Below are 56,555 nucleotides of genomic sequence, written 5' to 3'. Positions count from 1 at the left end.
GCGCGAGCGATATCGATAGGCTTCTGGTCAGGCTGCGACGGGAAGAAGTCCGCACCCACCTGTTCGGATACGGTCTTGAGCTGGGCGATAGCGGCGGGACGATACACGTCGCACGATACCGTCAGCACCTTCTTCTTGCGGTTTTCCTTGAGCCACTTGGCCAGCTTGCCGGTGGTGGTGGTCTTGCCGGCGCCCTGCAGGCCGGCCATCAGGATGATGGCGGGAGGCTGGACGTTCAGGTTCAGCTCGTTGGCCTTGGCATCGGCCAGCGCTTCATCGCCGCCGATGATGGCCGTAAGTTCGCGCTGCACCACGCCCACGAGCGCCTGGCCCGGGGTGAGGCTGGTGACCACGTCCTCGCCAAGGGCCTTTTCCTTGACGCGGGCAATGAAGTCGCGCACGACTGGCAGCGCCACGTCGGCTTCGAGCATGGCAAGGCGCACTTCGCGCAGCATCTCGGCGGTATTGGCCTCGGTCAGTCGGGCCTCGCCGCGCATGGTCTTGACGACCCGCGCCAGGCGTTGAGTGAGGTTATCCAGCATGGCAGGAAAGGGGGGAGGAGGTTCGGCTTGTGTGCGGGGCGCAGCGGGCTTTCGCGGGTAATGTGGCGGCGATCCATCGTCCGGATTCCCCGCGAACCGCCCGTGTAAGCACTAGGGTAAACTGCGTAAATGGCCATTGTACTGTATGCCCTGACGGCACTTCTCTACTGCGCCCTGGCCGTTCACGGCTGGGCAACGCGCAACCCGCGGCTCGCAACGGCCGGTGGGGCGACACTTGGCCAGCCCGGAAGACCGGGCGCGGCGGCCGCAGCCGTGCTGATGCCCGGCCCTGGCGCGCGTACGGAAGGCCAGCCGGCCTGGTGGCACGGACTGGTCATGGCGGCGCTGGTCAGCCACGGCATGCTGCTGCACGAAACGATCTTCCCCGCAGACCGCATGATCTTCGGCTTCGCGTTTGCGCTGTCGGCGATGTTGTGGCTCGGCGTGGGCATCTACTGGATCGAAAGCTTTTTCTTCTCGCTGGCGGGACTCGGGCTAATCGTGTTTCCCGTGGCGATGCTGGCCAGCCTGATCCCGCTGGCATTCCCCGGTACGCAGATCCTTGGCTACGCTGCACGACCGCTGTTCAAGTTGCATTTCGTGATTGCCAACGTGGCGTATGGCCTGTTCACCCTGGCCGCCTTCCACGCTTTCCTGATGCTGCTGGCGGAGCGCCGCCTGCACGGTTTCACCCGGCCCGCAACGGGCGAACGGGCGCCGGATCAGTGGCTGGGCCGCTGGCTGGATCTGCTGCCGCCGCTGCTCACGCTGGAGAAGCTGCTTTTTCGCCTGATCGCCGCAGGATTCGTGCTGCTGACGCTGACGATCGTCTCGGGATTCCTGTTCTCCGAGCAATTGTTCGCCCGGGCCTTCCGTGTGGATCACAAGACCGTATTCGCGATCATCTCGTGGTTGATGTTCGGCGGCATCCTGATCGGGCGTGTCTATCGCGGCTGGCGTGGACGCACTGCGCTGCGCTGGGTGATCGCCTCGTTCGGCATCCTGCTGCTGGCCTATGTGGGCAGCCGCTTCGTGATCGAGGTGGTATTGCACCGGCTGGTCTGACCTGCGGCCGGTCTGCTTCTCTACATTTCTCCCGCTTTTTCTGCTTTCTTCCGCGACTCCGACCCATGGCAAGAATCTTTCTACTGCTGGCTGTCGTGCTGGGCATCGTCTGGTGGATCCGGTCGCGCGCCAGTGCACGGGATGAGGCCAGCCGGACCAACTCCGCGCAGCAACGCCAGCAGGCAGCGACCGAGGCATCGACCGGCGATGGCGCCATCGAGCCGATGGTGCAATGCGCGCAATGCGGCGTCCACCTGCCGCGCACCGATGCCATTGCCTGGCGCGGCCTGCATTATTGCCGCCGCAGCCATCTGCCCGATTCGTCTGCTGAAGGCGGCGCGTGATGAAGCGGGCGCCGGGGTGGTCGTCGCTGAACGGCTGGCGCATGCTGGTCGATCTCTGGCGCCAGCCCGAGCCGCCTGAATTTCACTGGCGCCTGCTCCGCTATTTCTGCTGGACCCGGTTGGCAATGGCTCTGCTGCTGTTCGGCTATGCCTGGCTCCCCATGGAGCGCGGTACGGCGGACATGTCGATTGCCATCGCCACCAGCGCCCGCACTGCCGCGGCCATTCCGGTCGTGTTGCCGTACCTGCTGATCGGCATCCTCTCGCTGGTTGCCTCGTTCTGGCGGCGCCATTTTCACTTGCGCGTACGCGTGCAGGTCATCGTCGACCTGATGTTGCTCGCGGCCGTCTATACGGTGATGGGCCGCAGTGGCAGCCACGGCGAAGGGCTGGCGATGATCTTCCTGCTGCCCGCATTGGAGGCTGGCGCGCTGACCAGCCTGCTGTTTGCGCTGTCGGCGGCCGCCGTGTCCGCCATGCTGGTAATGGCCAACCCGTTCCTGCAGACCCTGCTGGCGCGGCAGGCAGACGCCAACCTGCTGGGCTCGGGCCTGTTTGGGCTGGTCTTCATGATCGCGGCATGGCTGATGTACATGCTGGCCAATCGGCAGATCGCCCAGGAGCAACTGGCGCTGGCGCGCGAACAGGAGCTGCGGCTGCAGCAGTTGGTGAACCGGCTGATGGTCAACGACATGCAGGATGGCGTGATGTTGGTGCGCGCCAACGGCGTGGTGGTGGCGGCCAATCCGGCAGCGTTCGTGCTGCTGGGGGTGCAGCCCAACGAGCGGATTCGCGAAGGGCAGGTGCGCGCCGGCGAGCGTGAGAACGCGTTGTTCGACCTGCGCCGGATTGCGCGGCTGCAGCCGTTGATGGAAATGCTGCGCGACTGGATCGCGCGCAAGGACGATGTGCCGCGCATCCTGCAGTTGCTGCCGCTGCCGTCGCGTCCCACCTCCGCGCGCAGTCCGATGCTGCATACCCGGCTGCGCCTGCGCTTTGTGCTGCCCGGGCTGGCCGGCTTGCGTTCGACGCTATCCAGTGTGATGACGTCGCCGACCGGGCTCGACACCGCAAGCTGGAATGACCTGTCTCCCGAGGGCGCGGCGCGGCTGCGGCTGGCCATCGCGCAGAACGAGGCCATGGCATGGAGTCCGGCCGACGAGACGCTGCTGCGCAGCGAGATGCGTGACACGGTGCTGGTGCACATCGAAAGCTGGGAGCGGATTGCCGAGCAGGTGCAGCAGGAAAAACTCGCGGCGATGGGCCGGCTGGTGGCCAGCGTGGCGCACCAGATCCGCAACCCGCTGGCGGCGATCAGCCAGGCCAATGAACTGCTGGCCGATTCGGGCGCGGGGGAGGGCGGTGAAGGCAATATCGATGCACGCCTGCTGCGCATCATCAGCGACAACGTGCGGCGGCTGGATCAGGTGATTTCCGACGTACTGCAACTCTCGCGACGTCCGAAGACCGGCCACAGTTCGGCGGATCTTTCACAGGCGTTGCCGGACATCGTGGATCGCTGGCGGGCGGAGATGCGCTCGCGGGCCGGCACGCGCACCGACGTGAATCCCAATGCCATCCGCGTGACAGTGGACCTGCGACGGCCCGTGATCTTCGATACGGCGCAGTTGCAGCAGGTGCTGGGCAATCTCCTGGACAACGCCTGGCGCTACTGCAGCCGGCTGCCGGGGTCGATCCGGCTGCTGGCCCATGCGCTGGACCAGCACCATGCCGAACTGATCGTCTGGAACGATGGCGCCGAGGTGACGCGCGAGCAGCAGCGCAGTCTGTTCGAGCCGTTCTTCACCAGCAACCCGCAAGGCACCGGGCTGGGCCTGTTCATGGCGCGCGAGCTGTGCGGCGCCAACGATGCGCAGGTGCGCTACGGCACCGTGGCGCTGGAGGCGTTGCTGGAACGCACGGGCATGCTGGCCGGCGGGGCTCGCGATACACTGCCGGCCAAAGCCTTCGTGCTGACGATGCGCATCGAGACCCCCGACACCGTCGCTGCTGCTTCGCCAAGTTGACACCACAATAAAGACGCCTCCCAACATGCCCGCCAGACCGTCCGCTCCTGATCCGATCCTCGTCATCGACGACGAGGCAGACCTGCGCGAACTGCTCGACATTTCGCTACGCCGCATGGGCCACGATGTGGTCATGGCCGGCTCCCTGGCCGAGGCGCGCATCCGGCTGGCCGAGCGCCGCTACAGTCTGGTGTTGACCGATATGCGGCTGGGCGACGGACTCGGCATCGAGATCGTGCGGCAACTGTCGGCCTCGCCCGAGCGCACGCCGGTGGCCGTGATCACCGCATATGGCAGCGCGGACAATGCCGTGGATGCGCTCAAGGCGGGCGCGTTCGACTACATCGCCAAGCCGGTGTCGCTCGATCAGTTGCGCACGCTGATCCTCAACGCGCTGGGCCGCCACCAGCGCATGCCGGCGGATGGTGCGGTGGCTGCAGAGGGCGCGGAGATTGCCGATCTGGGCGATCGCGCTGCCGGGCTACTGCCTGGGCAGTCGGCGGCCATCCAGGAGGTGCGCCGGTCCCTGACGCGGCTGGCCCGCAGCATGGCGCCGGTGGTGATCAGTGGCGAGTCCGGCAGCGGCAAGGAGCGCGCGGCGCGGGCCATCCACGCCATCAGCGCGCGATCCGTGCATCCATTCGTGGCCGTGAACTGCGGCGCGATTCCGGAAACGCTGATGGAGTCCGAATTTTTTGGCCATGTGAAGGGTGCCTTCACGGGCGCGGATGCTGAACGCGGTGGCTTTTTCCAGGCCGCGCACGGCGGCACGCTGATGCTCGACGAGGTGGCCGACCTGCCGCTGGCCATGCAGGTCAAGCTGCTGCGCGCACTGCAGGAGCGGCGGGTGCGCAAGATCGGCGCCAGCAAGGAAGACAGCGTCGATGTGCGCGTCATGTGCGCGAGCCACAAGGATCTGGCCGCGATGGTAGCGGCCGGCACCTTCCGCCAGGACTTGTATTACCGGCTCAACGTGCTGGAACTGCGCATGCCGACGCTGCGCGAGCGCGGTGAAGACGTGCCGGTGCTGGCGCGGGCCATTCTCGAACATCTGGCGGTGCGTTATGGCGATGCGCATCCCAAGCGGCTGTCGCGCGAAGCACTGGAGCGCCTGCGTGCCTACCCGTTCCCGGGTAACGTGCGCGAACTGGAAAACCTGCTCGAACGTGCCTACGCGTTTGCGGAGACCGAAGAGATCGAAGTGGCCGATCTCGGGCCGCTCGAAGCCGGCATGGAGCGCGCGAACCTGCTGCAGCCGCGCGGGCCCCACATGGGCCAGATGCCGCCGGTCCAGATGACGACGCCGCCTGCCTATCAGGCTTGGGGTTCGACGTCGGGCTGGTCCGCGCCGCCTCACGCACCGGCTGGCGTAACGGCGTTTACAGGTCAGCCCGAGGAACCGGAGTTGCCGGCCGAGCCCGCGCCGGTGGCAGCCGTGCGGGAAAGCGATCCGTTGGCCGATGCATTGGCCGGACTCGCACTACCGATCAACCTGCCGGCCCGGCTCGAAGCCATGGAGCGGGAACTGATTCTTCGCGCGCTACACCAGACCGGCTTCAACCGCACGGCCGCGGCGCCGTTGCTGGGCCTGAATTTCCGCCAGTTGCGGTATCGCATCCAGCAGCTCGGTATCCGCGACGAACGGGAAGGGCGCGATGGCCGGGACGGTGGCGACGCCAGCGAGGACGGTGAATCGCTCGCCGAAAACGAGGGCCGCGATGGCTGACCACGGCGCGCTGGGCAACCAGCCTGGCTACCTGCCCGATGCCGACGGCTGGGTGCCCGCCGCGCGGCGCGTGCCGTCGCCGAACTTCGACGCACGCCCGGATGGCATGCCGGTGGACGTGGTGGTCATCCACAACATCAGCCTGCCGCCGGGACAGTTCGGCACCGGCGATATCGAGGCGTTCTTCCAGAACCGGCTCGATGCCTCGCGCCATCCTTTCTTCCAAACCATCCGCGATGTCCGGGTGTCGGCGCATTTCCTGATCTCCCGTGAAGGCGAACTGGTGCAGTTCGTGGCCTGCACGCAACGGGCCTGGCATGCCGGGCAGTCCGAGTACTGCGGACGGCAGCGTTGCAACGATTTCTCGATCGGCATCGAGATCGAGGGCACGGACGATGTGCCGTTCACCCCGGCCCAATACACGACGGCCGCCGCGTTGGTGGCTGCGCTGCGCACCGCCTATCCGATCCAGGGCGTTGCCGGACATAGCGATATCGCACCCGGTCGCAAGACCGATCCGGGACCATGTTTCGATTGGGCCCGGTTCGTCACGCTGGCGAAGTTGCCTGTGGCGTTATTGCCATATTTGCGACAGGGCTAATTCGGTTTCGTATTCGTCATATCGGTGCAATGCCAATGTGACGGCGAGGTCGTATGCCTCCAAAGCGCGCAAATAACGGTACAATCGCCGCCCTTTTGAAGGGCCCCGCGCCCTGCTCCGGATCACCTATCGGATGATCCATGGTCATTAAAAAAATTTCGAGTTTTTGTGCGGCACCGAACGTGCTGCCGCCAACCCTTGCGGCAGCGCGCTTTGCGGGAATGTGGCGCCGCCGCATACCGCACCACGGTGTTGGAACGGCGCATGTCAAGTCTGTTCATTCACTCCCGTTTCACTATACTTAGCCCAGTTTTGAAACGGCACCACTAGATATAGTGGTACTTCCGGGGAGCCGGCCCTGATGTGGCGCGGCGGCGCAGAGAGTGCGCAGCGTTCGCGTCATATTGGTCAACGGGCCGGGGTAGTGCCAGAAAGTCCCTAGCAAAGTGTTCGCAGTGCAGTTTGGTTCTCAACCGGCGACGCCGGTGCCGAGTGTCTTCTGAGGCGCATTTTGCTAGGGACTTTGTCGTCTTCTTATCAGTACTCAAAAAACACGGGGAGTTACCTCATGCAAACGGCCCAAAACGAACAGCAAACCACCGGCGTGGCCGGCATTGCCGGCGCGGCAGCCGGTACCGCGCAGCAGGGCGTCGCCGCTGCTGGCGTTTCGTATCAGGATTACAAGCTGATCCGTCGCAATGGCGCCGTGGTGTCGTTCGAGCCGAACAAGATCGCCGTGGCCATGACCAAGGCGTTCCTGGCTGTGAATGGCGGCCAGGGTGCAGCCTCTGCGCGCGTGCGCGAGATCGTCGAGCAAATGACCCAGGGCGTGGTGCGCGCACTGGTGCGCAGCCGTCCGAACGGCGGCACGTTCCATATCGAGGACGTGCAGGATCACGTGGAACTGGCGCTGATGCGCTCGGGCGAGCATGAGGTGGCCCGTGCCTATGTGCTGTACCGCGAGAAGCGTACGCAGGAACGCGCCCAGGCCAATGCCCAAGCGGTGGCGCGTGTGCAGGAAGGCGGCGTGTCGGTCAACGTGAACGACAACGGCGTGGTGCATCCGCTGGACCTGGTGGCGCTGCACGCGCTGATCGACAACGCCTGCAGCGGTCTCGGCAATGCCGTGAGCGCAGAGCCGATCCTGAAGGAAACGCTCAAGAACCTGTACGACGGCGTGCCGATGACGCAGGTCTACGACTCGGCCATCCTGGCTGCGCGTACGCTGATCGAGAAGGACCCGGCCTACAGCCAGGTTACGGCTCGTATCCTGCTGCACACGATCCGCAAGGAAATCCTGGGCGCCGAAGTGACCCAGAGCGAAATGTCGACGAAGTACGCCGAGTACTTCCCGAAGTTCATCGCACGCGGCATCGAAGCCGAACTGCTCGACGAGAAGCTGGCCACGTATGACCTGGCCCGCCTGGGCGCCGCGCTGGACGCCTCGCGCGACTTCCAGTTCAACTACCTGGGCCTGCAGACGCTGTACGACCGCTACTTCCTGCACGTGGAAGAGCAGCGCATCGAAATGCCGCAGGCGTTCTTCATGCGCGTGGCCATGGGCCTGGCGCTGGAAGAGAAGGATCGCGAAGCCCGCGCCATCGAGTTCTACCAACTGCTGTCGTCGTTCGACTTCATGTCGTCGACCCCGACGCTGTTCAACTCGGGCACGCGCCGCTCGCAGCTGTCGTCGTGCTACCTGACCACGGTGTCGGACGACCTCGAAGGCATCTACGAAGCCCTGAAGGAAAACGCGCTGCTGTCGAAGTTCGCCGGCGGCCTGGGCAACGACTGGACCAACGTGCGTGCGCTGGGCTCGCACATCAAGGGCACCAACGGCAAGAGCCAGGGCGTGGTGCCGTTCCTGAAGGTGGTCAACGACACGGCCGTGGCCGTGAACCAGGGCGGCAAGCGCAAGGGCGCGGTCTGCGCATACCTGGAGACGTGGCACCTGGATATCGAGGAATTCCTGGAGCTGCGCAAGAACACCGGCGACGACCGCCGCCGCACGCACGACATGAACACGGCCAACTGGATTCCGGACCTGTTCATGAAGCGCGTGATGGAGAACGCCGAGTGGACGCTGTTCTCGCCGTCCACCTGCCCGGACCTGCACGACAAGGTCGGCAAGGCCTTCGAGCAAGCCTACGTGGCCTACGAGGCCAAGGCCGCCAGCGGCGAGCTGAAGCTGTTCAAGAAGGTGCCGGCCATGCAGCTCTGGCGCAAGATGCTGGGCATGCTGTTCGAAACCGGCCATCCGTGGATCACGTTCAAGGACCCGTGCAACATCCGCAGCCCGCAGCAGCACGTGGGCGTGGTGCATAGCTCGAACCTCTGCACGGAAATCACGCTGAACACGAACGACAGCGAAATCGCCGTGTGCAACCTGGGTTCGGTGAACTTGGTGGCCCACCTGAAGCAGCAGGCCGACGGCACGTACGTGCTGGATCACGCCAAGCTGCAGAAGACGATCCGCACCGCGATGCGCATGCTCGACAACGTGATCGACATCAACTACTACGCGGTGGAGAAGGCGCGCAATTCGAACCTGCGCCACCGTCCGGTGGGCATGGGCATCATGGGCTTCCAGGATTGCCTGCACGTGCTGCGCACCCCGTACTCCAGCGACGCCGCGGTGAAGTTCGCCGATACGTCGATGGAAGCGGTCTGCTACTACGCGTACCACGCCTCGACCGAACTGGCCGAGGAACGCGGCCGCTACACCACGTACGAAGGCTCGCTGTGGGATCGTGGCATCCTGCCGCAAGACTCGCTCAAGCTGCTGGCCGAAGAGCGCGGCGGCTACCTGGACGTGGACATGTCGTCGTCGATGGACTGGACGTCGCTGCGTGCCCGCATCAAGCAGCACGGCATGCGCAACTCGAACTGCATCGCCATCGCCCCGACCGCCACGATCTCGAACATCATCGGCGTGTCCGCATGCATCGAGCCGACGTTCCAGAACCTGTACGTGAAGTCGAACCTGTCGGGCGAATTCACGGTGGTGAACGACTACCTCGTGCGTGACCTGAAGGCGCGCGGCCTGTGGGACGAGGTGATGGTTGCCGACCTGAAGTACTTTGACGGCTCGCTGGCCCGTATCGACCGCATTCCGCAAGATCTGCGCGACATCTACGCCACGGCGTTCGAAGTGGAACCGAGCTGGCTCGTGGAAGCGGCCAGCCGCCGCCAGAAGTGGATCGACCAGGCCCAGTCGCTGAACATCTACATGGCCGGCGCATCGGGCAAGAAGCTGGACGATACGTACAAGCAAGCCTGGCTGCGCGGCCTGAAGACGACGTACTACCTGCGTACGATGGCTGCCACGCACGTGGAGAAGTCCACTGTGTCGCGCGGCTCGCTGAACGCGGTGTCGTCGGGTTCGGACAACGGCTCGGCCATGGACGCCGCCGCTGCCGCAGCCCCGGCGATGCCCGAAGCCGAAGGCGCAGTCTGCACGATGCGCCCGGGCGACGCCGGATTCGACGAGTGCGAAGCCTGCCAGTAACAAACTGATTCACCCTCGGTCTGCTCCCCTCTCCCGCTGCGTGGGAGAGGGGCCGGGGGAGAGGGCGGACGCGTCAGATGCCACGGCGTCGCGCCAGAGCCGCCCCTAAATACTGCGAATTTCCGGAGAAACACCATGCTGAGCTGGGACGACGACGTTCAAGCCACCCCGCAGGCCGCACCGCAGCCTGCCCTGCAACCTGCATCCGCCGCATCGGCCGCCGTCGACCAGCATGGCGCACTGCCGCCGGCCGCCACGGCGCCGACTGGCATCCTGGGCAACAACCCCAACGCTGCCGCCGCGCAGAGCTCGCGCCGCGTGAGTGCCGCCGACAAGCGCGTGATCAACGGCGCCACCGACGTGAACCAGCTGGTGCCGTTCAAGTACAAGTGGGCGTGGGAAAAGTACCTGGCCGGCTGCGCCAATCACTGGATGCCGCAGGAAATCAACATGTCGCGCGACATCGCCCTGTGGAAGGACCCGAACGGGCTGACCGAGGACGAGCGCCGCATCATCAGCCGCAACCTCGGTTTCTTCGTGACGGCCGATTCGCTGGCCGCCAACAACATCGTGCTGGGCACCTACCGCCAGATCACGGCGCCGGAATGCCGCCAGTACCTGCTGCGCCAGGCTTTCGAGGAAGCCATCCACACGCACGCCTACCAGTACATCGTGGAGTCGCTCGGCCTGGACGAAGCCGAGATCTTCAACGCGTACCACGAGGTGAAGTCGATCCGCGACAAGGACGAGTTCCTGATCCCGTTCATCGACACGCTGACGGACCCGTCGTTCAAGACCGGCACGCCGGAAAACGATCAGAAGCTGCTGAAGAGCCTGATCGTGTTCGCCTGCATCATGGAAGGCCTGTTCTTCTACGTGGGCTTCACGCAGATCCTGGCGATGGGCCGCCAGAACAAGATGACCGGTGCCGCCGAGCAGTACCAGTACATCCTGCGCGACGAGTCGTTGCACTGTAACTTCGGCATCGACCTGATCAACCAGATCAAGCTCGAGAATCCGCACCTGTGGACGCCCGAGTTCAAGGCCGAGATCACGGAACTGTTCAAGAAGGCCGTGGACCTGGAATACCGCTACGCCGAGGACACCATGCCGCGCGGCGTGCTGGGCCTGAACGCACCGATGTTCAAGGGTTACCTGCGCTTCATCTGCAACCGCCGCTGCCAACAGATCGGCCTGGATCAGCTCTTCCCGAACGAGGAAAACCCGTTCCCGTGGATGAGCGAGATGATCGACCTGAAGAAGGAACGCAACTTCTTCGAAACGCGCGTGATCGAGTACCAGACCGGCGGCGCGCTGTCCTGGGACTGATCGACGCGGCGACGACGAGACGCCACGATTGAAGGGTCGGCTGCAGCAGTACGAGAAGTCAAAAATGTAGAAACAAGTCCAGCAGCCAGGACGGGTGAGAGGCGGCCATCGGGTGAGAACCCGGTGGCCGTTTTTCTTTTTGGGGGCGATATCGGGCAACTTCACTTGATCCGATACCACCTCATCCCCCTTTTCAGAATCGGCTCAAATCGTTCGGCATTCCTCCTCCTTACGATGGCTTCCGACATCACCAAGGAGGTCGTCACGATGCAAGCTGTAGTGCTGGAAAACCTGGGGGAAGCGCCTCGCTTCGCCACATTTCGCGATCCGGTGGTTCGCGATCAGGAGGTCTTGGTACGCGTGGGCGCGGCCGCGATCCGTCCGGGCGATCTTAAGATCGCGCGTGGACATCATCCGCGCATGCCGATGGAACTGCCCCATGTCTGCGGGCGAGATGGCACGGGGTACGTTGCCAACGGGCAGCCGGTGTACTTCCGGACCATCCGGAGTCCGTACGGGTCGATGGCAGAGTACGCGCCGGCGGATTGGACCGTGCCGATTCCGGAAGGCGTGGACATGGCAATGGCCGCCGCACTGATCGGGCCGGCAATGCGTGCCTGGCTGCCGCTGACCATGCGTGCCGACCTGGAGCCCGGCGAAACGGTGCTGGTGTTGGGCGCCTCGGGGATCATGGGGCGGCTAGCGGTGCAGGCCGCGCGCCTGCACGGCGCTGGCCGTGTGATCGTGGCGGGGCATCGTATCGACCTGCTATCGGTCACGGGGGCCGATGCGCTGATTGATCTCGGGCAATCGCCGAGCATGCTGCACTATGCATTTGCTTCGCATGTGGCGGACGGAATAGATGTCGTGCTCGATTTTGTATGGGGCGAGACCTTGGAATTGCTGCTGGCCGCGTTGATCGAGCCGGTGGGCGCCGCACACGCATCCGAGTACCGGGAGGTCCGCATCGTGTCCGTGGCAGAGCGTGGAGCGAGCAGCCTGATGATGGCGCCAACCGCGCTGCGGGATTCACGGGCCGTGTTGATGGGATCGGGGCCAGCGAATCATCCCGGTGTGGAGGACACGAGGCTGCTGGTCGAGGAAATCCTCGCTTGTATGCGCAAGGGCGACCTGCAGATGGTCGTGGATGCGATGCCGATGGTGTCGGTGGAGACCGCCTGGCAGGCCGCCCGCGACCCTGCGCGCAGGATCGTGCTGACGCTGGATTGAGGGACAGCGGGACAAAGGACCCTCAATCCAGCCTCTTGTCAGGCTGCCTTGCGCTGCTCCACCGGGGCTGCGCCTTCGGGCCGGCGTTCGCCGCCCAGGGCATCGGTGAGGTCGGTCAGCAGGCCGGCCAGTTCGCCGGCCATCAACGCGAAATCGGCGTCGAAGCGTTCGGCTTCGTCATGGAGCGTGGCGTCGGCCTGCTCCTTGATGACGTCGAGCGGGTTCACGCGCTTGACGGCCAGCGCGTCGGTCAGCACAAAGGAGACACGGTCGTTCCACGTCATGGCCAGTCGCGTGCAGCGCTTGCCGGCGGCGATGTGGCGGCGCAGGTCTTCGGGATCGAGCGGATGGCGCACATAGCGGACCGTGGCCTTGCTCTCGTTGCTCGATTGGAGCTCGATTTCCTGATCGACTGTGAAGCCGGCCGGGGCGGTCTCGGTCGCCAGCCATTCGGTCATGGCGGCAACGGGCGAGAGGTTGACCTGCAGGCCGACTACCGGCAGCGGGTCGATGGCCTTGAACAGCATGCCGCGCACTTCGTCCGCCTTGGCAGTACCGGCAGCGTCGATGGCGAGCCAGCCGCTGACGGGATCGATCCAGACGCGCGTATCGCGTCGAATGCTGAACGCCCGGGGTAGCAGCTCCTCGGTGATCTGCTCCTTGAGTTCCTTGAGTTGCTTGCGGCCGGGCTTGAAGCCTTGCTGCTCTTCGAGTTCGGCGGCGCGTGCCTTGGTGACTTGGTTCACCACGGTGGCGGGCAGCAGCTTCTTCTCGGTTCGGAGCACCAGCAGCATCTGGCGGTTGACGGTATGCACGAGTTGGTCGTTATCGCGCGGCGATGCCCAGCCCTGGGTTTGCATTTCGAGGCTGGTGCCCGGATAGAACGCGTGCTTGGCCAGGCAGGCTTCCACGTCTTCGGCGCTCAGCGTCCACGGGGCGGAGAAACGATGGATCTGGAGATTCTTGAACCACATAGGGAATTCGGCCTCGCGTACGGATTGGAAATTGGCAAGGGACGAATTCTAACGGGTCGGGGCCGCGCGGCGCGCCAAGAAAAACGCCCATTGCGCGGAGGCTTCCGCACAATGGGCGCATTCAAAGTCCCTCGGCTTGCTCAGATGTCGAGCTTCGAGATCTTGGTGCCTTCCAGGCTCAGGCCCGCCATCACGCCGGCATTGGTCATTGCGAAACCGATGATCGGCTGCTGCGCCGTGTTGGTATCGATCTGGCCGTTGGCGCCAATCGTGGCGAGTGCCACGGTGGCATCTGCACCAACTTGCCAGCCGCTGCTGCGTACGAACTTGTCGTAGGCGTCCTGCGTCATGAACATCAGCACGAAGGCTTTGGACTGCGCGCCGATCTGCCAGCCGATCGAGCCGGAGATTGCGCGATAGTAACCACGGTTGGCGCCACCGGAGCGCAACACGCCATCGCCGTATTCGCCACCCACGATGAAGCCGGCGGACAGCAGCTTGGGGAAAATCAGGATGCCCTTGGCCTTGGCGCCCAGGTCACGCGCGCCGCTGGCGGTGGCGTAGAGGCGATTCAGCGTATCGCTGGCATTGGTATCGATTTCGCGGCGCTTGGACGCGGGATCACCCCCGTCCTTGGGGCCAGTGAAACTGCAACCCGTAAGCGACAGCGCACCGAGGGAAAGACCGGTAAGTCCGACAACACCGGCGCTGCCGGCGGACAGGAAGGTTCGACGTTTCATTATTTCCTCCAGGGGGTTCGTGTGTTGCAACCGCCTCTACAGCATAGGCGGGCAAGGCACTTCCGCAAATGCGATTTTGTCTGACACGGGGCCGGAGGGACTCTGACATGACCTCTACATACTTTCTTGCAAATTGACGGAACTTATTCAGGAACTGCATTGTTCCATGGGAGTCTTTGAGTCATGCACAAGACATATGCCCCCTCCGCAAGCGCCGCACGCCAACCCGGTCGTGTGGATTCCCAACCTGTCGCGGCTGCGATTGATGCAGTGCAGCGATGCACGCCGCGCCTGCCCAGCATCCGTCTGGGTGCCGCCGCGGTGCCCCTGGCGGCGCTGTTTCTGGCGGCGTGTTCCTCGGCGCCTTCGGTAGAAACACCCGAAACCAAGCAGGAAGTTGCCCAGCTGAATTCTGGCTGGCAGGCCGAGCGCGCTAAATATATGGAGTGCGTCCAGGAAAAGGCGGACACGGGCGCGAAGGGTAAGGGCACCTCGCGCGACGTGGCCGCCGGTGCCCTCGATGCCTGCAAGGGTCAACTTACCGTCATGCACGACGCCTTCCAGTCCTACCTTTCCGCGCAGATGAGTTCGGCTCATGGCCAGAACAGCGCCCGCCAGGCGGCGGATCGCGTGACGACGGATACGCGCGAGAAGGCGCGCACATATCTGACGCGTTATGTGGAAGTGGAGCGCTACAAGGCGGGGCAGCGCTGAATTTCTTCTCACGCGCCGATAGAAATAGCTAACGACGATGCGACGCCCCTAAGCGTCGCATTTTTCTTTTTTTAAAGCATGGCGAGCGGCTGTGCATGGCGGGGCGGCGGAAACAGTTGATCGAGTTCTGCCCGCTGGGCCGCCGTCAGCGTGATGGAGAGCGCGCCCGCGTTCTCACGCAGACGCTCGCGGTTGCCCGTCTTGGGAATGGCGATGACGTCATCCCGATCAAGCAGCCATGCCAGCGCCGCCTGCGCTGGTGTCATGCCATATGTTTGCGCGAAGTCTTTCAGGCCCGGGTTGCGCAGTAGCCGGGCCTGTTCGATGGGGGAGTACGCCATCACCGGCACGTTGCGATCGCGCAACCATGGCAGGAGGTCGAACTCGATGCCGCGCCGGCTCAGGTTGTAGAGCAACTGGTTGGCAGCCACGGCGTCGCCGCCCGGCGTATCCCAGAGTTCCTCCATATCGGCGAGGTCCAGATTGCTGACGCCGAAGTACCGGATTTTTCCGGCCTGCTGCAAGGCGAGGAATGCCTCGATGGTTTCCTCAAAGGGGATGTCACCGCGCCAGTGCAGCAGATACAGGTCGAGATGGTCGGTACCCAGCCGGCGCAGGCTGCGCTCGCACGCGGCCACCGTGCCCATGCGGCTGGCATTGTGGGGATAGACCTTGCTGACCAGGAAGGCGTCATCGCGGCGGCCGGCCAAGGCTTCACCGACCAGCGATTCCGATAGCCCTTCGCCATACATCTCGGCGGTGTCGATCAGGCGCAGACCCATGTCCAGACCGAGGCGCAGCGTGGCGATTTCCTCGGCGCGCGACTCGCGATGATCGCCGACATTCCAGGTGCCCATGCCCAATGCGGGAACGCGCTCGCCGCCGGGTAGCGTGACGTGCTTCATGCGGTGTCTCCGGTGCAGGAAGATAGACCCTCCACACTAGTGAACATCGCCTCCCGGTACAAGCCCGCCGCTTGCATGGCAGTCGTGCACCGGGCGCAGCAATCAGAGCACTGGCCGTTTCGTCCGCGATCAACCGTGCTGGTGGCGGAACTCCTGTGTCTTGCCGCCGTAGCCATAGGCCGCGGCCCGGGCGTCGATCACGTAGATATAGGACACCGGATTGACGTCGCCGATGATCTCCGACAGCGTGGCGAAGGTCTGCTTCAGGTACTCGGCTTTCTCGGCCTTGGTGTTGGTCTCGTCGGTCACGCTGATATCGAGTTGGAACGCGTTGCGGCCGGTGCTGTGTTCGGACAGTGGCTTGCCGCCGATGAACCATTGTTCGCGCGGCAGGAACGTGACCGTGGTGGCGATTACGGGAGCTTCCTTGCGCAGCACGCGCTGGGTGAGTTCGCCCACGGCGGCCACGGCTTTCTGCATCAGTTCGGTGTCGGGATGGCCAGAGATCTGCAGGGAAATGTGGGGCATGACAGGCTCCTTGAACGGTGATTTCCTCGGGTGCAGTGCATTGATGGAAGCGCTGCGTCGATGTCATCGTAGTGCCTGCCTTGATATCGGAAAAGCGGGAATATACGATACCATCCATCGGATTAACCGAATCGAATACGGATCGACATATCATGCGCAGTTTCGAGACCGACCAGCTCAGGACCTTTGTCGTCGTGGCCGATAGCGGCAGCCTTTCTGCCGCCGCGCCACGGTTGTTTCTTTCGCAATCCTCGGTGAGCGAGCAACTGCGCAAGCTGGAAGAACGCGCTGGCGTTTCGCTGCTCAAGCGCGGGAAGAAAGGGGCGGTACTGACTCCCGCCGGCGTGCGTTTGCTCGACTACGCCCGGCGCATCCTGACGCTCAACGAACTGGCGATGGCCGAGTTGCACGGCCAGTCGCTGGACGGCGAACTGCGGCTCGCCGTGACCGATTATTTCCGCCCCGGCGAGATCGCCGGCATGCTGCGCCGCCTGCGCGATCGCTATCCGTATCTGAAGCTGCACGTCACGGTGATGAAGAGCGCAGCCATCGACGCCGCAGCGGACATGGATGCATTCGATATCGGTCTCGGCATGCGGCTCGTTGGCAGCGGCGCCCAGTCCCGCTCCGCCGCGCGAGGCGGGGTGGTGTTGCGGCGCGAGGAACTGGCGTGGGTGGCCGCGCCCGAGGTGGCGGAGGCGGCAACGGAAACGCTGCCGCTGGTGCTGTTGCCCGATACCTGTTCGATGCATCAGTTCGTGGTGCAGCTGCTGATCCGCCGCAAGCGCACGTTCGACATTGCGCATTCGGCGTCCGGCGTGGCGGGTTTGCACCTGGCGCTGGCTGCGGGCCTGGGTGTGTCGTGCCTCAACGCGTCGGCCATCGGCCCCGGTGTGCAGCCGCTGGATGCGGCGGCCGTGGCCAAATGGAAACTGCCGGCCCTGCCATCGGCGGAGTTCTATCTGCTAGGTGCGCGGCGCGGTGAGAGCGAGTTCATTGGTCAGGCGCGCCAGGCGCTGGCGGAACAGTTCGGCTAGTGGCCGGTATGCACGATGCTTCGCATGCGTCGCGCGATGACTATATATAAGGAACAAAGCCCGCTCGAAGCGGGCCTTGTTTGCAGTTGACAGCGAGCGGCAGGCAGCGCGCGGGAAGAATTACTCGGCGCTCATGTGCGCGTTCTTCGCGATACGTCCCAGACGATCGCGCTCGGACTTGATGAACGCGACGAAGCTCTCCACCGAACCACCGGCCGGCTCGATACCGTTCTGGATCAGCCGTTCGCGGATCTCGGTGTTCTGCATGCCTGCCGTCAACTCTGCATTCAGGCGCTTGACGATGGCGGGGTCGGTCCCCTTGGGCGCGAAGATGCCCGCCCAGTGGCCGATGCGAACTTCGGGCAGGCCTTGCTCGGCCGTGGTCGGGATATTGGGTGCGGCGGGCATGTGCTTGTCCCACGTCGCGCCCAGCGCCTTGAGTTTGCCGGCCTTGATCTGCGGCAGCACCACGATCGACGCTTCCGAAGTGGCAGCCACCTGGCCGCCGATCACCGCAGTGATGCTTTCCGAACCGCTCTTGTAAGGCACCACGGTCAGGTCGGCGCCTTTCTCCTTGAGCATCTCTTCCACGAAATGCGGCGTGCTGCCGCTGCCTGCCGTGGCGAACGGTACGCCACCCTGCTTCTTCGAGTAGGCGACCAGTTCCGAGACATTGTTCACCGGCAGCGACGGCGATGCCACGATGACCGACGGACTCACCGCGATGAGTCCAACCGGCACGAGGTCGTCAGCCTGGTAGGGCATCTTCGGCCGAATCAGGCTGTTGGTGACGGTGCCCACGGCGCCGACCAGGAACGTATAACCATCGGGCTTGCTCTTGGCCACGTAGTCCGCGCCCACCACGCCACCTGCTCCCGGACGGTTCTCGATCACCACGGGCTGGCCGATGCGCTTGCTGACGGCTTCGGCACCGGCACGCGCCACGAGGTCGTTGGCGCCGCCGGCCGTGAACGGCACGACGAACTTGATGACGTGATTCGGCCACGGGTCGGCGGCATGCGCAAGCGGAGCGAGGAGCGTGGTGGCGGCGGTAGCAGCGGCGAGTGCCAGAACCCGGACGGGTCCTTGGAGGGAATCGGTCATGCTTCAGTCTCCGGAATGTTATGTGGGTTTGAGATACCCATCCTACCGAAGGAAGCTGTCAGTTACCTGTAGCGAGTGGAGGCAGGCTGGGTCGCCTGCCTGCCGCCCCCACAGCCCCGCGATAATGCGCAGCGATGGGGGCTGGCCATCACTGCTGGCGGATCCAGCTCTGCGTGCGGCCAATCAGGCTGATGCCGATGAAGCCGCGCACGTTGAGGGTCTTGCCGTCGTCGGCCAGCGACATCTTGCACTTGTAAAGTTTGCCGGCCTCGGGATCCAGAATTTCACCGCCGGTCCATTCGTTGTCGCCGGTCTTCTTCAGTCCGGTGAGGATCGTCATGCCGATGATCGGCTGATCCTTGCGCGAGTCGGTGCACTTCTCGCAAGTGGATGGCTTGCCTTCGGTCGGCACCAGGCTCTTCACGAGCTTGCCGCTGTACACGCCATCCTTCTCGGTGATCTCGATGACGCCGCGCGGCTTGCCGGTGGTGTCGTCGATCGTGTGCCAAGTGCCGGCCGGCGTGGCCTGGGCGGCGGCCATTGCGCTGGCTGCCATGGTGCCGACAAAAGTGGAAGCCAGGATGGCGGCGCGAAGCAGGGCGCGGATGTCGGTCAGGCGCATTGAAGTCTCCTTTTCAGAGTGTCAGTGTTTCGGTCGTTTAGTCGTGCAGTGTCGCAGGGTTGCAGCAAGGCGAGGAACGTTGCGTCAGGGCGTTGCCACACGCGACGCCAATCTACTGGGGGTCGGTGCGCTCCGCAATGACCCCCATCATTTGCGTACGCACCAGAGCAACCCCCGTGACATAGCCAGAGCGACTGGCAGTTGGCGGCTGTACGGGATTTTGTCGTGCAGCATATCGGGCGGGCAAGATCGTCCGAGGTATTCCTCTAGCCCTCCGTTCTTGGTGCGCTCCTGCGCCAGGTATTGGTAGGAACCCGGAGGCGCACACGCGTGTTCGCACCACGTTCGCCATCGGAGTGGATAGCGACCCACGACTGTCAGGTCAGACATCAAGAGATCGTTCGCCTGCCGTGCATCGACGATGCCGATGCGCGGTTGATGCGCTATCGATCCAATCTGCAAGCAAGCGATGCAAGCCGGAGACGGATGCGCGCGTGTGTCGACGCCTGTCGCGCATGTCGAATTCGATTCGAGTTGGTATCGATCGATGCCGATGCATGGACGCAAACACGCGTCGCAGAGACAAACCGTTGCGCTGACGCATCACTCTTTCGTCGTACTAAAGCAACCGCCGGATCGATGCGTGCGCACCGCGTCGTTGCATCGGCGCGATGTGCGAACGAGCGATTTATTTTCTCTGCGCAAGGATGTCGAAACGACGATGTCTCGGTTAAGCCAGAAGCCGCGGCGCCTCTTGCTCGACGTTGCGCGCGACAAGCGCGAGAGACATACGCATGATCCGAAAAGCCAATGTCCATGCGGTTCTCCAGCCGTTGGCTTGTGCGGGGACGTGGAGTTTCGAAGCGCATCGCGATGGTGACTGCGCACGTGTTGCACCGTGCGTGAATGTAATGCGCGCATGCTCGACGAAGACGCGTGACGACGCGTCGGACCATCATGCCGACACACGCGGATGGAACTTCGTTGATGGTGTGGCAGTCGAGATCGATGTGTGTGTCGATGGTGTTGTCATCGCAGAGCGCGCACGAAGTAGATCGATTCGATCTTGCGCGCAAGTTTTTTTGCACTTTTTTCTTAACATCATCGAGCAAACGAATTATGATTCGCCTTGACAAGAGTCTCACTTCATTGCATCGCGTGTCGTGTCACAACAAGCAAGCACAAGTAACGATGACACGATGCTCGATGACCGAGTGAATGCGGGTAGCCGAGGAGCACCAGAACTTTGACGCAGACCGAGCCGATCCGGTTTTCTACAACGCGTGCAGTGTGCTGTAGCCCAATGACGGGATGGGCGAGCTACCCTCTGATGAATGCCGTCTGCAGTGCGCGAGGCCAAGCCCGTGCTGCAGGCCTGCTGACCGATATCTCCTCTTTTCTGGCTGCGCGCCGACACGACGGACGGCGCGGGCCAATCGAATATTCCAGGGCACGGCCTGCCCCGGAGATCCGCCTGTACGCTGGCTTTGTGACCAGCGCGCGGATCTCGTGCCGCCGTGAACGAACCATGCCGCGCGGTGCGACGCGCGATGGTTTCCCTGCCACCGAATTCATTAGCGTGCGGTTAGAGAAGTGTCGTGCGCCGATGAATCGCTCGCTCGATTGGGGATCGCGTCAGACGCGCCTCGGGTCGGTCGGGTCGTCCATTTAGGTCATTCGATATTTCACGTTAGTGAAGGAGTTATCCATGGCAACTGCTGCAAAGAAAAAGCCGGCGGCTAAGAAGGCCGCCAAGCCGGCCGCCAAGAAGGCCGTCGTGAAGAAGGTCGCCGCCAAGAAGGCTGCTCCGGCCGCCAAGAAGGCAGCAACCAAGAAGGTCGCCGCCAAGAAGGTAGCAACGAAGAAGGTTGCCGCCAAGAAGGCAGCACCGGCCAAGAAGGCTGCAGTGAAGAAGGTTGCGGCCAAGAAGGTTGCAACCAAGAAGGTCGCCGCCAAGAAGGCAGCACCGGCCAAGAAGGCTGCAGTGAAGAAGGTTGCCGCCAAGAAGGCAGCACCGGCCAAGAAGGCAGCGGTCAAGAAGGTCGCCGCCAAGAAGGCAGCACCGGCCAAGAAGGCCGCAGTGAAGAAGGTTGCCGCCAAGAAGGCTGCACCGGCCAAGAAGGCTGTTGCTGCCAAGAAGCCGGCTGCCAAGAAGGCTGCTGCACCGGCCAAGAAGGCTGCTGCCAAGAAGCCCGCTGCCAAGAAGGCTGCCAAGCCTGCTGCGGCGCCTGCCGTTGCCCCTGCAGCTGCTGCAAAGACCGCGCTGAACCCGGCTGCGGCCTGGCCGTTCCCGACGGGCAACCGTCCGTAATCGCTCCGCCTCGTGCGAGCGGTCACCACAGGGAATTGCCTGGGCACGCATCGCGTGCCGCACTGACCGGATACGGCGTATCCGGTCCGCAAGACAGCAAGTCTTGCCGACCCGCCGATGGCACACGTGCCCGGCGGGTTTTTTATTTGCCGAAGCACCGGAAGCGGAAAGACAAAACGCCGCGGCCCGAGGGCACGCGGCGTCTGTTTTAGAACGGATAAGGGAATCAGTGCGTCACGCGCGTCACGCCGCCCGATGACAGCAACCTGACGCGATCGCCGGGACGGAACATCTCGTCGGCTTCCTGCGTGATGGCGCGCACGTCGCCGTCTTCCAACTGTACGGTGATTTCCAGGCCACGGCGCTGGGTGATGCGATTCTCCGCGGCGCTGCCAGCCAGTCCACCAAGCACGGCGCCCAGCAGGCCAGCCGCTACGGAACCGCCACCGCTGCCGATGGTGCTACCTGCTGCCACGCCGCCGATCGCACCGCCGGCAATGGTGCCGGCGCCGGTGGATGCCCCCTGGATCATCACCTCGCGCACGCCTTGCACGACGCCGTAGCGCACCACCTGCTCGCGCTGTGCCTGGCCCGGCGAATAGACGCTGCCGGAGTTCGAGTAGTTGGCGCAGCCACTGACCAATGCTGCCGTGGCCAGTATCGCCACGCCGCCAATTCGGAAGATCTGATTCATGGCAACTCCCGTCTGAATGCCGCGCCGTTCGTGTTTCAGGTCCGATGCGCGCGGTGCATCGTTTCCATCTTACGCGTAACGATATCCGAACGCCGATTCGAACCGGCTGCCGATCTCTTCACGCGAAATCCAGTGATTCTGCGGCCCTTGCTGAGCGATCTTGAGGGCGCCCATCAGCGAGGCGAGGCGACCTGTGGTTGGCCAGTCGAGGCCATTCTCGATGCCGTAGAGCAGACCGCCGCGGAAGGCGTCGCCGCACCCCGTGGGATCGACCACGCGTTCGGCCTGCACCGCCGGGATGGCGTGCTGCTGGCCATCTGCATAGATGGTGGCGCCACGTTCGCCGTGCGTCACGATGAACGCGCGGACCTTGGCGGCGATGTCGGCACTGGTCCATGCGGTGCGAGACAACATGACCTGCGCTTCGTAGTCATTGACCGTCACGTAGCTGGCGAGTTCAATGAACTGCCGGAGGTCCTCGCCGTTGAACAGCGGCATGCCCTGTCCCAGGTCGAAGATGAATGGGATACCTTCCTCGGCGAACTGGCGTGCGTGGTGCAGCATGCCCTCGCGGCTGTCCGGGGCGACGATGCCCAGTGCCGGACGCTGGCCCGACTTCACGGTGTCCCGCACGCTGTTGAGCGCCGACTGGTTCATCGCACCCGGGTGGAAAGCGGTGATCTGGTTGTTCTCCAGATCGGTGGTGATCATGGCCTGCGCGGTGAAGGTATCGGGCAGCGTACGGATGTGGTCCGTGCCGATGCCGAGGTCGCGGAAGTGATCCAGGTACGGGCCGGCATCCTGGCCTACCGTGGCCATCACGACCGGATCGCCGCCGAGCATCTTCAGTGTGAACGCGATGTTGCCGGCGCAGCCGCCGTACTCGCGACGCATGCCCGGCACCAGGAAGGAGACGTTCAGCATGTGAATCTGATCCGGGAGAATGTGTTCGCGAAAGCGCCCGTCGAACGTCATGATGGTGTCGTAGGCAACGGAGCCGCAGATCAGGCTGGACATTTCTTCTCCAAGTGGCCCGCGCACTCAGGGCCGTAACAAGTAAATTAAATAATTCCGCCCGTGCATGACGGGCGGATGGGTAACAATCGATTGTGTCCTACCGCACAGATTTACTTGAGCGCGGCCAGGGCAGCATCGTAGTTGGGTTCCTGTTTGATTTCGGCAACCAGTTCGCTGAACTTGACCGTATCGTTCTCATCCACCACCACGACGGCACGTGCGCATACGCCGGCCAGCGGGCCCGACTTGATGTCCACGCCGTAGGCGTTCTTGAACTCCGCGCCGCGCATCGTCGACAGCGTGACCACATTGGCCAGGCCTTCGGCGGTGCAGAAGCGGCCCATGGCAAACGGCAGGTCGGCCGATACCGTCAGTACTACGGTGTTGGTCAGGTTGCTGGCGGCTTCGTTGAACTTGCGCGCCGATGCCTGGCACACGGGCGTGTCCAGGCTCGGGACGATGTTCAGCACCTTGCGCTTGCCGGCGAAATCGGCAAGCGTCACATCCTTCAGATCCTTGCCAACCAGCGAGAAGGCCGGGGCCTTGTCGCCAGCCTGGGGAAACTTGCCGCCAACTTCAATGGCGTTGCCGCCGAGGGTCACGTTGCTCATGGTGCGTTCTCCTGATGGAATGGATGAAATACGGCCCGCCGGTCCAGTACATTGCCGGCCGGCGTGGCGGGGGCGATGGAATTCAGGGGTAGAAGATCAGCACGCGGTAGTTTGCTGCCGCCTGCTGCGTCCGGAATCGTACCCGAACCGGTAGCTCGCTGCCCGCGCGCAGACCCGTTGCAGCAAAACCGCGCTGTGCGGCCTCCAGGTACTCGGCAGGCAGCAGCACACGGCGCAGCAGTAGCTGGTCCTGCAGATCCGTCATGACAAGTTCGATAGCGGGCAGGGCCGTGGTCGCACGCCCCTGATTGCGCAGCGTGACGGCCAGTTGGTAGGCGTCGGTGCCTTCGTCCTGCTTCTGCAACTGGGAGCTTTCAATGCGTAGCGATTCAAGGTCACGCCACGGCGGCACGTCGCAACCGAGCGGCGCGCAGGCGGCTTCGAGCAATGGCCGCAACATCGGTACGCTACCGGCAAGATACGATCGTGTGAGATAGGTAGTCTGCGCAATTGCGCCGATCGCCAACACGACGACCGCAGCGACCTTCCAGCCACGCGTGTTCTTCGGTCGCGACACGGTCCTGGCCGGCGTGCGAGCTTGTTCGCGCCCGCGCGTATGGCGAAGGAAGTCGGGCGCGAAGCCCGGGCCCGACGGGTTTGATGACGGTGCAGAAGCGTCCGGACTCAGCCAGTGGCGCGTGGTGGCTTCGCGTGCTACGGCATCGGGTGTGCCATCGCGCGGCGTGACGCCGAGATCGTGCTCGATGACATCCTTGGCCTGTGCTGCCCACGCCTCGGCTTCGGGATCGGTCGGGTCTGCCACGCGAAGAAAACCGCTGGCACTGGGCACGATGTCCACGGGAGCAGGCGGCGGGGGCGCATCTGGCGGGGATATCCCATCGATGGTCAGGTCCGGCACGGATGCTGGCGCCGGCACCGATTGCACCGCATGGGGCGCCTGAGGCGCTTCCGCTGGAAACAGCGCGGGCCAGCTTGCCTTGGCGCTATAGGCGCCCGATGGTGGCTGGGTCGATGGATTCTGCGGAGCGAATGCGGCTGCCGGGTCCAGTGACGAATGCGAACCTGGCGAACCCGGCGAACTTTGCGGGCTCGTCGCTTCAGGTGCGGCGCTGGGAGACTCGTCGTCGTCGAACGTCCCATGGTCCAGAATCGGCCACGGCACCGGCGGTGCGCTGCGGGGCGCGTAGAGATCGTCGGCGTCGGGGACCGAAGCCTCGGTTTCGTCGGGGTCCGATGGTCGCTCAGGTTCAGGTTCTGGTTCTGCTTCCGGTTCCGGTTCCGGTTCCGGTTCCGGCGAAGGCACAGGTGCAGGTTCGCCCTCCGGCTCACCTTCCGACTCCGTCTCCAACCGGTCTTCCGTCGTCGGTTGTTCGTCAGCGGGCGGCGTGACCTCGGGTTCCGACATCATCGTCGTCGGCGAGTCGAGCGCGGGCACTTCGTAGCCGGGATCGAAGCCGGGGTCGAACGGTGCTTCCTGTTCGCGGGCCCGCGCGCTGTCCTGCATCCGCTCCGCGTGCGCCAGCGCGGCAGCCATCGTCACGGCTGAGGCTGTTGCGGAGGCGGGTGCGGTGTCAGGTGCTGCAGGGTTCGCAGGCGAAGTTGGGGACGGGGGCGCCGGTGCTGCGCCGGGCGTGCGCACGGGCACCTCGATCAGGTGTTCGCGCGCGTCGAAGACGGTGTCGCATTGTCCGCAGCGCACCAGGCCCTGGCGCAGCCGCAACTGGTCCGCGACAAGCCGGAACGCGGTGCGGCAGGCCGGACAGCGCGTAACGAGCTTGGCAGCAGCCATAGTGAAGGATCAGGATTGTTGGGGGATGTTTGCCGGACGCGTGCCGTGCAGGCACACCCAGCCTTCCTCGCTGCGCCATACCGACATGGCGATCCACGGCGCGTAGGACGCGGCCACTTCGTCGGCTTGCCGTTCCAGCACGCCGGACAGGATCAACCGCCCGCCCGGACGCACGCGTGCGCTGAGCATCGCGGCCATCAGCTTGAGCGGGTTGGACAGGATATTTGCCACCACCAGATCGTGCGTGGCTTCGGACACCGCTTCCGGCAGCGCAAAGCTGGCTTCCACGCGGTTGCGTTCGGCGTTATAGCGCGACGCTTCCACGGCATTCGGATCGATGTCGATGCCCACCGCATCGCCGGCACCGAGCTTCTTCGCCACGATGGCCAGGATGCCCGAGCCGCAGCCGTAGTCGAGCACGGTCTCGCCTGCCCGCACGTTCTGCTCCAGCCATTGCATGCACAAGCGCGTGGTCGGGTGGCTGCCCGTGCCAAACGCCAGGCCCGGATCGAGTTCCAGGATGACAGCGTCGGGGTCGGGCGCATCGTGCCAGGACGGCACGACCCAGATCTTCTCACCAATGCGGATCGGTTCGAATTGCGACTGGGTCAGACGCACCCAGTCCTGGTCTTCCACGGCGCGCAGCGTGAACGCCGGCACTGGGTCAACTCCGAGCTGATTCGCAGCCGCCGTGACCACCAGTGCGGGATCGGTCTCTTCGTCGAAGAGCGCCACCACGCGCGAACGGTTCCAGGCGAGCCGCGTCGGCTCCATCCCGGGCTCTCCGAAGAGCGGTTGCTCGTCGGGCGTATCGGCATCGGCGTCTTCCACCGAGACCGACAGCGCGCCGAGGTCGAACAATGCGTCGGACCAGACTTCAGCCTGTTCCTGCGCAATTTCGATCACACATTCCTGGAAAGCCACGGGATTCCTTTTCTACTGCAGGGCCGGCCCGCAGGCCACGCGTCAGGGTTTGCCGCCCGACGCGTTGGCCTTCTGGGCCAGGCGGTGTTCAAGATAATGGATGCTGGTGCCGCCTTCCACGAAGTTGGCGTCGAGCATCAGTTCGCGGTGCAGCGGCACGTTGGTCAGGATGCCGTCCACCACCATCTCCGACAGCGCAATGCGCATGCGGGCGATGGCCTGGTCACGCGTGGCGCCGTACGTGATGATCTTGCCGATCATCGAATCGTAATTGGGCGGCACGAAGTAGCCATCATACGCGTGCGAGTCCACACGGACGCCAGGACCGCCGGGCATGTGCCAGGCAGTGATGCGGCCCGGCGACGGCGTGAACTTGAACGGGTCCTCGGCGTTGATGCGGCACTCGATGGCGTGGCCGGTCAGCTGCACGTCCTTCTGGCGGAAGCGCAGCTTCTCGCCAAAGGCGATGCGGATCTGTTCCTGCACGATGTCGATGCCCGTGATCATCTCGGTGACCGGGTGCTCGACCTGCACGCGCGTGTTCATTTCGATGAAATAGAACTCGTTGTTTTCGTACAGGAATTCGAACGTGCCGGCGCCACGGTAGCCGATCTTCTTGCAGGCTTCGGCGCAGCGATCGCCAATGCGTTCGATCAGGCGGCGCGGAATGTGCGGAGCCGGCGCTTCCTCGATCACCTTCTGGTGGCGGCGCTGCATCGAGCAGTCGCGTTCGCCCAGCCAGATGGCTTGCTTGTGCTGGTCGGCCAGGATCTGGATTTCCACATGGCGCGGGTTCTCGAGGAACTTCTCCATGTAGACCTCGGGATTGCCGAAGGCACGGCCGGCTTCTTCGCGCGTCATGTTGACGGCGTTGATCAGCGCAGCTTCCGTATGGACCACGCGCATGCCGCGACCACCGCCGCCACCGGCAGCCTTGATGATCACGGGGTAGCCCACGCGGCGCGCGGTGGCCAGGATTTCCTTGGGGTCGTCGGGCAGGGCGCCTTCGGAGCCCGGCACGCACGGCACGCCGGACTTGATCATGGCCTGCTTGGCCGACACCTTGTCACCCATCAGGCGGATGCTGTCGGCGGTCGGGCCGATGAAGACGAAGCCGGATTTCTCCACACGCTCGGCGAAGTCGGCGTTCTCGGAGAGAAAGCCGTAGCCCGGGTGGATCGCCTGGGCGTCGGTGACTTCGGCGGCCGAAATGATGGCCGGCATGTTCAGGTACGACAGCGGCGAAGGGGCCGGGCCGATACAGACGGCTTCGTCGGCCAGCTTCACGTACTTGGCTTCCTTGTCGGCTTCCGAGTACACCACCACGGTCTTGATACCCAGCTCGCGGCAGGCGCGCTGGATGCGAAGGGCGATTTCGCCACGGTTCGCGATCAGAATTTTTTCAAACATGGTCTCTCTCTGCGAGATCAGGGGCGGGCCCGGGCATACCTTGAAGGCGCCTCGGGCCGACGCTGACGGCCGGGAAACGTATCCGCGCGGCCGTCCACTGCAACCGGTCCGGGCCGGTTTAGCCGATCACGAACAGCGGCTGGCCGTATTCCACGGCCTGGCCGTTCTCGACGAGGATTTCCTTGATCACGCCGGCCTTGTCGCACTCGATTTCGTTGAGCAGCTTCATGGCTTCGATGATGCAGACGGTCTGGCCTTCCTTGACGGTATCGCCCACGTTCACGAACGGCGCGGCACCCGGCGACGGTGCGCGGTAGAACGAGCCCACCATCGGCGACGTCACGATGTGGCCGGCGGGTGCCTGCGGTGCGGCTTCGGCGGCAACTGGCGCGGCAGCGGCCGGTGCGGCGGCTGCAGCCGGCAGCGCCTGCATCTGCGGCATGGCCATCGGGGCGGCCACGACCTGCGGGGGTTGCTTGACGATGCGTACCTTGCCTTCGCCCTCGGTCACTTCGAGTTCCGAAATACCGGATTCGGCCACCAGGTCGATCAGCGTCTTCAGCTTGCGCAGGTCCATCTTCTTATCCTCCAGAATCGGGTTGCCCGGCCATCCTCCTGCAAACAGCAGGGAGTGCCGGCGTTGAGTCATTGATAGGCCAGCCACGCTGCGCGTGGCGGCCCCGGTTGTCTCTGTATCTATATAGGGAGCGAACTAGCTGCCCGGTGTTGCCTGTTCCTGCGCCAGCGCATATTCCAGCGCGAGCAGATAGCCTTGCCAGCCCAGTCCGCAGATCACGCCGACAGCCTGGTCGGAGAAATACGAATGATGGCGGAACGGCTCGCGGCGATGCACGTTGGACAGGTGGACCTCGACGAACGGGATCGCCACGCCAGCCAGCGCATCCCGCAGGGCCACACTGGTATGCGTGTATGCAGCGGGATTGATGACGATGAAGTCCACGCCTTCGCCACGCGCAGCCTGCACGCGATCCACGAGCGCACCTTCATGGTTGGACTGAAACGTATCCAGTTCGATACCCGTCTCGGCAGCCCGATTGCGCAGCGCTGCGTCGATATCTGCCAGTGTCGTGTGCCCGTACGTCTGTGGCTCACGGGTGCCCAGCAAGTTAAGGTTTGGTCCATGCAGGACCAGCACCTTGCGGTAGCGGGCGGAGCGGTTGACGGTAAGGGAAGTGGACACTGCGGCTCGACCAGTTCAACGAAATTGCGCGGAGATTACCGTAGCTTAGAGGGATTTGTCTAGCGTGGGATACAAGAGGCGTGTCGATTTCCAAGCACATGCCGCCGATCACGGGGCGTTCTCGGCACAAATCAGCAATTTCTCGTTGATCGGCTGTGAGTTGGTGGCAGATCGGCGACTTTAGCGTGTAGTTCGGATGCAGATGTATCAAAAAGGAACCGCCTCCTGCTCACCACGCCCGACTCTGTCACTCCCTCGCCTCACGCTGCCTCAAGCGCCTGGTAATTCCTTGCGGAGTTCCTCGGCATGAACACGTCCCATCTTGCGGTACTTCACGGCACCGTCAGGCGTGATGACCACGGTGTACGGCAAGCCACCCTGGGCGTTGCCAAACTGCTTGGCAAGCTCGGTGCCAGAGAAGCCGGCCACCGCGAGCGGGTACTTGACCGGCACCTTTTTGAGGAATTCCTGAATATTGGTGGCGGAATCGATACCAATGCCGACAAATTCCACGTTGCGTGCCGCGTACTCGCCGTGCAGCGCGGTTAGTTCCGGCATTTCCTCGACGCAAGGGCCGCACCACGGGGCCCAGAAATTCACGACCAGCGTCTTGCCACGCAATGCCGACAGATCGAGTGCCGTACCCGATGGATCGGGCATCTTTGCTTGAAAAAGCGATTCCACGGCCGTATCGGATGCTGGCTTCGGCGACATGACGAAATGCGCGGCGAGTGCACCCGCAACAGCGGCCACGATCGCCAGGACAATCCAGACGGCGACAGGCGTTCGGCGGGAGGAGGGCGAGGAGGTTGCAGTCATAGTGTCTATATAGATAGTAGTTACCGGGCAGTCGGTAATCGGCAATGCGGGTCAGCTATCCGCCGCGGCCTTGTCGATCAGGGCACGCACCGCGTTGGCATCGGCACGGGGTACGCGCCCGGTGGCGTCGGCGCGCAGTGCGCCGCGTTCATCGTCCGCATCGTACAGCGCAATGTGGATGCCCACCGGCGCACCCAGTGCCTCGCGCACCTCCCCGGCCAGCAAACGGGTCTCGCGTGACGCCGGCCATTGCCCGCGCCACAGGAAGCTCAACGTCTCCACATCGCCCTTGCCGGCGAAGTGGCGCGATTCGCTGGTGTCGAAGTCGACCGAGGCATTGAGCAGGTGCAGCGCAACGTCCTTGGGGCTGTCGCAGAAACACTGGATATAGACATCGGAGTGTTCGGTGGCGGTGCCGTTGAGGACAGCACCCGCCAGATAGGGGCGGAATGGCGACAGATCGTCCATGGCGAGCACGGCCAGCCGGCGCAGCAGCGCCAGAATGCGGGGTTGGTTTTCACCCTGGAATAGCGCCTGGTAAGCGCGTACTTCTTCCTCGATCATCACGTTGTCAGGCAGCCATTCGCCGGCCACGCGCACGTCGCCCAGCAATTGGCGGGCAGCCTTGCGCTTGGCCGTGGCGTAGTCGGCGCCGTCTTCGGCGATCATGCGGGCAGCGGCCTGGGCGATTTCCTCGCGCAGGCGGGCGGGGTCGGAGGGCATACGTCGGGACATGGCCCGATGATACCCGCATGGCTGCCACGCTGACTGCGCGCAACCCCGGTTGCGGCCAGCCGCCGCAGGCCCGGGAACCCGAGGCATGCAGGTACAATCAGACCCTTCTTTGCTCCCGGCGGCAGTCGCCGCTGCGGATCCACGCATTTTCTGAAGCTTCCGAAGCATCTCCATGCATATTCACATCCTTGGCATCTGCGGTACGTTCATGGGCGGCCTGGCCGTGCTGGCCCGTCAGGCGGGACACCGCGTGACAGGCTGCGACGCCAACGTCTATCCGCCCATGAGCACCCAGCTCGAAGCCCAGGGCATCGACCTGATCGAAGGCTTTGATCCGGAGCAGCTGTCGCTGGAACCGGACCTGTTCGTGATCGGCAATGTGGTGTCGCGCGGCAATCCGCTGATGGAAGCCATCCTCGATCGCAACCTGCCGTATGTGTCGGGCCCCCAGTGGCTGGGCGAGCACGTGCTGAACGGCAAGTGGACGCTGGCCGTGGCGGGCACGCACGGCAAGACCACCACCACGTCGATGCTGGCCTGGGTGCTGGAGGATGCCGGCTATAACCCGGGCTTCCTGGTGGGTGGGGTGCCCCAGAACTTCGGTATCTCGGCCCGGCTGACGGACTCCGATTTCTTCGTCATCGAGGCCGACGAGTACGACACGGCCTTTTTCGACAAACGGAGCAAGTTCGTTCACTACCGTCCCCGCACGGCCATCCTGAACAACCTGGAATTCGATCACGCCGACATCTTTCCCGATCTGGCCGCCATCGAGACGCAGTTCCACCACCTCGTGCGCACTGTGCCCGGCCAGGGCCGCGTGATCGTCAATGGCGTGGAACCCGCGCTGGCCCGTGTGCTGGAGCGCGGCTGCTGGAGCGAGGTGGAGCAGTTCGGCGTGGGCGACTGGCGCGAAGGCGATGCCAAGGCGCCTGCACCGACCGGCAAGGATGCGTTCGATGTGTTCTTCCACGACGAACTGGTCGGCACCGTGGTCTGGGACCTCCAGGGCACCCACAACCGCATGAACGCCATCGCGGCAATTGCTGCCGCCCGCCATGTCGGCGTGCCGCCCGCGCAGGCCATCGAATCGCTGGGCCGCTTCGCCAACGTCAAGCGCCGCATGGAAGTCCGGGGTGTCGCCCATGGCGTGACCGTCTATGACGATTTCGCACATCACCCCACGGCGATCCAGACCACGCTCGACGGCCTGCGCCGCCGCGTGGGCAGCGCCCGCATCCTAGCCGTGCTCGAACCGCGCTCCAATACGATGAAGCTCGGCGTCATGGCCGCGCAACTGCCCGCCAGCCTGGAAGCCGCCGATCTCGTGTTTGGATATGGCGCGCCATCGGGCAAGGACGCGCTGGGCTGGAACCTGGGCGATGCGCTCGCGCCGCTGGGCGACAAGGCTCGCGCCTTCCAGGATCTGCCGACGCTGGTCGAGGCCGTGCGTGCCGCGGCGCGGCCGGGCGATCAGGTGCTGGTGATGAGCAACGGCGGGTTTGGCGGCGTGCATCAGAAGCTGCTCGATGCGATCGGCGCGGCCAACGCCGGCACCGACAACGCATAAGAGGCGAGAGCAACGATGCTGCTGTACCTGCACGGCTTCCGTTCCTCGCCGCAATCGATGAAGTCCCGGCTCGTCCAGGAGCGAATGCGTAAGTGGGGCTTGGAGAAATACTTCGCCTGCCCCGTGCTCAACGTTTCGCCATCGCAGGCGATTGCTCAGGCGGAAGCTGCGATTCGCGGCGCGCGGGCCGGCGGCGAGACCGATATCGCCATCGTCGGCTCGTCGCTCGGTGGTTTCTACGCGCGCTGGCTGGCCGAGCAGCATGGCTGCCGCGCTGTGCTGCTGAATCCCGCCATCCACCCGTGGACTGACCTGGAAAAGTACCTGGGCGAGCAGCCGCTCTACCACGGCGGCGGCTCGGTGACGGTCAAGCGCGAGCATCTGCAGGAATTGCTCGACCTGCGGGTGGACATCATCACCCAGCCCGAGCGCTACTACCTGCTGGCGGCGACCGGTGACGAAGTGCTCGACTATCGCGAGATGGTCGAAGCCTGCCCGGGTGCGCGTATCAAGATCATCGAAGGCAGCGACCACGGTATCTCGGAATTCGACGAGTACGTCGACGACGTGCTGGCGTTCTGCGGCTACACACCCGACGGACGCCTGCACGCATGACGGTCGGCATGACGGCCCTGCAAGGGCTGCGCGCCGCCTGGCACGCTCATTTACCGTATGACGCCGCGATTCCCGTGAACCAGCGCCGCTGGATCGTTGGGGAGGGCTCGCTGACGGCCCGCCTGATGTCGGCCGCGACGCAGTTTCGCGTGACCCGCCTTGCCCAGACGCCGGCCTTGCCGTTCGCGGACGAGTGGCAGGCATTGGGGCTGATCCGGCCCGTGCCCGCCATCACCCGCGAAGTGCTGTTGATCTGTGACGATGTACCGGCGGTCTTCGCACACACCATCGTCGATCCGTACCGTGCGCGGCGCGACTGGCCGTTCCTGCGCGGGCTGGGTAACCGACCGTTGGGCGGTGCGCTGTTCGTGGACCCGCGCGTGCGGCGTGATCCATTCCAGTTCGCCCGGCTGTCGATGCACCATCCGCTCCGTCAGGCATTGCAGCGCGTACTGCCGGCCCTGGCCGCAGTGCCGATGTTGCCGGCGCGACGCTCGGTGTTTCGGCGCGGTGGCGGCGCCATGCTGGTCACGGAAGTCTTTCTGCCGGATCTTCTGCGCCGGCCTGCACCGCCCAGTACTGGCGCAGGCGGCACACGGCTGCCGCGCCGTATCGATACCTTCCGCGCCCTGCCGGAGCAGGACGCGCGGCCCTGACCTGGAAGTGCCGCGCCTGTGGCCCGTTGGCCGAAGGCGCGGTGCGGTATCATCCCGGGTCGAATATCCAGCCCGAGCCGTCTGACTTCAAGTGCGCCAACGCGCACTGTTGCAGCGTGTTCCGGCCCTTGTGAAAGTCCAATCCATGCAGTTGCTGTTCGAAGAAGGCGGCGAGATCCGCGCCGGCACCGTCCTTGCCCAACAGGGCGAGGCCTACCAGGTGGAGTTGCCCGCTGGCAAGCGCACCAAGGTCAAGGCAAAGGATGTGCTGCTGCAGTTCGCCCAGCCGTCGGCAATCGAAATGGTGCGGCAAACCGGCGACCTGACCGCCGAGATCGATCTCGATTTCCTGTGGGAATGCGCGCCGGCCGAGGAATTCGGCTTTGCCGAACTCGCCGCCGAATACTACGGCGCCGATGCGGGCGCGGTGCAGCAGGCCGCGCTGGCCATGGCGCTGCATGGCAACCCCGTCTACTTCCGGCGCAAGGGCCGTGGCCGCTATGCGCGCGCGCCGGAAGATCAACTCAAGGCCGCGCTGGCGGCGGTCGAGCGCAAGAAGCAGCAGCTGCTGTTGCAGGCGGAGTACGAGGCGCAGCTGAAGGACGGCAAGCTGCCCGAGGTGTTCCGCGGCAAGGTGCTGCAACTGCTGTTCAAGCCCGACAAGAACAGCCTCGAATACAAGGCGATGGATGCCGCCTGCACGGCGCAGGGCATGTCGCCGATGCGCCTGATGGTGGCCGTGGGCGGAGTGGAAAGCCCGCGCGCGCTGCATGAAGCCAAGTTCCTGGCAGACTGCTTCCCGAAGGGCACCGGCTTCCCCGACGTGGACGTGCCGGAGCCGCCGAATGACCTGCCGCTCGCTGACGTGCAGGCATTCTCGATCGACGACGTCACCACGACCGAAATCGACGATGCCCTGTCGGTGACGCCTCTCGGCGACGGCAAGCTGCGCATCGGTATCCACATCGCAGCACCGGCCCTGGGCATCCGCCGTGGCGAGGCGCTCGACACCATCGCGCGTCATCGTCTGTCCACGGTGTACTTCCCTGGCGACAAGATCACGATGCTGCCCGACAGCGTGGTGGATCGCTACACGCTGCAGGAAGGTCGCACGTGCCCGGCCCTGTCGCTGTACGTGACCATCGACCCGAACGGCATCGATGGCATGACCATCCTCGGCAGCGAATCGCGTGCCGAACTGGTGCCGATTGCCGCCAACCTGCGCCACAACCTGCTGGAGGACGTGGTCACCGAGGCCGCGCTGGCCTCAGGCACCGGCGACTATCCCTTCCGCGAGGCTTTGACCGAGCTGTACCGGCTGGCCAATTTCCTGCACGACGAGCGCCAGAAGGCGCGACTCGCCAGCGGCCTGCGTCCGGAATCGCACAACCGCGCGGACTTCAATTTCTACATCGACCGGCAGGACGATGGCAGCGAGCGCGTGCGGATCGAGCAGCGCCGCCGTGGATCGCCGCTGGACAAGATCGTGGCCGAGCTGATGATCCTGGCCAACAGCACGTGGGGCAAGCTGCTGGCGGACAACGGTGTGCCGGGCATCTACCGCACGCAGAAAGCGTGGGGCATGCATCGCACGCGCATGCAGACCTATCCCGCGCCGCACGAGGGGCTGGGCGTGGCGCAATACGCGTGGAGCACCTCGCCGCTGCGTCGCTACGTCGACTTGGTGAACCAGTGGCAAATCCTGGCCGTGGCCCAGCATGGCGTGACCGCCAAGCTCGTCGCTCCGTTCAAGCCCAAGGATGCGGATCTGCTGGCCGCCGTGGCGGATTTCGAAGGCACGTATGCGGCCTATGCCGATCACCAGTCCACGATGGAACGTTACTGGTGCCTGCGCTGGCTCAAGCAGGAAAACCGCGACAAGCTGATGGCCACCACGCTCAAGGAAGGCGCGGTGCGCTTCTCCGAGATTCCGCTGGTGACCCGCGTGCCCGAATTGGCGCAGGCCGCGCGCGGCACCCAGGTTTTGCTCGAAATCGGCGCCACCGACGAGATCACGCTCGAAGTCTCCTGTCGGGTGCTTGAGGTATTCGCCGGCGAAGGCGAACTGCCCGAGGAAGAGCTGGCGGGTAACGATCAAGGCGACGAGGGCGATGAAGTGCTGGCGGAGGTGTCGGCCGAAGCCGCCGCTGAAGCCGCTGCGGAGGATGCTGCGGAAGCCGCTGCCGAAGACGCGCCCGAAGGGACGGATGACGAGGCGTCGGCGCCACGCGACACCGATCCCGGTCCGGCTGCCTGAGCGCTTCGACAAACAGGGCGGCTCCCGTACAATCTGAGTCTGCGCCGGCCATCCCCCCGCCGTGGGGTGGCCGGCACGTATCGATTCTGTCCGACGATCGCTGCCCGATCGCCTTTCGCCTTCCATCAAGCCTCTGACCACAGTGAACGCCGTTCTCTCTGCTCCCCGCCACCCGCGCGATTGGTGGCAATCCAGCGGCACGCTGGCCAAGGCGATTGTCGTCTCGCTAGTCATTCATGCGGTGCTGCTGATGGTGCGGTTCGCCGCGCCGGAAGTCTTCGAGATCAAGCGTTCCGACCCGCAGCTCGACGTGGTGCTGGTCAACTCCAAATCTGCCGAGAAGCCGCGTAATCCGACGGTGCTGGCCCAGGCCAATCTCGATGGCGGCGGCGACCACGATGCGCAGCGTGCCACCACGCCGCTGCCGGCGCAGACCGAGTCCCGCGACGGCGATTTGATGCAGCTCACGCAGCGCCGGCTCGAACAGCTCGAGGAAGAGCAGCGCCGCCTGATGACGCAGTCACGCGAGGCCGCGCCGTCGGTACGCAGCCAGCCCCTGAAGCCCGGCGACAAGCCAACCGAGGCGCCGGTGCGAGGGCAGGACGACCGCACGAGCACGACCGAGATGGCCCGGCTGGAAGCGGAAATCGGCCGCAATCTCGAGCACTATGCCAAGCGGCCGAAGCGCATGCAGCTGACGGCCACGAGCGCCCAGGCCGTGGACTATGCGCAGTATTACGATCGTCTGCGTCGCAAGATCGAGATACGCGGCACCAGCGATTTCCCGCAGAAAAACGGCAAGCCCATCTATGGCCAGTTGATCCTGGTGATCAACGTCAACCGCCAGGGCAAGCTCGGCTATAACCGGGACGGCTACAACATCGAGGCCATCGACGTGGCGAAGAGTTCGGGCGATCCCGCGCTTGACCGTCAGGCCGTGGCCATTGTCCGTGCGGCGGCGCCATTCGGCGCGTTCACGCCCGAGATGCAGTCGAAGCAGGACATCCTCGAAGTCATTTCCACTTTCAAGTTTACGCGCAGCGGGCTGGACGTCCGGCTGCAAGGACGCTGATGACCGCAGAACAGCAATCCGCCGACCGCTACGTCGTGGTGGGCAATCCCGTTTCGCACAGCCGCTCGCCGGCGATCCACGCCGCCTTTTCGCGCCAGACTGGCGAGGCGGTGCAATACGATCGCCTGGAAGCGCCGCTCGATGCGTTTGCCGACACCGTGCGCAAGTTCCTGGCCGAAGGCGGCCACGGCTTCAACGTGACCACGCCGTTCAAGCTGGAGGCCTATGATCTGGCAGACCGCCTGACGCCGCGTGCGGAAGCCGCTGGCGCCGTCAATACGATGTGGATCGAGGATGGCTTGATCCATGGCGACAACACCGATGGCGTTGGCCTGGTGCGCGATATCCAGGACAACCTCGACGTGCTGCTGGAAGACAAACGCATCCTCGTGCTGGGCGCCGGGGGTGCGGCCATGGGGGCGATGCTGCCGCTGATCGAGTGCCGTCCGTCGCGGATCGTGGTGGCCAACCGCACCGCGCAGAAGGCCAGCGACATGGTCGAGGAATTCGTCGAGGCAGCGGACCAGTACGGGGTGGAACTCTGGGCCGGTGGCCTGGATGCACTCGACGCGCTATCCGAGGACGAGCGCTGCGACGTGGTGATCAACGCATCGGCCAGCAGCCTGCAGGGCGAAGTGCCGCCGATGCCGGATTTCCTGCTTGGCGAAGGTGTGCTGGCCTACGACATGATGTACGGCGCCAAGCCGACCGTGTTCCTCGCGCACGCGGCCCGGTGCGGCGCGCAGACCGCCGATGGCCTGGGGATGCTGGTGGAGCAGGCCGCCGAGGCGTTCTACAACTGGCGCGGCGTCCGGCCCGCCACGGCACCGGTACTGGCCGAGCTGCGCGCTGCGCTGCAGGCCGAAGCCGATCGCTGAAAGACGCCGGCCTTGGCCCGCCAGCGCAGCACTACCGCCCGGCCCTCGGCCAGATTGTCCGGCGCCGCCAATCCGCTGCGCTGGATCGGCTATTTCGGCGAATGCCTGATCATCGGCGTGCTGGCGATGCAGGTGTACTTCTTCCTGCAGATTGGCGCGTGGCAATACCTGAATCCGTCGTCCACGTCGTTCATGCGCGCGGAGCAATGGCGGCTATGCGGCTTCAAGTTCTGGAGCTGCAAGGTCGATCACCAGTGGGTGAGCTACGACCAGATGTCGCGCAACATCAAGCGCGCGGTCATCGCCAGTGAGGATGCTGACTTCGTCAACCATCCCGGCTACGAACTCGATGCCATGCTCGACGCATGGGAGCGCAACAAAAAGCGCGGGCATATCGTGCGTGGCGGTTCCACGATCACGCAGCAACTGGCCAAGAATTTGTTCCTCGCATCGGAGCAGTACTACGTACGCAAGGGCCAGGAACTGGCGATTACGTGGATGCTCGAATTCTGGCTCGACAAGCAGCGCATCTTCGAGATCTACCTGAATTCAGTGGAGTGGGGCGAGGGCGTGTTCGGCGTAGAGGCCGCCGCGCAGCACTACTTCCGCACCTCGGCATCGAAGCTGACCGTAGGCCAGGCCGCAAGACTCGCCGCAGCGCTGCCCGCGCCGAAATGCTTCGACAAAAAGGAATACTGCGCCAACGTACGCGTGAACTTCCGCGTGAAGGCGTCGATCATCGCCAGACGGATGGGCGCGGCGACGCTGCCGGATTAGTACCGATATCCGCTGCTATTGGCTCCCCTCTCCCGCTGGCGGGAGAGGGGAGCCACGCCCTTAGCTGAGCCAACCTTTGCGCCTGAAATACACCAACGGAATCGCGGCCGACACCGCCATCAGCGCGATCGCCCATGGATAGCCAATGGCCCAGTCCAGTTCCGGCATCAGCTTGAAGTTCATGCCGTAGATGCTGGCGATCAGCGTGGGCGGCATCAGTGCCACCGACACCACCGAGAACAGTTTGATGATCTTGTTCTGGTTGATGTTGATGAAACCGACCGTCGCGTCCATCAGGAAGTTGATCTTGTCGAACAGGAACGCGGTGTGGTTTTCGATGGAATCGATATCGCGCAGGATCTGGCGGGCCTCGTCCTGTTGCTCGGCTGACAGCAACTGACTGCGCATGAGGAAGGACACCGCGCGGCGCGTATCCATGACATTGCGACGGATGCGGCCGTTCAGGTCTTCCTCGCGGGCGATGGTTTCCAGCACATCGGCCGCGGCGGCATCGGTCACGTTCTCGGCCAGCACGCGGCGGCTGGCTTCTTCCAGGCGCTCGTAGATCTCCTCGATCGAATCGGCCGAGTATTCGGCGTCGGTCGCGTAGAGATCCATCAGCACGTCCTTGGCGTTGCGCACCGAACCGGGACGCATCCGCGCGCGCAGCCGTACCAGCCGGAACACGGGCAGGTCTTCGTCGTGGATGGAGAACAGGACATCGCGCGTCAGCACGAAGGCCACGCGCACGTTACGCGACGCTTCCTCCTCGTCGAGCAGGAAATCGGTGCGGATGTGGATATTCTCGTCCTCACCTTCGAAGTACCGCGCCGACGCTTCCAGGTCGCCCAGGTCTTCCAGTTCGGGCAGGACGACACCGTAGGCTTCCTTGATCCACGCGAGTTCTTCGTCGTCGGGGCTGACCACGTCGATCCAGATGGGCTTGTGCTGCAGCAGCTCATTGCGCTCGTCGACCTGCTCCTGGGCAAGCCGACCTTTCTGCAGGACGAACAGATTGATCATCCCTAGACTTCCTTGTGACTGATTGCGCTGTGTCGAGGCATCGGAGACAGGCGCAGGCACGGCATCGGCAACAACCATGGGGCGGCCGGCAAGCGTGATCGCGCTGCATGCACGCGGCCATAGGGGCGTGGCGATGCAAGGCGATGGCGTTTGCCTGTTGCCTGGTTATGGCTGGCTGGCCGGGGAGAGGGAAGATCCGAAGCGCGACACGGCAGCCGTGGCGGCCGCCGCTGGGGGAAACGGAAAGACACTCACCCGCAGGTGTCTGCGGGCAAGCGCGGCGAAGGGCAGGGCGATGGCCCAGCCCGGTTCGACGTTACGCAGCCCGCAGTGACATGGCATCCGACGATGGCGCGATATTGTCGCGACAACCCGAACACCCGATGCTACTGCCCACGTACTTTCTCCGGGATTCTGATGGCCGCGAGTGTAATCCAACGCGGGGGGGCTTGTTAAGCGAAATCTAGGGTGTTGTACGGATGGCGCTCAGCGCCCCCGGCGCAGCAACGGCGCCAGCATGACAGACGACAATGCCGCGAACATCAGCACGATGGCCGCGTAATCCTGCCAGTGCGGCGTCTCCCCCAGCAGCCACATGCCGGAGAACACGCCGACCACGGGAATGAACATGATCGACAGGCTCGACACCACTGGCGGCAGGCTGCGCGCCAGCGAGAACCACACCAGGTGGCAGTACGCAAAGACCACCACGGCGTTGTAGACGATGGCACCCCATTCGATGGCGGTGGGCATGCGCCAGCCGGTCTCGAACAGCAGCGAGCCGATGGCGAGGAACGGCAGCGTGACAGCCAGCATCCAGAACGTGAGCGCCCCGATGGGCACGTCCAGCGGGGTGCGTTTCATCAGTTGGGTGCCGAAGCCCCAGCCTGCGGCGGCCACGAGCATCAGCAGCGTGCCGGCCGGGCTGCCGGTCAGCGCGGCAATCTCGCCGGACAGTAGCAGGACGGTGCCGGTCAGCGCGCAGCCGATGCCAATCCATGCTGACAACGCGATGCGTTCGCGGAAGATCAGGAGCCCCCAGACCACGGCCCAGATCGGCATGGTGTAGCCCAGGATGGCTGCCCGGCCCGAAGACAGCATCTTGACTGCGCAGATCGCGAACAAGTGCCAGATGACCATGTTCGGGATGGCCAGCTTGACCACCGTGGGCCATGTGGCACGCGGAATGTTCAGCGAATCGCCGCGTAGTTTCAGCGCCAGGCCCAATGCCACCAGCCCGCCGGCCATGCAGAGCAGGCGAAAGCCCATGGCGGGGAAGTGGGCGACGCCGATTTTCATGATCGGCCAGTTCAGGCCCCAGGCGAGGGTGAGGAATACGAGGAGGAGAAGACCGCGGCGGTCGAGTTGCATGGGACGTGGCGACGCAGACTGTCGCTCTTTTAAGCGGAAGCTGCAGACAATAGCACGCCAGGGGTTGGGCCAGCGGGTAGAATTGGCGTCACCCCCGATACAGATTTACCGAGCCCCTCATGACTTTTACCGAGCAGCTGTCCGCCGCATGGCAGCGTAACGATTCCCTGCTGTGTGTCGGTCTGGATCCGGACCCGGCCAAGCTGCCGGTGTCCCTGACCAGCACTGGCGGGGCGATTTTCTCGTTCTGCCGCGAAATCGTCGATGCCACCGCCGACCTGGTCTGCGCATTCAAGCCGCAGATCGCCTATTTCCACTCCCAGCGCGCCGAGGACCAGCTCGAGCAACTGATCGAGTACATCCATGACGCGCACCCGGGGATTCCGGTCATTCTCGATGCCAAGCGCGGCGATATCGGCTCCACGGCCGAGCACTACGCCATCGAGGCATTCGACCGCTACAAGGCCGACGCGGTGACGGTCAGCCCGTACATGGGTTTCGATTCGATGTCGCCGTATCTGGCGCATCCGGGCCGTGGCGTGATCGTGCTGTGCCGCACGTCGAACCCGGGCGGCTCGGACGTGCAGTTCCTGCAGGTCGACGGCAAGCCGCTCTACCAGGTGGTGGCCGAAGCCGCCCGCGAGCGCTGGAATACCAATGGACAGATGGGTCTGGTGGTCGGCGCGACGTTCCCGAACGAGATCGCCAAGGTGCGCCAGATCGTCGGCGACATGCCGCTGCTGATCCCCGGCATCGGCGCCCAGGGTGGCGACATCGAAGCCACCGTGAAGGCTGGCCGCACGGCTGACGGCACCGGCATGATGATTAACTCATCGCGCGCCATTCTTTATGCGAGCCGGGACAAGGACTTTGCCGTGGCAGCGCGCAATGCGGCGCTGCAGACCAGGGAGTTGATTAACCGGTACCGGCACGGTTGAACCAGCGGGGCCTCTCCTGCTGATGGTTTTCTCCCCTCTCCCGCATGGCGGGAGAGGGGAGCACTCCGAGCAGCTGTCAGAGTTACTCCTCGTTCCGAATCATCTCGATTAACCCGCGCATGGCATGCTCCGCCGCCTGCCTGCGGATCTGGGCGCGGTCGCCCTTGAAGCGTTGGGTGTCGGTGCGGGTGGTGATGCGGTTGCTCCAGCCGAAGCAGACCATGCCTACCGGCTTCTCGGGTGTGCCCCCGTTGGGTCCGGCCACGCCGGTGATCGATAGTGACACTTGCGCACGGCTGTTCAGCAGCGCGCCTTCGGCCATGGCGTGCGCCACCTCTTCACTGACCGCCCCGTGGTCGCGGATCAGCTTGGCGGGCACGCCGATCATCGTCGACTTGGCTTCGTTCGAATAGGTCACGAAGCCGCGCTCGAACCATCCCGAAGATCCCGACACATCGGTAATGGCAGCGGCGACCAGTCCGCCCGTGCAGGACTCTGCCGTGGCGAGCATGAGAGAACGTTCCGCGAGGACGGTTCCGGCCTGGATGGCAAGCTGGTCTAGCAGGCGGCTGACTGACATGGCGCGGCTCTAAGTGGATAAACGGTGCGGAAGCGGGCGGCGCTCAGATCGAACGCCACAGTGCGAACACAAGCAGCGTGTAGAACGCCGCGAAGATATCGTCGAACATCACGCCGAACGCGCCGTTAAAGCCCGGTCCCTTGAGGGTGCGGTCGTAATAGCGGATTGGCGCCGGTTTGACGATATCGAAGAAACGGAACCATGCGAAGGCTGCAAACTGGCCCCAGAAGCCGGTTGGCGTGACGAACACCAGCACCAGCCAGAACGCGACAATCTCGTCCCAGACCATGCTGCCATGGTCGTAGACACCCATGTCGCGCGCCGTGCGCAGGCAGGCCCAGATCCCGATGGCGAAACCGGCGGCAATGATGTACAGCCAGGTCGTCGGCTCGATCCACATCGAGATCACGACAAACGACAGCCAGCCGTAGAGCGTGCCCACCGTGCCGGGGCTGACGGGCGACAGGCCGGAGCCGAACCCGAGTGCGATCAGACGAGCCGGATGGCCCAGCATGAAGCGCGCGGTGGGGCGCGTGATTCTGGCAGTCTGGCCAGCTTCCAGCGTGACGGGTTCTACGGGGTCGCTCGGCGCGGCACCGGGGGGGTAGGCGGACATCAAGAAATAGCTCGTCTGTATTTGTTATCTATTGCGCGCACGCGGTGGCTCCCGCTACGCGCATGGCGGCATCATGACACGGCTTGCGGCCCGTGTCAGGCAGGTATCAGGGCGCTGCGAAGTGGTCGAACGATGTGCCGGTGTAGTCGAACGGATTACCGTCACCATTGACGATGCGCAGGCCCGCCTCCGGGGTGATTGATCCGACACGCGAAAGAGGAAGATCGAGCTGGCGGCTGATGCCGGCAATGGCTTCACGGGCGCCAATCGGTGCCGAAAAGCAGAGTTCGTAGTCGTCGCCACCGGCCAGCACGCACTCGCGCTGGCACGCCAGGGGCTGGCCAGACAGGATGCGAGACCGTGGCAGCGCGTCCACATCGATGATCGCACCCACCGAGGAGCGATTGAGGATGTGGCCCAGGTCGCCGATCAGGCCATCGGAAATATCGAGCGCGGCGTGAGCCACGCCCCGCAACGCCAGCCCCAGCGCCACGCGCGGCGTAGGGGTGTCCATGCGAGGACGGATCACGGTGAAATCGGGCTCGGGCAGTAGCCATTCACCACGGCAATCACCGAGCGCCAGTCGTGCGTCGCCAAGCGTGCCGGAAATCCAGATATCGTCGCCGGGGCGCGCAGCGTCACGGCGCAGCGCCTGGCGCGCCGGCACATCCCCGAACACAGTGATCGAAATGGTCAGCGGTCCCTTGGTGGTATCCCCGCCGATCAACTCGCAGCCGTGCGCATCGGCCAGCGCCAGCATGCCGGCCGCGAACGGCTCCAGCCAGGCGGGGTCCGCCTCGGGCAGCGCCAGCGCCAGCGTGAAGGCGCGCGGCTCGGCGCCCATCGCCGCCAGATCCGACAGATTGACCGCCAGGGCCTTGTGTCCCAGCGAGTGCGGCGGCACGTCGGGAAAGAAATGGCGGCCGCTGACCAGCATGTCGGAGCTGATGGCGATCTGGTGGCCGGGGCGCGGCTCGATCAGCGCGCAGTCATCGCCCACACCCAGCACAGCCTTGCGTACCGGGCGCGTGAAGAAACGGCGAATCAGGTCGAATTCGGAGAGCTGGGCAGGCTGGACGGCCGGAGAGGCGGGACTCGGGGCAGGCATGGAGCGTGGGATGACCCGTTGGCGGGCGGGGATGGTGGGGGATGGAGTTCGAAGACCAGTGGAAATGCTGAGACACTCCGGCTGGTCAAGCCCACCGGCATGCGGCATATTGTACCGAATCGAAAAGGTGCCCCGCGCAAAACGCTTATTGTGAAAGAGTATTTCACAATATAAAATGCGCAATTCTTATAGCGCCCCAGGCGGAGACAAACGGGTTCGTGGAGCCGGCCCGTACTCATCGCCCGTGTTATTCAGTGTGGCTCCACCGATCGGAAGATGCGCAGATGACAAGCCCTCAGCAGCCCCCGTCCCAAGACGATCTGAAACAGCAGCAGCGTGAGGCGCTGCGCAAGGCCGCACTCGAATACCACGAGTTTCCGACCCCCGGAAAGATTTCAGTCACCCCCACCAAGCCGCTGTCGAACCAGCGCGACCTGGCCCTGGCGTATTCGCCGGGCGTGGCCGCTGCCTGCGAGGAAATCGTTGCCGATCCGGCCAATTCCTTCCGCTACACCGCGCGCGGCAACCTCGTGGGCGTGATCACCAACGGCACGGCCGTGCTGGGCCTGGGCGACATCGGCGCCGCAGCGTCGAAGCCGGTCATGGAAGGCAAGGCCGGCCTGTTCAAGAAGTTTGCAGGCATCGACGTCTTCGACATCGAAATCGACGAGAAGGACCCGGAAAAGATCGTCGATATCATTGCCTCGCTGGAACCCACGTTCGGCGGTATCAACCTTGAAGACATCAAGGCGCCGGAGTGCTTCTACGTGGAGCGCAAGTTGCGCGAGCGGATGAAGATTCCCGTCTTCCACGACGATCAGCATGGCACCGCCATCGTGGTGGGCGCCGCCGTGATCAACGGCCTGAAGGTGGTTGGCAAGGACATTTCCAAGGTCAAGCTCGTGGCCTCGGGCGCTGGCGCCGCAGCGCTGGCCTGCCTGGACCTGCTCGTCGACATGGGCCTGCCCATCGAGAACATCTGGGTAACGGACCTGGCCGGTGTGGTCTATGAAGGCCGTACCGAACTGATGGACCCGGAAAAGGCGCGCTTCTCGCAGAAGACCGACAAGCGCAAGCTCGCCGAAGTCATCGACGGCGCCGACATCTTCCTGGGCCTGTCCGCCGCTGGCGTGCTGAAGCCGGAGATGGTGCAGAAGATGGCCGAGAAGCCGCTGGTGCTGGCGCTGGCCAATCCGAATCCGGAAATCATGCCGGAACTGGTCAAGGAAATCCGCCCGGACGCCGTGATGGCCACGGGCCGCACGGACTATCCGAACCAAGTCAACAACGTCCTGTGCTTCCCGTTCATCTTCCGTGGCGCGCTGGACTGCGGCGCCACCACGATTACCCGTGAGATGGAAATCGCCGCCGCGAACGCCGTGGCGGAACTGGCTCGTCAGGAACAGAGCGATATCGTGGCCTCGGCCTACGGTATCCAGGACCTGTCGTTCGGCCCGGAATACCTGATCCCGAAACCGTTCGATCCGCGCCTGATCGTCAAGATCGCACCGGCCGTGGCCGAGGCCGCCGCCAAGTCCGGCGTGGCCGCGCGCCCGATCGAGGACATGGACGCGTACCGCCTGCAACTGCAGCAGTTCGTGTACCACTCGGGCACGCTGATGAAGCCGATCTACGCGGCTGCGCGCAAGGTGGAGATGGAGAAGAAGCGCATCGTCTTTGCCGAGGGCGAGGAAGAGCGCGTGCTGCGTGCGGTGCAGGTGATCGTCGATGAAAAGCTGGCGAACCCGATCCTGATCGGTCGTCCGGCTGTGCTGGCGCACCGCATCGAACGCTTTGGCCTGCGCCTGCGCATGGGTACGGATTTCACGGTGGTGAACCCCGAGCACGACGAGCGCTTCCGCGACTATTCGGACACGTACTACGGCATGATGGCCCGCGAGGGTGTCACGCAGCAGTACGCCAAGCTGGAAATGCGCCGCCGCACCACGCTGATCGGCGCGATGCTGCTGAAGAAGGGCGAGGCCGACGGCATGATCTGCGGCACGGTCAGTACCACGGCTGCCCATCTGCGCTATATCGACCAGGTACTCGGCGGCACCAACAAGGTGTACGCGGCCATGAACGGTCTGGTCCTGCCGGGCCGCCAGATCTTCCTGGTGGATACGCACGTCAATGTGGACCCGACCGCCGACGAGCTGGCCGAGATCACGATCATGGCTGCAGAGGAGCTGAAGCGCTTCGGCATCGAGCCGAAGGTGGGCCTGCTGTCGCACTCGAACTTCGGTACGTCCGAAGCACCGTCGGCCCGCAAGATGCGCGACACCCTTGCCATCCTGCGTGAGCGTGCACCGGAACTGGAAGTCGACGGCGAAATGCATGGCGACAGCGCGCTGGACGAAAAGCTGCGAGATTCGCTGGTGCCGGACGGTTCGCTCAAGGGCGAAGCCAACCTGCTGGTCTGCCCGAACATCGACGCGGCCAATATCTCGTACAACCTGCTCAAGGTGGCGGCTGGCAACAACGTGGCGATCGGTCCAATCCTGCTCGGCGTGAAGGCGCCGGTGCACATCCTGACCCCGTCGGCCACGGTGCGTCGTATCGTCAACATGACCGCTCTGGTCGTGGTGGATGCCGCTGCCAAGGTCTGACACGCCGCGATATTCTCTTCGCATCACGCGCATCGGCTAAGTCATTGCCGATGCCGCGTCGTAAAGCCGGGCTTGCCCGGCTTTTTTCATGTGCGCCAGCCTGTCTTGTCCGCAAGGTTAGTATGCGCACACATTTCAATAACACATTGAAACAATTGAGGAATTTCGGCGCCCCAGAGCGCAGGGATTGATTAATGCGCGACATCCGCGTAACCTTACGCCTTTGAATGCAGGCGTTCGTCCACGCGCGCCCCGCCACTTTCCCCAATCATTTTCGATAACGTGGGTCCCCGGAATCTCGCGAGCCAGTCGCAGCGGCAGTCAACTTGGCAGTCCCTGAACCTGACGCGGAGCCTGGGCCGCGCGTTGGCCGGTGCGGCATTGTCCGTCGCGCTGGCGATGTCGCCGCAGGGCGCCGTCGCGAAGCGGTCGTCCGTGGCGGATGTGGAAGGGGTGGTGGGAACCATCGCGGCCCCGCAGTTGCCAAACGAGGCGCGGCAGACGCTGGAGCTGATCCAGTCGGGCGGCCCGTTTCCGTATGACAAGGATGGTTCGCGGTTCGGCAACTACGAACGGCACCTGCCGACGCAATCTCGCGGCTACTACCGCGAATACACCGTCAAGAACAGCAAGAGCCGGAATCGGGGAGCCAAGCGGATTGTTTGCGGTGGTGATCAACGCGCCGCCAACGACTGCTATTACACGGAAGACCACTACAACAGTTTCAAACGGATAACCAAATGATGACTGACATTTTCGGATTGGGCGACGCCCTTGCCGCCCGCGAGGAGCGCGGCGCCGGAGATGGCTGGCAGAGGGCCCACCATCAGGCCCAGAACCTTTACGACAATGTGCTGATGATGCCGCGCCAGGATCTGACGCACCCACTGCCGCCTACCTGCTCGCCGGCCATTGCCACGTGGGCTGACGACGGTACCAACGAGGGAGCCATGAATCTGTTCAAGACGGTGCGCCCGAACATCGTCCAGTCGATCCGCGCGTTCCGCGTGCCGGAGTTGGCCCAGGCGGCCACGGCGCTGAACCAGCACTTCCTCTACGCCAACTGCGCCGATTGCGCCAGCAAGGCCGAGATCCTGGAGCGCATCGCCACCGAGTTCACGTTTCCGAAGCATTTCGGCAAGAACTTCGATGCGTTGTCCGATTGCCTGACCGACATGATCTACAAGGCCGGTCCGCAACCCGGTTTTGTAATCGTGCTCGAAGGCTTGCCGATTGCGCTCAAGTTCGACAAGGAAGCGCGTGAGGTGCTGCTGGACGTGTTCCGTGACGCCGCCGAATTCTGGCTGGAGCGCAAGGTGCAGTTCCGGGTGTTCTACTCGTTCGCCTGAACGCCTTCCCCGGCCGCAATGAAAAAGCCCGCTGTCACCAGCGGGCTTTTTTGCGTCCTGCGCCAGCGCTGCACCGGCTCAGGCTGCAGGCGGTAGCTGGCCGCCCGGCGTCAACCGGTCGATCAGTTCCGGCAGGCCTTCGCTGAGGCTCGCCGCCACGTCGTCGGAAGACATCCCGGTGGTTTCGGCCAGCGACTGCAATGCACCGGTATTGTCCAGCGCACCCTGCAGGTCGGCTGCACTGACGGCCTCGTTTCCGTCGGTGCCGATCCAGGAATCGACCTGCTGGCCCAGCCCGGCCTGGCCGAGTATGTCGCGCAACGCGCCGATACCGCCAGCGGCCGCTCCCATCGCCTGCGCCGAGTTCGTGGCATCGCCCTGACCGCCGAGCAGTCCGCCCAGCAGCGATCCGAGATCGAGTCCGCCCGGGGCCGGGGCGCTGCCGCCACCCAGCATGCCGCCGAGCATGCCGCCAAGACCGCCGAGTCCTCCCAGGCCGCCGAGGGCACCGCCCGCCGCATCGCCGGCGTCGGCGGGGGCAACGCTGCCATCCGCACCCTGGCTCTTGTTACGCATGGCCAGCATCGCCAGCAAGCCCAGCGCCATCATGAGCTTGGGATTCATCCCTCCGCCGCCGGCTTGTTGCTGGCCGCCGCCCTGACCGAGCATTCCGCCCAGCACGCTATCGAGTAGTCCCATATTCGACTCCTTTGACCTGTCCTGGTCAGAATCCGCCAAGGATGGCGTTCAGCGTGGCGAGGCACGCGAGGCCCGCCGTCTCGGTACGCAGAATACGCGGCCCCAGCGACACGCCGATGAAACCGGCATGGCGCGCCGCTGCTTCTTCCTCGGGCGACAGCCCGCCTTCGGGGCCGATCAGCAACGTCACGCCCTTGGCACGCCAGGCATCGGCGTGAGTTCGTGCAAGCTCGGGCAGGGGCGCTACGGCACGCGGCGACAGCAGCAGCCGGTTGCCCGTGGCAGGCGCCGCCGCAAGCCATGCATCAAAGGTAGACACCGGCGCCAGCGCCGGCAAGCGGTTACGTCCGCATTGCTCGCACGCCGCCTCGATCAGGGCCTGCCAATGGGCTTGGCGTTTGGCAGCCCGCTCGCCGGATAGCCGCACCACGGAGCGCTGGGCCTGCAGCGGCTGGATCGCCGCCACGCCAAGCTCCACGGCTTTCTCGATCAGCCAGTCCATTTTGTCGCCGCCTGCCAGACCCTGCGCCAACGTCACCGCAAAAGGCGGTTCGGCCTCGGTGGCGTCATGGGCGGAGATACGGGCCGATGCGCTGCGCTTGCCGATCTCCGCGAGCGTGGCGCTGTAGCTGCCGCCCTGACCGTTGAAAAGCGTGATGGGGTCTTCGGGCGACAGGCGCAGCACATGGACGTGACGTACGACGGTGTCGGGCAACTCCACGACGGTATCGGCAGCAAGCGCTGCATCGACAAAAAATCTAGGTGGCATCAGGAAAGAAAGATCAGGATTCGGACGAGGGATCGACGTCCGCGGCCTTCGGCAGCGGCGTGCCGAAGCCCCAACGGTAGCCGTCAGGGTCCTCGACCATGCAGTAACGGTCGCCCCAGAACTGGTCGGCGGGCGCCATCACGCTGACCGCGCCGGCACCAATGGCCTGCGCATACATGGCATCGACATCGTCGCAATAGACATAGAACGTCTGAGACGCCTCGACGCCAAGGGAGCGGGGCGTGCGCGCGGTACTGCCCCATGCGCCTTCGGGCGCGAACATCACGACAAGCTCGCCCATGTAGTGCAATTCGGCGTGGGTCGGAACGCCGTTCTCGTCGACCACATGGCCGGCGGTGAAGCCGAACGCGCGCTGGTAGAAATCGATTGCGGCGCGGCCGCTGGCAACCGTCAGGTAGGGCGTCAGCCAGGGCGTGTTGGACGGTCTGGGCATGCTGGTCTCCCGGAGGGTGGCTCGGAGGAAGTCCCGGCCGCTCGGCGGCGATCGGGACGAAAGTGCATGTTACGCGGGTCGGCTGGCGCTGTCGAAGATCGGCTGCAGATGGCGCGGATGCACGAAGAGCGCTGGGTGGAGATCTGCATGATAGGCGCGCAGTGCCGTGTCCAGGCGCCATTGCCGCAGCCGAGCTGCGATGGACGCGGCAGGTGCGGCGGCAATGTCCAGCGTATCGCTTGCCAGCGCGATGCCCCACAGCGCGCCGTACGCTGGCACATACGCGGCTAGCGGCGCCACATTCGGAAAGACTTGCCGCAGGCGCGACAGCAGCAACCGCGCCGCGTCGGGACGATGGAGCAGGGGGCCAAGATGCAGCGAGAGCGCGCCACCCGGCGCCAGACACCTGCGCGCCGTTTGCAACCCGTGCGTGGTGAACAGCGCGGCCGCGGGGCTGCCGTCGTCGGCCTCGGTCAGGTCGTAGACGATGAGATCGAAACGGCGGCCGGTACGGGCGAATGCTTCCATTAGGCCCAGTCCGTCACCGATGGCGAGATGCAGGCGTGGATCACCCGGTTCGTCGAGCGCTCCGCGATGGATGCCGGGCAGCCATTCGCGCGCCAATCGCACAACCTCGGCATCCAGCTCGGCCACCACCACATCCCGCATTGTGGGAATTCGCAATAATTCGAAGGCGGAACCCCCATCGCCGCCGCCCACAACCAGCGCGCTACGTGGCGTACCGTGCACAGCAGCCATCGGCACGGACATCAGTTCGTGCAGGATGAAGGCATCGGCCTCGGTGCTCATCACCACGCCGTCCAGCCGGAAGATCCGCCCCAGGCCTGGGTTTTCGCCGATCTCCACCTGCTGGTACGCCGAACGCGTGGCCGCCAGGACGGTGATCTCGCCCAGCGTGGTGCCCGTACCGGGTGCCAGCCATTCCGTCCAGGTTTGATGGCCTCTTCGGGACGCGCCTTCGCGCCCGGAAATGCCGCCTGCTTCTGCTAAAATTGCGGTTTTCCCGCCGTCAGGTTCTCGCATGTCTGCCCTCGCCCATCCCGCAACAAGTCCTTTCGCCAACCAGCCCGTCAAACTGATGGCCGACGCCATCCGCGTGCTTGCCATGGACGCCGTCCAGCAAGCCAACTCCGGTCACCCCGGTGCGCCGATGGGGATGGCGGATATCGCCGTGGCGTTGTGGGGCCGGCATCTGAAGCATAACCCCGTGAATCCGCAGTGGGCCGACCGCGATCGCTTCGTGCTGTCGAACGGTCACGGCTCGATGCTGATCTACGCGCTGCTTCACCTCACGGGTTACGACCTCCCGGTGGAAGAACTGAAGAACTTCCGTCAGTTGCACAGCAAGACGGCCGGCCATCCGGAATACGGCATCACGCCGGGCGTGGAAACCACGACCGGTCCGCTGGGTCAGGGCATTACCAACGCCGTGGGCATGGCGCTGGCAGAGCGCTTGCTGGCCGAAGAATTCAATCGTCCGGGCTTCGACATCGTCAACCATCACACCTATGTGTTCATGGGCGATGGTTGCCTGATGGAAGGTATCAGCCACGAGGCTTGCTCGCTGGCTGGCACGTTGAAGCTGAACAAGCTGATTGCACTGTGGGATGACAATGGCATTTCGATCGACGGCGACGTGGTGCACTGGTTCGCCGACGATACCCCGAAGCGTTTCGAATCCTACGGCTGGAACGTGATTCGCGGCGTGGACGGCCATGACGCCGTGGCGGTGGACAATGCCATCGCGCAGGCCAAGGCCAGCGACAAGCCAACGCTGATCTGCTGCCGCACGCTGATCGGCAAGGGTGCTCCGAACAAGGAAGGCGGTCACGACGTGCACGGTGCCCCGCTGGGCGGCGCCGAAGTGCTGGCCACGCGCGAAGCGCTGGGCTGGGTGCATGCACCGTTCGAACTGCCGCCGGAAGTCTATGGCGCGTGGGATGCCAAGCATACCGGTGCCGCGCTGGAAAAGGCCTGGGACGCGCTGTTTGCCGCCTACGCCGAAGTCCATCCGTACGAAGCCGGCGAGTACACGCGCCGCATGCGCGGTGAGCTGCCGGGCGCGTTCGACGAGGCTGTCGATGCCTTCCTCGCCAAGTGCGAAGAAAAGGCAGAGACCATCGCCACGCGCAAGGCCAGTCAGAACACGATCGAGGCGCTCGCGCCCGTGCTGCCGGAATTCCTGGGCGGCTCGGCCGACCTGACCGGCTCGAACCTGACCAACTGGTCCGGCAGCAAGGCTGTGCGTGTAGATGCCTGGGGCAACCACATCAACTACGGCGTGCGCGAATTCGGCATGAGCGCCGTGATGAACGGCATCACGCTGCACGGTGGCTACATCCCCTACGGTGCCACGTTCCTGACGTTCTCGGACTACAGCCGCAACGCGCTGCGCATGGCCGCGCTGATGAAGATCCGCACGCTCTTCGTGTTCACGCACGATTCGATTGGCCTGGGAGAAGACGGCCCGACGCACCAGTCGATCGAGCACGTCGCCAGCCTGCGCCTGATCCCGAACATGGATGTCTGGCGTACTGCCGACACCACCGAGACTGCCGTGGCCTGGGCCGAGTCGATCCGCCGCGAGAATGGTCCGAGCTGCCTGATTTTCAGCCGCCAGAACCTGCCGTTCCAGAAGCGCGACGACGTGACGCGCGCCAATATCGCTCGCGGCGGCTACGTGTTGCGCGATGCGAAGAACCCGCGCAAGAAGGCGCCGGACGCCGTCATCATCGCCACGGGCTCGGAAGTGGGCCTGGCCATCGGCGCCGCCAATGCACTGGCTGCCGAAGGCGTGCATGTGCGCGTGGTATCGGTGCCGGCGACGACCGTGTTCGACAAGCAGGATGCCGCGTACAAGGCCAGCGTGCTGCCGGCCGGCGTGCCGCGTATCGCCGTGGAAGCCGGCGTGACCGATTTCTGGTGGAAGTACCAGGTCCAGGCGGTCGTCGGCATCGACACGTTTGGCGAATCAGCTCCGGCAGGCGTGCTGTTCAAGCACTTCGGCTTCACGGTAGAAAACGTGGCCGACACCGTGCGCGCCACGCTCGCCCAGTAATTCCCGCCCGTGTGCCCCGCCGGTGCGACGCGCCGGCTGGCGGCACCGGCCCAGGCTTCATCGATTGCACTCTAGGAGATAGACATGACCATCAAGATCGGCATCAACGGCTTTGGCCGTATCGGACGCATGGTGTTCCGCGCCGCCGCCGCGAACTTCAAGGACATTGAAGTCGTCGCCATCAACGACCTGCTGGAGCCGGACTACCTGGCGTACATGCTGAAGTACGACTCGGTGCATGGCCGCTTCGATGGTGAAGTGTCGGTGGATGGCAACACGCTGGTCGTGAATGGCAAGAAGATCCGTTTGACCGCTGTCAAGGATCCGTCGGAACTGAAGTGGGGCGAAGTCGGCGCCGATGTCGTGATCGAATCGACCGGCATTTTCCTGACCAAGGAAGGCGCGCAGAAGCACATCGACGCGGGCGCCAAGAAGGTGATCATGTCGGCTCCGTCCAAGGACGACACCCCGATGTTCGTGTACGGCGTGAACCACGAGTCGTACAAGGGCGAAGCGATCGTTTCGAACGCCAGCTGCACCACGAACTGCCTGGCCCCGGTTGCCAAGGTGCTGAACGACAAGTGGGGCATCAAGCGCGGCCTGATGACCACCGTGCACGCTGCCACGGCGACGCAGAAGACCGTTGACGGTCCGTCGAACAAGGACTGGCGCGGTGGCCGCGGCATCCTGGAAAACATCATCCCGTCGTCGACCGGTGCTGCCAAGGCCGTGGGCGTGGTGATTCCGCAACTGAACAAGAAGCTGACGGGCATGTCGTTCCGCGTGCCGACCTCGGACGTTTCGGTGGTTGACCTGACCGTCGAGCTGGAAAAGTCGGCCACGTACGCCGAAATCTGCGCCGAGATGAAGGCCCAGAGCCAGGGCGCGCTGAAGGGCGTGCTGGGCTACACCGAAGACAAGGTCGTGGCCACGGACTTCCGCGGCGATGCACGGACCTCGATCTTTGACGCCGAAGCTGGCATCGCGCTGGACGGCACGTTCATCAAGGTTGTGAGCTGGTACGACAACGAGTGGGGCTATTCGAACAAGTGCCTGGAAATGGCACGCGTCGTCGCCAAGTAATCTGGCGGCGGTCCCAAGAAAAACGCGCCTTCGGGCGCGTTTTTTTGTGGGTCAGAGTTTCAGCGGCTTCGCATCGATGACATCGCCGTCGACGATGAAATGTCCGCCCGCCACGTGATGGATCGTGCGGAGGGAATCGTGGCCCGTGAAATCCCAACGGCCTTCCCGGAACACGCGACTGTCGGCGTGCGCGGCGACGACTTCGCCGAGGAACAGGTCATAGCTGTTCTGGATAGCGGGCTCGGGCAGCAGGCGGCATTCCAGCCAGGCGGCGCAACCTTCGAGCAACGGCGCACCGACAAGGTTGCCGTCAAACGTTTGTAGTCCGTAGGCGGCAAACTTGTCGATGCCATGTTCCTCGGAGATCTTCAGGCCGGAACTCGATCCGAGCGCCTGAGTAATGTCCACCTGGGCCACGGTGGGCACATGCAGCGCGAATTCGCCGCTGGCTTCGAGCAACTGGCGCGTCCATGTGGCCTTGTCGAGCACGACGGCCACTTTGGGCGGTGCGAAATCGAGCGGCATCGCCCATGCGGCAGCCATGATGTTGCGTTGCCCGCTATGGGCTGCGCTCACCAGGACGGTGGGGCCGTGGTTGAGCAGCCGATAGGCTTTGGATAGATCAACGTTGTGACGATGAGTACTCATGATATCTCTGCAATCTCAGGGATATGTGTCCGAGCGCAAGGCGGAAACATCCCACTACGACGAATATAGCGAGTTCCGCGCATAAGAATGCGTGGGCTTTTTGACATTATCTGTTCCGAATGTGCCCGGAAGCCGCTGGAAATCATCCGATAACCCGTTTGCTTAGTGCGAGAAATGCCGAATTTGCTTTTCCCTGCCGTTTTTTTCTCATACACTCGGAAGAATCTGTTGATATCTGATGTGCAGCCAGTGAAAGTGGTGGGGCCATCGAATGTGGAACACAATAACCGGGCCTGATCATGGTGAACGTGGATACCAAGCTGCTTGTGATTTTCACAGAGCTGCTGAGTAAGCGAAACGCCACTTATGTGGCGGAGAAAATGCATATGACGGCACCTGCCGTCTCGCATTCGCTCGGCCGACTGCGCGAAATCTTTGACGATCCTCTTTTTATCCGTGTCCCCCACGGGCTGACGCCGACGCCCCGCGCGTTGGAGCTGGGTCCAAAGATTCGGGACATGTTGGATCTTTGGTCGTCGATCAACGAAGGTGATGCCGACAATTTCGATCCGGCAATCGCTACCGGCACGCTGAGCGTGGGCTTTGCAGCCGAGCTGGGCGATACCGTGTTCAACCGGTATGTGCTGCGCATCAAGCAACTGGCTCCCGACCTGCATATCCGCCTCGTGGAATCGCATTCCTGGGAAAGTGACGTTGCGGCGATGCGCGCCAATGAACTGGACCTGGGCTTCTCGCCGTTCCCGACTCGCCATCCGGAGATCGTCGAGGAAATGGTGACCTCGCTGAATCTTTGGGTTTGCGCGCGCAAGAACCACCCGCTGCTCATTAACGATTGCACGCTCGAACAGTATCTGGATTGCAGCCATATCTTCATGGCGCATTCCGGTGGCGCAGGCCGTCCGGCACCCGCGCTCATTCCGCTCGACTACGCGCTGCAGCAGCGTGGGCTCAAGCGAAATGCAACGCTGACGGTGCATTCGTGGCGCGCACAGGCTGAACTGGCCGCCCAGACGGACATGATTTTCACGGTCAACGCGCTGACCAAGGACATGGCCTGCGAGACCTATGGTCTGAAGGCGTTCCCGTTGCCGGCTGAGTTGGATACGACGCTGGGCCTGAACATGTTCTGGCACCGCAGCCGCAATACCCATCCGATGCTGGTATGGGCCCGCAATCTTTTTCGTCAGGTTGTCGGAGAGTTCGTAGGCGTGCCACAGAACTCGGCAGCCCGCCTGCTACGTGTGGTGGCCGAGCAGGATTTGCCGCAGGAGTAACGACGGGAAGGTCAGGTGAGTCGATAAAGAAAAACCGGCGTCTGGGCGCCGGTTTTTTCATGCCTGCTGCCGGAATCGTCGCCGGCGCGGCTTATCGTTTGGGTCTGTGGGTACAGTTGTCTTTTGTGCAATTGCCGTACAGCGACAATGCATGTTCCTGCAATGCGAAGCCGCGCTCGCGCGCAATGCTCTGCTGGCGGTGCTCGATGTCCGGGTCGAAGAATTCTTCGACGCGGCCGCAGTCCAGGCACACCAGGTGATCGTGATGCTTGCCTTCGTTCAGTTCGAAAATGGCCTTGCCCGATTCGAAGTTGTTGCGCGACAGGAGGCCGGCTTGTTCGAACTGGGTAAGGACGCGATAGACCGTGGCGAGGCCGATATCCATATGTTCGTTGAGCAGGATACGGTAAACGTCTTCAGCGCTGAGGTGCCGCTGTTCGCTGGTCTGGAAGATCTCGAGGATCTTCAGGCGGGGGACAGTCGCCTTGAGGCCAATATTTTTGAGGTCCGCCGGACTCGGCATGGGCGTGACTCCCTAGAGTACAATGTCTGGATAGTTGAATCATAAGGGTTTTGGCGGC

The 56,555-nt window shown here is 64.1% G+C and carries 53 protein-coding genes (1 of these 53 running past the window's edge); 25 read left to right on the top strand and 28 right to left on the bottom strand.

Annotated elements, in window-relative coordinates; all coding sequences use genetic code 11:
- Positions 1-542, bottom strand: the 5' end (the start) of a protein-coding gene (gene ffh / locus GA566_RS13600) for a signal recognition particle protein (protein ID WP_137923346.1). 850 nt of this gene lie to the left of the window's left edge; only the first 542 of its 1,392 coding nucleotides appear in the window; its start codon is at positions 540-542; its stop codon lies off the left edge, out of view.
- Between the two features lie 129 nt (positions 543-671).
- Between ffh and GA566_RS13595 the strand changes: the two genes are divergently transcribed.
- The 8 genes from GA566_RS13595 (at position 672) to GA566_RS13560 (ending at position 12,372) form a co-directional block, all read left to right on the top strand.
- On the top strand, positions 672-1,607 hold the full coding sequence (locus GA566_RS13595) for an inner membrane protein YpjD (RefSeq protein ID WP_137923345.1): 936 nt from the start codon (positions 672-674) through the stop codon (positions 1,605-1,607).
- Positions 1,608-1,672: 65 nt separating this feature from the next.
- Positions 1,673-1,951 (top strand): PP0621 family protein, encoded by a 279-nt coding sequence (locus GA566_RS13590; RefSeq protein ID WP_137923344.1) that lies wholly within the window; start codon positions 1,673-1,675, stop codon positions 1,949-1,951.
- On the top strand, positions 1,951-3,978 hold the full coding sequence (locus tag GA566_RS13585) for a histidine kinase dimerization/phospho-acceptor domain-containing protein (protein ID WP_137923343.1): 2,028 nt from the start codon (positions 1,951-1,953) through the stop codon (positions 3,976-3,978). The genes GA566_RS13590 and GA566_RS13585 overlap by 1 nt, the downstream gene beginning before the upstream one ends.
- Positions 3,979-4,003: 25 nt before the next feature.
- Positions 4,004-5,704 (top strand): sigma-54 dependent transcriptional regulator, encoded by a 1,701-nt coding sequence (locus GA566_RS13580; RefSeq protein WP_160472976.1) that lies wholly within the window; start codon positions 4,004-4,006, stop codon positions 5,702-5,704.
- Positions 5,697-6,305, top strand: a complete 609-nt coding sequence (gene ampD, locus GA566_RS13575; protein ID WP_160472975.1) for a 1,6-anhydro-N-acetylmuramyl-L-alanine amidase AmpD — start codon at positions 5,697-5,699, stop codon at positions 6,303-6,305. The genes GA566_RS13580 and ampD overlap by 8 nt, the downstream gene beginning before the upstream one ends.
- A 568-nt stretch (positions 6,306-6,873) precedes the next feature.
- The gene (locus tag GA566_RS13570) at positions 6,874-9,813 is read left to right on the top strand and encodes a ribonucleoside-diphosphate reductase subunit alpha (protein WP_160472974.1); all 2,940 of its coding nucleotides are present in this window, start codon (positions 6,874-6,876) and stop codon (positions 9,811-9,813) included.
- Between the two features lie 135 nt (positions 9,814-9,948).
- The gene (locus GA566_RS13565; RefSeq protein ID WP_137923339.1) at positions 9,949-11,142 is read left to right on the top strand and encodes a ribonucleotide-diphosphate reductase subunit beta; all 1,194 of its coding nucleotides are present in this window, start codon (positions 9,949-9,951) and stop codon (positions 11,140-11,142) included.
- Positions 11,143-11,409: 267 nt separating this feature from the next.
- Complete coding sequence (locus GA566_RS13560; protein ID WP_160472973.1) at positions 11,410-12,372, top strand: zinc-binding alcohol dehydrogenase family protein; 963 nt, start codon at positions 11,410-11,412, stop codon at positions 12,370-12,372.
- A gap of 38 nt (positions 12,373-12,410) precedes the next feature.
- Here GA566_RS13560 and GA566_RS13555 read toward each other — a convergent pair whose 3' ends face one another.
- A complete protein-coding gene (locus GA566_RS13555; protein ID WP_160472972.1) occupies positions 12,411-13,346 on the bottom strand; it encodes a recombination-associated protein RdgC in 936 nt (311 codons plus the stop codon).
- 140 nt (positions 13,347-13,486) lie between these two features.
- Positions 13,487-14,086 (bottom strand): YSC84-related protein, encoded by a 600-nt coding sequence (locus tag GA566_RS13550; protein WP_137923336.1) that lies wholly within the window; start codon positions 14,084-14,086, stop codon positions 13,487-13,489.
- Between the two features lie 183 nt (positions 14,087-14,269).
- Here GA566_RS13550 and GA566_RS13545 point away from each other — a divergent pair, with 183 nt between their 5' ends.
- Positions 14,270-14,800: a hypothetical protein gene (locus GA566_RS13545; protein ID WP_237380171.1), complete on the top strand. Its 531-nt coding sequence runs from the start codon at positions 14,270-14,272 to the stop codon at positions 14,798-14,800.
- 71 nt (positions 14,801-14,871) lie between these two features.
- On the opposite strand, the gene GA566_RS13540 is transcribed toward GA566_RS13545, so the two are convergent.
- Both GA566_RS13540 and GA566_RS13535 read right to left on the bottom strand, forming a co-directional pair.
- Entirely contained in the window at positions 14,872-15,705 is an 834-nt protein-coding gene (locus tag GA566_RS13540; RefSeq protein WP_160472971.1) for an aldo/keto reductase, read from the bottom strand.
- 129 nt (positions 15,706-15,834) lie between these two features.
- Positions 15,835-16,233: a 4-oxalocrotonate tautomerase gene (locus tag GA566_RS13535; protein WP_160472970.1), complete on the bottom strand. Its 399-nt coding sequence runs from the start codon at positions 16,231-16,233 to the stop codon at positions 15,835-15,837.
- A 152-nt stretch (positions 16,234-16,385) separates the two neighbouring features.
- Here GA566_RS13535 and GA566_RS13530 point away from each other — a divergent pair, with 152 nt between their 5' ends.
- Positions 16,386-17,270: a LysR family transcriptional regulator gene (locus GA566_RS13530; protein ID WP_160472969.1), complete on the top strand. Its 885-nt coding sequence runs from the start codon at positions 16,386-16,388 to the stop codon at positions 17,268-17,270.
- Between the two features lie 120 nt (positions 17,271-17,390).
- On the opposite strand, the gene GA566_RS13525 is transcribed toward GA566_RS13530, so the two are convergent.
- On the bottom strand, positions 17,391-18,374 hold the full coding sequence (locus tag GA566_RS13525; protein WP_160472968.1) for a tripartite tricarboxylate transporter substrate binding protein: 984 nt from the start codon (positions 18,372-18,374) through the stop codon (positions 17,391-17,393).
- A gap of 148 nt (positions 18,375-18,522) precedes the next feature.
- Positions 18,523-18,996, bottom strand: coding sequence for a DUF2147 domain-containing protein (locus GA566_RS13520; RefSeq protein ID WP_137923331.1), 474 nt, complete (start codon positions 18,994-18,996; stop codon positions 18,523-18,525).
- Positions 18,997-20,704: 1,708 nt separating this feature from the next.
- On the opposite strand from GA566_RS13520, the gene GA566_RS13515 reads away from it, so the two are divergent.
- Entirely contained in the window at positions 20,705-21,307 is a 603-nt protein-coding gene (locus GA566_RS13515) for a histone H1-like DNA-binding protein (RefSeq protein ID WP_160472967.1), read from the top strand.
- Positions 21,308-21,533: 226 nt separating this feature from the next.
- On the opposite strand, the gene GA566_RS13510 is transcribed toward GA566_RS13515, so the two are convergent.
- The 10 genes from GA566_RS13510 to GA566_RS13465 form a co-directional block, all read right to left on the bottom strand.
- Positions 21,534-22,001: a hypothetical protein gene (locus tag GA566_RS13510; RefSeq protein ID WP_137923327.1), complete on the bottom strand. Its 468-nt coding sequence runs from the start codon at positions 21,999-22,001 to the stop codon at positions 21,534-21,536.
- A 69-nt stretch (positions 22,002-22,070) separates the two neighbouring features.
- Positions 22,071-23,018 carry a carbohydrate kinase family protein gene (locus GA566_RS13505; protein ID WP_137923326.1) on the bottom strand — a complete coding sequence of 316 codons (948 nt, stop codon included), beginning with the start codon at positions 23,016-23,018 and terminating at the stop codon, positions 22,071-22,073.
- Positions 23,019-23,128: 110 nt separating this feature from the next.
- On the bottom strand, positions 23,129-23,629 hold the full coding sequence (tpx, locus tag GA566_RS13500; protein WP_137923325.1) for a thiol peroxidase: 501 nt from the start codon (positions 23,627-23,629) through the stop codon (positions 23,129-23,131).
- A gap of 82 nt (positions 23,630-23,711) precedes the next feature.
- Positions 23,712-25,439 (bottom strand): DUF3426 domain-containing protein, encoded by a 1,728-nt coding sequence (locus GA566_RS13495; RefSeq protein WP_160472966.1) that lies wholly within the window; start codon positions 25,437-25,439, stop codon positions 23,712-23,714.
- Positions 25,440-25,448: 9 nt separating this feature from the next.
- Positions 25,449-26,363, bottom strand: coding sequence for a 50S ribosomal protein L11 methyltransferase (gene prmA / locus GA566_RS13490; RefSeq protein WP_137923323.1), 915 nt, complete (start codon positions 26,361-26,363; stop codon positions 25,449-25,451).
- A gap of 42 nt (positions 26,364-26,405) precedes the next feature.
- A complete protein-coding gene (accC, locus tag GA566_RS13485; RefSeq protein ID WP_137923322.1) occupies positions 26,406-27,773 on the bottom strand; it encodes an acetyl-CoA carboxylase biotin carboxylase subunit in 1,368 nt (455 codons plus the stop codon).
- Positions 27,774-27,891: 118 nt separating this feature from the next.
- Positions 27,892-28,350, bottom strand: a complete 459-nt coding sequence (gene accB / locus GA566_RS13480) for an acetyl-CoA carboxylase biotin carboxyl carrier protein (protein ID WP_137923321.1) — start codon at positions 28,348-28,350, stop codon at positions 27,892-27,894.
- A 135-nt stretch (positions 28,351-28,485) separates the two neighbouring features.
- Entirely contained in the window at positions 28,486-28,929 is a 444-nt protein-coding gene (gene aroQ / locus GA566_RS13475; protein ID WP_370459308.1) for a type II 3-dehydroquinate dehydratase, read from the bottom strand.
- Positions 28,930-29,244: 315 nt separating this feature from the next.
- On the bottom strand, positions 29,245-29,793 hold the full coding sequence (locus GA566_RS13470) for a TlpA disulfide reductase family protein (RefSeq protein WP_137923319.1): 549 nt from the start codon (positions 29,791-29,793) through the stop codon (positions 29,245-29,247).
- Positions 29,794-29,844: 51 nt separating this feature from the next.
- Positions 29,845-30,528 (bottom strand): UDP-N-acetylmuramate--alanine ligase, encoded by a 684-nt coding sequence (locus GA566_RS13465; protein WP_137923318.1) that lies wholly within the window; start codon positions 30,526-30,528, stop codon positions 29,845-29,847.
- Positions 30,529-30,700: 172 nt separating this feature from the next.
- Between GA566_RS13465 and mpl the strand changes: the two genes are divergently transcribed.
- From mpl to mtgA, 7 genes are all read left to right on the top strand, one after another.
- A complete protein-coding gene (mpl, locus tag GA566_RS13460; protein WP_160472965.1) occupies positions 30,701-32,098 on the top strand; it encodes a UDP-N-acetylmuramate:L-alanyl-gamma-D-glutamyl-meso-diaminopimelate ligase in 1,398 nt (465 codons plus the stop codon).
- Between the two features lie 15 nt (positions 32,099-32,113).
- Positions 32,114-32,713, top strand: coding sequence for a YqiA/YcfP family alpha/beta fold hydrolase (locus tag GA566_RS13455; RefSeq protein ID WP_137923316.1), 600 nt, complete (start codon positions 32,114-32,116; stop codon positions 32,711-32,713).
- 17 nt (positions 32,714-32,730) lie between these two features.
- Entirely contained in the window at positions 32,731-33,369 is a 639-nt protein-coding gene (locus tag GA566_RS13450) for a chorismate lyase (RefSeq protein WP_160473302.1), read from the top strand.
- Positions 33,370-33,514: 145 nt separating this feature from the next.
- Positions 33,515-35,626: a ribonuclease catalytic domain-containing protein gene (locus GA566_RS13445; protein WP_160472964.1), complete on the top strand. Its 2,112-nt coding sequence runs from the start codon at positions 33,515-33,517 to the stop codon at positions 35,624-35,626.
- A gap of 142 nt (positions 35,627-35,768) precedes the next feature.
- Positions 35,769-36,698, top strand: coding sequence for a TonB family protein (locus GA566_RS13440; protein ID WP_160472963.1), 930 nt, complete (start codon positions 35,769-35,771; stop codon positions 36,696-36,698).
- Positions 36,698-37,576 carry a shikimate dehydrogenase gene (gene aroE / locus GA566_RS13435; RefSeq protein WP_160472962.1) on the top strand — a complete coding sequence of 293 codons (879 nt, stop codon included), beginning with the start codon at positions 36,698-36,700 and terminating at the stop codon, positions 37,574-37,576. Before GA566_RS13440 ends, aroE begins: the two co-directional genes overlap by 1 nt.
- A gap of 75 nt (positions 37,577-37,651) precedes the next feature.
- Entirely contained in the window at positions 37,652-38,353 is a 702-nt protein-coding gene (mtgA, locus tag GA566_RS13430; RefSeq protein WP_160473301.1) for a monofunctional biosynthetic peptidoglycan transglycosylase, read from the top strand.
- 60 nt (positions 38,354-38,413) lie between these two features.
- Here the strand turns inward: mtgA and corA are convergent, their stop codons facing one another.
- The gene (corA, locus tag GA566_RS13425) at positions 38,414-39,376 is read right to left on the bottom strand and encodes a magnesium/cobalt transporter CorA (RefSeq protein ID WP_137923312.1); all 963 of its coding nucleotides are present in this window, start codon (positions 39,374-39,376) and stop codon (positions 38,414-38,416) included.
- A 486-nt stretch (positions 39,377-39,862) separates the two neighbouring features.
- Positions 39,863-40,747 (bottom strand): DMT family transporter, encoded by an 885-nt coding sequence (locus GA566_RS13420; protein WP_160472961.1) that lies wholly within the window; start codon positions 40,745-40,747, stop codon positions 39,863-39,865.
- A gap of 119 nt (positions 40,748-40,866) precedes the next feature.
- Between GA566_RS13420 and pyrF the strand changes: the two genes are divergently transcribed.
- Positions 40,867-41,685, top strand: a complete 819-nt coding sequence (pyrF, locus tag GA566_RS13415) for an orotidine-5'-phosphate decarboxylase (protein WP_137923310.1) — start codon at positions 40,867-40,869, stop codon at positions 41,683-41,685.
- 82 nt (positions 41,686-41,767) lie between these two features.
- Here the strand turns inward: pyrF and GA566_RS13410 are convergent, their stop codons facing one another.
- The 3 genes from GA566_RS13410 to thiL all read right to left on the bottom strand — a co-directional run bounded on the left by GA566_RS13410 (position 41,768) and on the right by thiL (position 43,989).
- On the bottom strand, positions 41,768-42,265 hold the full coding sequence (locus tag GA566_RS13410) for a CinA family protein (protein WP_137923309.1): 498 nt from the start codon (positions 42,263-42,265) through the stop codon (positions 41,768-41,770).
- 43 nt (positions 42,266-42,308) lie between these two features.
- Positions 42,309-42,881, bottom strand: coding sequence for a phosphatidylglycerophosphatase A (locus GA566_RS13405; protein ID WP_137923308.1), 573 nt, complete (start codon positions 42,879-42,881; stop codon positions 42,309-42,311).
- 106 nt (positions 42,882-42,987) lie between these two features.
- Entirely contained in the window at positions 42,988-43,989 is a 1,002-nt protein-coding gene (thiL, locus tag GA566_RS13400; RefSeq protein WP_237380169.1) for a thiamine-phosphate kinase, read from the bottom strand.
- A 284-nt stretch (positions 43,990-44,273) separates the two neighbouring features.
- Here thiL and GA566_RS13395 point away from each other — a divergent pair, with 284 nt between their 5' ends.
- From GA566_RS13395 to GA566_RS13385, 3 genes are all read left to right on the top strand, one after another.
- Positions 44,274-46,598 carry an NADP-dependent malic enzyme gene (locus tag GA566_RS13395; RefSeq protein ID WP_137923306.1) on the top strand — a complete coding sequence of 775 codons (2,325 nt, stop codon included), beginning with the start codon at positions 44,274-44,276 and terminating at the stop codon, positions 46,596-46,598.
- A 399-nt stretch (positions 46,599-46,997) separates the two neighbouring features.
- The gene (locus tag GA566_RS13390) at positions 46,998-47,342 is read left to right on the top strand and encodes a ribonuclease domain-containing protein (protein ID WP_160473300.1); all 345 of its coding nucleotides are present in this window, start codon (positions 46,998-47,000) and stop codon (positions 47,340-47,342) included.
- Positions 47,339-47,947: a barstar family protein gene (locus tag GA566_RS13385; protein WP_137923305.1), complete on the top strand. Its 609-nt coding sequence runs from the start codon at positions 47,339-47,341 to the stop codon at positions 47,945-47,947. The genes GA566_RS13390 and GA566_RS13385 overlap by 4 nt, the downstream gene beginning before the upstream one ends.
- Before the next feature lie 78 nt (positions 47,948-48,025).
- On the opposite strand, the gene GA566_RS13380 is transcribed toward GA566_RS13385, so the two are convergent.
- From GA566_RS13380 to GA566_RS13365, 4 genes are all read right to left on the bottom strand, one after another.
- Positions 48,026-48,646: a YidB family protein gene (locus GA566_RS13380; RefSeq protein WP_160472959.1), complete on the bottom strand. Its 621-nt coding sequence runs from the start codon at positions 48,644-48,646 to the stop codon at positions 48,026-48,028.
- A gap of 25 nt (positions 48,647-48,671) precedes the next feature.
- On the bottom strand, positions 48,672-49,415 hold the full coding sequence (locus GA566_RS13375) for a 16S rRNA (uracil(1498)-N(3))-methyltransferase (protein WP_137923303.1): 744 nt from the start codon (positions 49,413-49,415) through the stop codon (positions 48,672-48,674).
- 13 nt (positions 49,416-49,428) lie between these two features.
- A complete protein-coding gene (locus GA566_RS13370) occupies positions 49,429-49,869 on the bottom strand; it encodes a glyoxalase/bleomycin resistance/extradiol dioxygenase family protein (RefSeq protein ID WP_160472958.1) in 441 nt (146 codons plus the stop codon).
- Between the two features lie 69 nt (positions 49,870-49,938).
- Positions 49,939-50,913 (bottom strand): spermidine synthase, encoded by a 975-nt coding sequence (locus tag GA566_RS13365; RefSeq protein ID WP_137923301.1) that lies wholly within the window; start codon positions 50,911-50,913, stop codon positions 49,939-49,941.
- On the opposite strand from GA566_RS13365, the gene tkt reads away from it, so the two are divergent.
- Both tkt and gap read left to right on the top strand, forming a co-directional pair.
- Positions 50,861-52,948 (top strand): transketolase, encoded by a 2,088-nt coding sequence (gene tkt, locus GA566_RS13360; RefSeq protein WP_370459293.1) that lies wholly within the window; start codon positions 50,861-50,863, stop codon positions 52,946-52,948. The two genes, GA566_RS13365 and tkt, sit on opposite strands and share 53 nt — an antisense overlap.
- An 84-nt stretch (positions 52,949-53,032) precedes the next feature.
- Complete coding sequence (gap, locus tag GA566_RS13355) at positions 53,033-54,031, top strand: type I glyceraldehyde-3-phosphate dehydrogenase (RefSeq protein WP_137923299.1); 999 nt, start codon at positions 53,033-53,035, stop codon at positions 54,029-54,031.
- A gap of 51 nt (positions 54,032-54,082) precedes the next feature.
- Here the strand turns inward: gap and GA566_RS13350 are convergent, their stop codons facing one another.
- Entirely contained in the window at positions 54,083-54,679 is a 597-nt protein-coding gene (locus tag GA566_RS13350; protein WP_137923298.1) for a flavin reductase family protein, read from the bottom strand.
- Positions 54,680-54,978: 299 nt separating this feature from the next.
- On the opposite strand from GA566_RS13350, the gene GA566_RS13345 reads away from it, so the two are divergent.
- Positions 54,979-55,974: a LysR family transcriptional regulator gene (locus GA566_RS13345; RefSeq protein ID WP_160472956.1), complete on the top strand. Its 996-nt coding sequence runs from the start codon at positions 54,979-54,981 to the stop codon at positions 55,972-55,974.
- Positions 55,975-56,065: 91 nt separating this feature from the next.
- Here GA566_RS13345 and fur read toward each other — a convergent pair whose 3' ends face one another.
- Positions 56,066-56,497, bottom strand: a complete 432-nt coding sequence (fur, locus tag GA566_RS13340; RefSeq protein ID WP_137923296.1) for a ferric iron uptake transcriptional regulator — start codon at positions 56,495-56,497, stop codon at positions 56,066-56,068.
- Positions 56,498-56,555 lie beyond the last annotated feature (58 nt).

This window comes from Cupriavidus sp. SW-Y-13, from assembly GCF_009793345.1.
Taxonomy (GTDB): domain Bacteria; phylum Pseudomonadota; class Gammaproteobacteria; order Burkholderiales; family Burkholderiaceae; genus Cupriavidus.
The sequence above is the reverse complement of the archived record's forward strand: the minus strand, read 5'-3'. Positions and strand labels throughout refer to the sequence as shown.

What these genes read in the sequence shown, in the direction of transcription:
- GA566_RS13545 (WP_237380171.1), top strand. Translation starts at nt 14,270, where the DNA reads ATGCACAAGACATATGCCCCCTCCGCAAGCGCCGCACGCCAACCCGGT.
- GA566_RS13445 (WP_160472964.1), top strand. Translation starts at nt 33,515, where the DNA reads ATGCAGTTGCTGTTCGAAGAAGGCGGCGAGATCCGCGCCGGCACCGTC.
- thiL (WP_237380169.1), bottom strand. Translation starts at nt 43,989, where the DNA reads ATGCCTGCCCCGAGTCCCGCCTCTCCGGCCGTCCAGCCTGCCCAGCTC.
- accC (WP_137923322.1), bottom strand. Translation starts at nt 27,773, where the DNA reads ATGTTTGAAAAAATTCTGATCGCGAACCGTGGCGAAATCGCCCTTCGC.
- pyrF (WP_137923310.1), top strand. Translation starts at nt 40,867, where the DNA reads ATGACTTTTACCGAGCAGCTGTCCGCCGCATGGCAGCGTAACGATTCC.
- GA566_RS13555 (WP_160472972.1), bottom strand. Translation starts at nt 13,346, where the DNA reads ATGTGGTTCAAGAATCTCCAGATCCATCGTTTCTCCGCCCCGTGGACG.
- mpl (WP_160472965.1), top strand. Translation starts at nt 30,701, where the DNA reads ATGCATATTCACATCCTTGGCATCTGCGGTACGTTCATGGGCGGCCTG.
- GA566_RS13535 (WP_160472970.1), bottom strand. Translation starts at nt 16,233, where the DNA reads ATGCCCCACATTTCCCTGCAGATCTCTGGCCATCCCGACACCGAACTG.
- GA566_RS13385 (WP_137923305.1), top strand. Translation starts at nt 47,339, where the DNA reads ATGATGACTGACATTTTCGGATTGGGCGACGCCCTTGCCGCCCGCGAG.
- gap (WP_137923299.1), top strand. Translation starts at nt 53,033, where the DNA reads ATGACCATCAAGATCGGCATCAACGGCTTTGGCCGTATCGGACGCATG.
- GA566_RS13515 (WP_160472967.1), top strand. Translation starts at nt 20,705, where the DNA reads ATGGCAACTGCTGCAAAGAAAAAGCCGGCGGCTAAGAAGGCCGCCAAG.
- GA566_RS13405 (WP_137923308.1), bottom strand. Translation starts at nt 42,881, where the DNA reads ATGTCCGCCTACCCCCCCGGTGCCGCGCCGAGCGACCCCGTAGAACCC.
- GA566_RS13410 (WP_137923309.1), bottom strand. Translation starts at nt 42,265, where the DNA reads ATGTCAGTCAGCCGCCTGCTAGACCAGCTTGCCATCCAGGCCGGAACC.
- GA566_RS13420 (WP_160472961.1), bottom strand. Translation starts at nt 40,747, where the DNA reads ATGCAACTCGACCGCCGCGGTCTTCTCCTCCTCGTATTCCTCACCCTC.
- GA566_RS13505 (WP_137923326.1), bottom strand. Translation starts at nt 23,018, where the DNA reads ATGTCCAGCCTGATCTGCGGCTCCGTTGCCTACGACACCATCATGACG.
- accB (WP_137923321.1), bottom strand. Translation starts at nt 28,350, where the DNA reads ATGGACCTGCGCAAGCTGAAGACGCTGATCGACCTGGTGGCCGAATCC.
- GA566_RS13580 (WP_160472976.1), top strand. Translation starts at nt 4,004, where the DNA reads ATGCCCGCCAGACCGTCCGCTCCTGATCCGATCCTCGTCATCGACGAC.
- GA566_RS13395 (WP_137923306.1), top strand. Translation starts at nt 44,274, where the DNA reads ATGACAAGCCCTCAGCAGCCCCCGTCCCAAGACGATCTGAAACAGCAG.
- ampD (WP_160472975.1), top strand. Translation starts at nt 5,697, where the DNA reads ATGGCTGACCACGGCGCGCTGGGCAACCAGCCTGGCTACCTGCCCGAT.
- GA566_RS13560 (WP_160472973.1), top strand. Translation starts at nt 11,410, where the DNA reads ATGCAAGCTGTAGTGCTGGAAAACCTGGGGGAAGCGCCTCGCTTCGCC.
- GA566_RS13455 (WP_137923316.1), top strand. Translation starts at nt 32,114, where the DNA reads ATGCTGCTGTACCTGCACGGCTTCCGTTCCTCGCCGCAATCGATGAAG.
- tkt (WP_370459293.1), top strand. Translation starts at nt 50,861, where the DNA reads ATGCCGCCTGCTTCTGCTAAAATTGCGGTTTTCCCGCCGTCAGGTTCT.
- GA566_RS13350 (WP_137923298.1), bottom strand. Translation starts at nt 54,679, where the DNA reads ATGAGTACTCATCGTCACAACGTTGATCTATCCAAAGCCTATCGGCTG.
- GA566_RS13365 (WP_137923301.1), bottom strand. Translation starts at nt 50,913, where the DNA reads ATGCGAGAACCTGACGGCGGGAAAACCGCAATTTTAGCAGAAGCAGGC.
- GA566_RS13495 (WP_160472966.1), bottom strand. Translation starts at nt 25,439, where the DNA reads ATGGCTGCTGCCAAGCTCGTTACGCGCTGTCCGGCCTGCCGCACCGCG.
- GA566_RS13565 (WP_137923339.1), top strand. Translation starts at nt 9,949, where the DNA reads ATGCTGAGCTGGGACGACGACGTTCAAGCCACCCCGCAGGCCGCACCG.
- GA566_RS13520 (WP_137923331.1), bottom strand. Translation starts at nt 18,996, where the DNA reads ATGCGCCTGACCGACATCCGCGCCCTGCTTCGCGCCGCCATCCTGGCT.
- GA566_RS13465 (WP_137923318.1), bottom strand. Translation starts at nt 30,528, where the DNA reads ATGTCCCGACGTATGCCCTCCGACCCCGCCCGCCTGCGCGAGGAAATC.
- GA566_RS13470 (WP_137923319.1), bottom strand. Translation starts at nt 29,793, where the DNA reads ATGACTGCAACCTCCTCGCCCTCCTCCCGCCGAACGCCTGTCGCCGTC.
- GA566_RS13595 (WP_137923345.1), top strand. Translation starts at nt 672, where the DNA reads ATGGCCATTGTACTGTATGCCCTGACGGCACTTCTCTACTGCGCCCTG.
- GA566_RS13345 (WP_160472956.1), top strand. Translation starts at nt 54,979, where the DNA reads ATGGTGAACGTGGATACCAAGCTGCTTGTGATTTTCACAGAGCTGCTG.
- GA566_RS13510 (WP_137923327.1), bottom strand. Translation starts at nt 22,001, where the DNA reads ATGAATCAGATCTTCCGAATTGGCGGCGTGGCGATACTGGCCACGGCA.
- GA566_RS13390 (WP_160473300.1), top strand. Translation starts at nt 46,998, where the DNA reads ATGTCGCCGCAGGGCGCCGTCGCGAAGCGGTCGTCCGTGGCGGATGTG.
- GA566_RS13380 (WP_160472959.1), bottom strand. Translation starts at nt 48,646, where the DNA reads ATGGGACTACTCGATAGCGTGCTGGGCGGAATGCTCGGTCAGGGCGGC.
- GA566_RS13570 (WP_160472974.1), top strand. Translation starts at nt 6,874, where the DNA reads ATGCAAACGGCCCAAAACGAACAGCAAACCACCGGCGTGGCCGGCATT.
- corA (WP_137923312.1), bottom strand. Translation starts at nt 39,376, where the DNA reads ATGATCAATCTGTTCGTCCTGCAGAAAGGTCGGCTTGCCCAGGAGCAG.
- GA566_RS13525 (WP_160472968.1), bottom strand. Translation starts at nt 18,374, where the DNA reads ATGACCGATTCCCTCCAAGGACCCGTCCGGGTTCTGGCACTCGCCGCT.
- GA566_RS13585 (WP_137923343.1), top strand. Translation starts at nt 1,951, where the DNA reads ATGAAGCGGGCGCCGGGGTGGTCGTCGCTGAACGGCTGGCGCATGCTG.
- GA566_RS13530 (WP_160472969.1), top strand. Translation starts at nt 16,386, where the DNA reads ATGCGCAGTTTCGAGACCGACCAGCTCAGGACCTTTGTCGTCGTGGCC.
- GA566_RS13370 (WP_160472958.1), bottom strand. Translation starts at nt 49,869, where the DNA reads ATGCCCAGACCGTCCAACACGCCCTGGCTGACGCCCTACCTGACGGTT.
- GA566_RS13550 (WP_137923336.1), bottom strand. Translation starts at nt 14,086, where the DNA reads ATGAAACGTCGAACCTTCCTGTCCGCCGGCAGCGCCGGTGTTGTCGGA.
- GA566_RS13590 (WP_137923344.1), top strand. Translation starts at nt 1,673, where the DNA reads ATGGCAAGAATCTTTCTACTGCTGGCTGTCGTGCTGGGCATCGTCTGG.
- GA566_RS13540 (WP_160472971.1), bottom strand. Translation starts at nt 15,705, where the DNA reads ATGAAGCACGTCACGCTACCCGGCGGCGAGCGCGTTCCCGCATTGGGC.
- tpx (WP_137923325.1), bottom strand. Translation starts at nt 23,629, where the DNA reads ATGAGCAACGTGACCCTCGGCGGCAACGCCATTGAAGTTGGCGGCAAG.
- fur (WP_137923296.1), bottom strand. Translation starts at nt 56,497, where the DNA reads ATGCCGAGTCCGGCGGACCTCAAAAATATTGGCCTCAAGGCGACTGTC.
- aroE (WP_160472962.1), top strand. Translation starts at nt 36,698, where the DNA reads ATGACCGCAGAACAGCAATCCGCCGACCGCTACGTCGTGGTGGGCAAT.
- GA566_RS13375 (WP_137923303.1), bottom strand. Translation starts at nt 49,415, where the DNA reads ATGCCACCTAGATTTTTTGTCGATGCAGCGCTTGCTGCCGATACCGTC.